The organism is Shewanella surugensis, assembly GCF_023284005.1.
GTDB classification, from domain to species: Bacteria; Pseudomonadota; Gammaproteobacteria; order Enterobacterales; family Shewanellaceae; genus Shewanella; species Shewanella surugensis.
On record NZ_JAKIKS010000032.1, the window covers coordinates 1 to 47027 of the forward strand.

The following is a 47027-nucleotide window of genomic DNA, read 5'->3' on the forward strand; positions in this document are numbered from 1 at the left end:
TGCGGTGCGCCAAGTCAGCGAAATAAGCTAAAAAAGGCGAGTTGGGACGATGATTACAGGGCAAAAGTTTTCTTTGGTTAATTATCCGACAAAGTATGCTCCCGCCCTGGCTAAAAAATAAACCTCCAACTCATTACGTCACTGTTTATTCGTTTATCAATGATAACACATTCATTTATTAGGAAGAATACTTAGCATATTTTCATATGCTAGTTGACGTGCGATATCTTCTGGCAACATGTTCAATATATCTTCCCAGTTACCCAGTAATTTTTCCTGGCTACTAAAATGACCTAATACATCGGAACCTAAAATAAATCGTTCAGGATAGTCAATAATCAAACTTAGCCACTTAGGATCGATTTGACCCGATGGTAACAGCATCAATTTTTTTAAGCTCCAAGACATTAATATGAATAAATTGGAATACTGCGAAAACATCCTCCTTAATTCTTTGCGAACAAAAGTCATATCCTTCTGATGCAAGACCAAATTACTATCTACACCAGCATGAGCCCAAACTATCTTAGTTTGTGGATTTTCAGATACTGCAGCTTCAAATTCAGACAAATATAAAGGATTTTTTTCTCGCTCAGAAGTAATATTCGAGTGTACAACAACAGGTAAATGATATTTTGCCGCTAATTGATATATCTTCATCATAGCAGGATGATTAGCTCTAGCCCCCTCCCCTAGAGTCAAGAGGCTTAATTGACCATGACGGGTTAAGACCTCACCAATGCCTTGCCAAAATCCTGGACGATATTTAATTTCTCTTTCAAGTTGCACTGCAGCATTTAAATCGGTTGGATTAAAAGCATTTAAAAATAGATGTAGCCTTTTCGCTTCCTTTTTAGGTAACCCTTCAATATCTCTCGCCACCAATTCATCACTCATACTATAATAATAAACTTCACTGTCATCCCCATACACAAACGAAGTTGCTTTAGGATTGGAGACACTATTTTTCTTCATCACAGGGATCCCCATCACAATAGCGTGATCCACCTTATTACGATCCATTGCTGTCATTAAGCTTTTTACACCTTGACCTTGTTGAAAATAATTCAACAGATGGACTTCAGCATCATTATATAAACCTTCGTAAGCCAACACTTGGAAAGGCATAACTATACAAATAAAGTAAAATACTAATTTTATTAATGCGTTATTCATTTACCCCACCATAAACAAACATTTATTATTCATCCTCCCCTCAAAATTTATTTATCGAGACTAACGAAAGCTTGCTGAATGCACACTGGTCACTCGATAAAGAAGCACCCAATTTCATAAAAATCACCTTCAACACTCGTTATACTTAACCTGGTGGAAAGGTCATGCATTTTATTCATTAACAATAAATCACTATTTTTATCAGTATTAACTGAAACGAGGTTTAATTATGTTACAAAAAACGCTACATTATTATTGTTTCATACTCTTAATATTAATCTCTCCAGCATCCGCTCAAACAATAGCTAAAGGTGAGCTGCAAGCTTCGATTAACAATGCCTTACCCCAACTCGAAAAAATATACCTAAACTTTCATCAAAATCCAGAATTATCGTTACAGGAGAAAGCATCTTCAACCATTATTGCAAAAGAATTATCTCAGTTAGGGTTTAACGTCACTGAAAACATTGGGGGTTATGGAGTCGTCGGCTTATATAAGAATGGAGTAGGACCCACCATCATGATCCGCGCAGATATGGATGCTTTACCCATAACAGAGCAAACCAATAAGCCCTATGCTTCAACCAAAACCACCCTAGATAGAAACAATAATCGTGTCGGCATCATGCATGCCTGTGGTCATGATATCCACATGACAGTATTACTCGGCACTGCAGAAGAGCTAGGGACTGGAGCCAATGCTATGTTGAAAGAGGGACTCTTTAAGCGGTTTGCTTTACCCGATGAAATATTAGCATTGCACTCCAGCGCGGACCTAGCTGCAGGTACTGTCGGCATCATCTCAGGTCCTGCAATGGCCAGTGTTGACTCTATTGATATAACAGTTAAAGGCATAGGTGGGCATGGAGCTTACCCCCAAATGACCAAAGATCCCATTGTGCTTGCTTCTCGGATAGTACTGGCTCTTCAAACAATTGCGAGCCGAGAAATTTCACCACTCGAGCCCAATGTCATGACGGTGGGGGCCATTAACGGTGGTACAAAATACAATATCATTCCCGATGAAGTAAAATTGCAATTAACCTTGCGCTCTTATAATCCCGACGTTAAAAAGCAGCAAATATTGGCTTTAAAGCGATTAGTTAAAGGCATCGCTATCAGTGCAGGCTTACCTGAAAACCTCATGCCCCAAGTCAAGATTAACGCCACTGAAACATCAGTGCCCCCAGTCTATAATGACCCCACACTAAGCGCTAAAGTGACCAAAGCCTTAGTTGCCCAATTAGGTCAAAGTCATGTCATAGTCGTTCCACCTGTTATGGCCGGTGAGGATTTCGGCTTATATGGGTTAACGCAAGAAAAGCGCCCAATGACCCTTTTTTGGTTAGGAGCTGTTAATCCCAAAATATATGCACAAAGTAAAAAAAGCGAGAGTACCTTACCTTCACTGCACTCGAGTGTATTCGCCCCAGACTACCCCTTGACCATCGATACTGGGGTTCAAGCGATGACGGCTGTCAGCATGAGTTTATTCAATCAATAATATTTGTTGAAAAAATTTGTCCACTGAAAATCAATATTCAGTGGACAAAATAATGGGGTATTCGATGAAAAAAGGGGTCTAATGAGCAGCGCCGAAACATTGTTGTTGCCAACAATTTTTAATCGTGACTCCCTGCTTGAGTAATACATTTTGAATATTTTTATTTCCCACCAAATGCCCCACCCCAACGACCACAAAAAGATTATCAATGTCTTTATTGTTTAATAACTGCTTAATGCCAAGTGCCATCGTTTGATTGCGCTGCCAAAGTAATCGATTAACCAGTATTGAATTATTTTCACTCAACGGAAGATCACTGGACTCTGAGTCAAGGTCATCAATAGATCTTTTTGTTGTAACCCTCTCATTTTTATTCACAGACAGCTCAATAAGCTGGCCTTCAATTAATTCAATCAAAAGTGCCGTATTTCCCTGTCGCCAAGCATCAACCAATAACAGCATTTCTTCATCGCTGGTATTAATCGATTCTTGCAGCATCTGCCATTGAATGTTTGGAGAAAAAGAAGCAAGCAAACCCAGTTGTTCCTCTGTGGACTCCAATTCATACAAGGGTCTATTGCCATTTTTCTCCATTAAGGTCATATCCACGCCAAACTGAGCTGATAAACCCATCAAGGAAAAGCGCGCTAAACTGATCTGCATTGCCTGTACCCAAGGAGAAAACGTGGCTATTTGATGACAAAAATCCTGCTTATCTTCACAATATTTCACTAATAACGCTTGAGTTTCTTTATCGCTTGGATATTGTTGTCGCCCGTACTTTTTCATCAACTGAGGAATACGGTGATTATCGGGTTTCGCCTCAACCACTAATCCCGATGCTTGAGAAAAAGCCTCTTCTACGACCGCAGGCAAAGGATAAAAATCCGCTTTACCAATATGAATAGAGCCAAAAAGATAAGCCGTTTTACCGTTAAAACTCACTTGATACAGTAAAGGCCTATCATCGCCTTTCGCAATGCTCGATAAGCTAATAACACTCAATATGACTAAACACACTAATCGATACACTTGGCCTACCGCCATCATTATTCTATCCTTATATTCAAACAACTCACATTGCCTCTTATTCAATATACGATTCAAAGCAAAATAAAATTTGATCCAATTTAAAACCTTAGCTTGTTGGTATCGCAATGGCACCTTATAATTCTGGCAAATATCGTTACCAGAGGCTGTTATGCCACATACCAAGGTGCAAGCGCAACTGCAAACCAATCTACAGACGGCTTATCGTCAAGCATTAGATGCAGACAAAAAATTAGATGAATTAAAAAAGTCGGGACATGTTAAATTCACAGCTATCTTTGGAAAAGAAGAAAATTTCACCACCCAGAGCAACCGGTTTAAGCCTTATGTTCAAGAGCTAGCAACCGAAATCACAGCACTCCCAACAGAAGATGAAACCTTCGCCCAAGCATTAAGTCAATTACTGCCTAAACTCGCCTTATTGTTGCAAACTCTTGAAGCATTCAAGAAAAGCGCAAAGTAAAGCCATTGATGAAATAAGTGAGACCTGAATAAAACATCATTTAGGTCTCATCATTATTATTCCCTTAGGGTAAATGAGGTTCCACCTTAGTGACCAACCAAGATTTTAATAATGCATTCTCATAACTTAAAGACTTCTCATTAGGCTTTTTAAGTCCATTCATAAAATTTAAATCGGTGAGTTTTTCATCCCCTACCATCATGACCTTATCCCCCTCCAGCACACTATAACTAAACGTGATCCGTGGCGGATAAACAGGCTTTACCACTCTAATATCATTAGGCGTTGCTCCAAATGTCGACTGAACATCGCCAGCCAAATCGAGATCGGTCACAATAAGCTCTAACGTTAATCCAGGTTTTAACGTTTGCTGTGCCACTTTCGCTAAATTATCCGTTAAGGCTTTAAAAACGCGGATTTCATAAGCTCCCTGTTTGCCGCCAACAGCCTTAACATCAGTATAATCTTCTGGGTTATCCCATTCTATCGTTACCATACCTGATTTTGTGACTTGATCAGGTCCAACACCATCAATCGCCCACGTTAAAAACGAAGTGAACGTTAACAGTACTATGTATACTAAATCCTTATATTTCATAAGATAACCTTTACTCTTTAATTGGCATTCATGTTTAGAAGCAAAAAGCACTAATACATTCCATAATTAACGCGATGCTAAAAAGGAAAAGCAGCACTCAATTGAGGGTAATTAGATTTTAAGTGTTTCTTTTTATGTGAAAATTTCTTTCCATCGGGCTGACCTAATCCTGAGGGAACAAAGGGTAACTCATCATCATTACGCGCTTCATAAAGTTGGCCTGCCATCAAGTCATACTCATCTAAAAACGGATAAGCATAGCCATCCTTCATAGGCCATTGCATTAACTGCCCCAGATCATCGGCATTATCCAGCACTTTTTCGTACCATTCCTCGCCTAACGATATAAGAAAGCACCTAAACTCTGAAAAAGCATATTCAGAATCACAACCGGTAATAATGTAAGCAGCCCCCCAAATAGTCCAAGTATAACTTCGGCGTATTTGTTGCCCAAAAATCTTATCAAATGCTTTTAATTCAGAGTCTGATAATAAGGATAGCTTTTTTTTAAACTCATCAGCTAAATCATCTTGTGCTTGGTTGGCGGTTGATCTTGTCACTAGTGCCCAAAAGTCAGCTTCTATCATGGTGATCTCTATAATATGAATACCTCACTATTTTATCCAACTCTCTGCACTATGCGCAAAACAAATCGCATAAACAGCCTTTATTTAACGTAAAAGTAGATCTTAACACCGCAATTTCTTACACTGTAACGCGAATCGTTCAATCACTTTTTATAACATAAAAATTATCTAATGAATGTCACTTTAAAAAAACCACCGTTCCTCTTAATGCTACTCTTCATCCTCTATTTTTTAGTAGCTATTCTCTCTATTATAAGAAGCATTAACATACATGCTGTCGATCTGTTTACCTTAGGCGTCATTCCCGTTTTAGCGGGTTTAATTTTACGAACGCCTTGGGCTAGCATTATTTTCAAATTGTATCTTGTCATTCAAACACTCGGTTTTGCCGCTTTTGGCATTACAGCCTTGATTGCTTATCAATTAACACCTGAAGATGTTAAAGTCGTTTTGAATAATCACACCATCCCGATGCAATACTTGATCCCCACCGTTTGTATGACATTAATTTTTCAATATTGGGTCGCTTTATCTCGTAAAACCAGAGAGTACTTAACGCACTAGCCATAAAGATAACAAAATAGAAATAACAAAAAATGGCAAGATATCCAATTTATACTCTTTCCGCCGAGTGTAGCAAAGAGCCGTTAGATGTTTAGCGCCAATCAGGTGTTGAGGCTTAGCCTTGGCACAATTTATCCGCCTTTAAAGCCAGCTCCTCTCCCTATTCCGATCATCATGGTATCATCTCAAGAAAATGATGCTAACTTAAGCAATGTACAACACGCGGGGATCGATGCCTTATGCGATAAACCCTTTGAACCTAGGCTTGTTAAGAATATTCTTTATCAATTATTGTAAAAAAATTAGCAAAATGTCTATTTAACGCCTATTTTTAACTTTTATCGTGAATTCATCGAGCAAATCGCTTTTAATATGCCAACGCTTATGGCATGTTACATAGTGCAATTATTAAATCTACGGAAAGAAGAGACAATTCAAATGAATAAAACTGAACTTGTTGCAAAAATGGCTGAATCAGCAGATCTAACTAAGGCTGAAGCCGCGCGTGCACTAAAATCTTTCGAAGAAACCGTCGCAGAAGCGATGAAAAGCGGTGATAAAATTTCCATCGTTGGTTTTGGTTCTTTTGAAACTTCAAGCCGCGCTGCTCGTACGGGACGTAATCCGCAAACGGGTAAAGAAATTCAAATCCCAGCGGCAATCGTTCCTAAGTTTAAAGCAGGTAAAACACTGAAAGACAGCGTTAATAGCTAAGTTGTCATTTTTCAAAATAAAAACCTCCAATTGATTGGAGGTTTTTTATTGCATCGGTTTTATTGCGTTTTAGTCACTATCTGAAAATGCTCATCAATCTCGTTACGCACCTTCAAATTGTGTTGTGTCGTTTATTTACTCACTTCAACCCCATCATCCAATTCAACAACGCCTTTATTATCAAAATATTCACGGGTCAGTTTAAACACCACAGGACTCAGTAAAGTTAAAGCGATTAAATTAGGCAGCGCCATCATCGCATTCAGCGTATCGGCTAATAACCACACAAATTCAAGCGAACTCACCGCACCTAGCGGTACCACCACAATCCATAAAATCCTAAAGGGCTTCACCGCTTTAATCCCAAATAAATACTGCACACATCGCTCACAATAAAAGCTCCAGCCAAGAATAGTCGTAAAAGCAAACACACTCAGTGCAATCGCCACCACATAATGACCTATCGGTAAAGCTGAAGCAAAAGCGAGCGAAGTCAAAGAAGCCCCCGTTTCACCCGACGTCCAAGCACCCGATACCACAATCGCCAAACCCGTAATAGTACAAACGATAAGCGTATCAATAAATGTGCCCAACATCGCTATTAAGCCTTGCTTCACTGGATTATTCGTTTTAGCTGCGCCATGAGCTATCGGTGCCGACCCCAGTCCCGCCTCATTAGAAAAGACCCCTCTTGCCACACCAAAACGAATAGCTGCCCATACTGCAGCCCCAGCAAATCCACCTTGTGCCGCTACAGGACTAAATGCGCTTTGTACTATCAAAGTAAAAGCCGCTGGAATTTGAGCAAAATTCATCACTAATACCGCCAGTCCCGCACCAATATAAAAAATGGTCATTAAAGGAACCAACTTACCCGCAACCTCAGCAATACGCTTAATACCACCAATGAGTACTGCGCCCACTAAAAGCATTAATACAATTCCGGTTACCCAGCTAGGCACACCAAAATTGGTACTCAGTGCATCAGCCACCGAATTAGCTTGTACCGTATTACCAATCCCAAAGCCTGCAATAGAGCCAAATAAAGCAAAAGCCGTACCTAACCATGCCCATTTTTTCCCTAGTCCATTTTTAATGTAATACATAGGACCGCCAACACTGTGGCCCTCGGCATCAATCTCACGGTATTTAACCGCTAACACCGCTTCAGCAAACTTAGTTGCCATACCAACCAATGCGGTACACCACATCCAAAATAGTGCCCCAGGACCGCCAATAAAGATAGCCGTAGCCACCCCTGCAATATTGCCTGTTCCTATGGTTGCAGATAAGGATGTCATCAAGGCATTAAAAGGGCTAATCTCACCTTTAATATTGTTATCTTTACTTAAAGAACGCCCCGCCCATAATAATTTAAAGCCCGCTCCCAGCTTTAAAATAGGCATTAACCTTAGCCCCAAAGATAAAAATAATCCCACACCTAAAATCATAATCAGCATGGGCACTCCCCACACAACACCATTAATCGCACTAATAATTTCGCTCAGCCTGTCCATTACACCCTCTCAATTTGTTGTAATAGCCAAACGATCCGCTTCGATTCATTCATTGATATGACTAAGTCAAATCGTAACAACCTAAAGTCAAAGACATTAAGGGAGAAACTCTTTGCATGAAGAGACTCAAATGATTTGAACAGGTATGCTCAGCCCATTTGGGAATACATAACAAGGGAATAACCGATTCATTAGACAGTTTGGATATTCATTTTTATTATTTTTACCAAAGACACGGAAACTAGCAGATTCAATCTCTTTGGGCGTTCGTGCGACTTCAGTCGCCTCTTATCCCTACAGATTACATGGAATGAAACAAAATTGAAAAATAAAGCACGCTACTGGGTGGTTTAGATAGGGTTTTTTAACTTAACTTACTCAGATTTTTTATCATTTCGAGGAAGAAATAAAGACAATAGCATCGTCAAGACTAAGAAACTGAGCGCCATATAAAGGCATGCCTGTAAACCCGATATTTGATATAACCAACCCGATAGCAGTGTGCCTATCAATCTTCCTGCCGCATTGGCCATATAATAAAAGCCAATATCAAGGGAGGCGCCATCCTCCCTCGCGTAACTTACAATTAAATAACTATGAAGAGATGAGTTGATAGCAAAAACAACACCAAAAACAACCAAACCAACAGCAAGTGTCCACTGAAGATCGAATATGAGAGAGTCCATTGCCAATGCCATGAGCAACATACTCATCGTCAGTGCCATCATCCACAACACCGCTGCCCCGCCATCGGGCAGCTTAGAATGACTTCGCGTAATTTTAGGCGCTTGTGACTGCACAAGACCGTACACAATAATCCATGCCGCCAAAAAAGCCCCCACATCCAACTGTGTCCAACCCAATTGACTCGACAAGTAAACGGGTAATGCCACCACAAACCACACATCCCGAGAAGCAAACAAACACAAACGCGCTGCCGACAATAAGTTAATTGACCGACTCTTTGAAAAAATCTCATTAAATTTAGGCTTGACGTTTGTCTTGCCTAAATCCTCTTTAAGTAACAGTAAACTCAATAGCCAAACCAACGCCAAGGCGATTGCCATCAATGTAATCGCGTCAGTAAACCCCATCAAGGAAAGCAGCAGACCACCAAGAAAGAAGCCCACCCCTTTAAGGGCATTTTTCGATCCCGTTAACCAAGCCACCCATTGATAGAGTTTCCCCTTTTCATTTTTAGGCACCAAGGTCTTAATCGCGCTCTTAGCGCTCATTTTATTAAGATCTTTAGCTATGCCCGATAAAGCCTGCGCCGCCATCACCCAAGGAACAATCAACCAACTTGGGGGCACTAATAACATTGAGAGCGCGACAACCTGCAACCCCAATCCTATATTCATGGTCCGGTTTAGCCCAATGCGTGCACCGAGCCAGCCGCCCAATAAATTAGTCACCACACCAAAGGCTTCATAAAATAAAAATAAAGTGGCTATAGCAAGCGCGTCGTAACCCAATTGGTAAAAGTGCAGCACCACCAGCATTCTCAATGCACCATCCGTCAAGGTGAAAAACCAGTAGTTACTGGTGATTAATAAATATTGACGCACCGCGAGAGGTAAGCTTTGGATCTTTGTTAACAATGATCTAATCGCCCTATCATACGAGCCAGTTCAATCGTGCGATTAACATAACCCCATTCATTGTCATACCAGACATATAACTTAAGCTGCGTATTATTGACCACCATCGTAGAGGGGGCATCAATAATACAGGATCGAGGATCCGTCTTATAATCAACAGACACCAAAGGCCGAGTTTCAAAGCCTAAAATACCTTTAAGCTCCCCCAAAGCCGCCTGCTCAAGTAAACCATTAACCTCATCCTCTGTTGTGCTTTGCTTCAGTTCAAACACACAGTCCGTTAATGACGCATTGGCTAAAGGCACACGAACCGCATGACCATTAAGCTTACCTTTCAATTCGGGAAAAATATGGGTAATCGCAGTCGCACTGCCTGTCGTGGTGGGAATAAGGCTTTGCCCACAAGCTCTGGCGCGGCGTAAATCACTATGAGGCGCATCTAAAATGGTTTGGGTATTGGTAATATCATGAATGGTGGTCATCGAACCATGCTTAATGCCTAAGGTTTCATGGATCACTTTAACAACTGGCGCAAGACAATTGGTCGTACAAGAAGCGGCTGTCACAATGCGATTGACTTCAGGATCGTATAACGACTCATTAACACCCATCACGATATTGAGCACACCTTCTTCTTTCACAGGTGCCGTCACCACAACACGTTTGACCCCTTGATCTAAATAAGATTGCAATAACGCCTTGGTTTTCATTTTACCCGACGCTTCAATGACTAGATCACACTCAGACCAATCCGTTTCAGCAATGGCTTGATGATGACTGACCTTAATCTGTGCATCCCCAATATATATTTTATGATCCGAGCCATCAGCTTGATGTTGCCAAGTCCCATGAATAGAATCAAAATTTAATAAATGCGCTAAGGTTTCAGCATCTCCCGCCGGATCGTTAATGTGCACAAATTCAAATTCAGGCCAATCCCACCCCGCCCTTAGTGCCAAGCGCCCCATACGACCAAAACCATTAATCCCAATTTTTATTGCCATTTGTTAACCTACTTTTCTTATTTTTATGCTGATGTTCACACTGTATTTAACAGCACGTAATTTGACGCTCGGGGCGACGGCCCATTTGTGCAAGTCGCTTGCTATTTTCAGTCAAAAGGGAAGATTGCTCAGCGGTTATTTCAGCAAGCGTATTGTGCGCCCATGAAGGCAAGTCAGCATTAAGCCGATAAAAAACCCACTGACCTTGTCGCCTATCAAGTAATAAGCCTTGATTACGTAATAACGCTAAATGCCGTGAAATTTTAGGCTGACTAAGATTTAACGCTACCATCAATTCACACACACATAATTCATTTTCACTCGTAATAAGCATTAAGATCTGCAAGCGTGTTTCATCGCTTAAGGCCTTAAAAAAAGACACTGGAGACACGTCAATCACCTATTAAATATTTTGATGGGACACACTAACAGAGGAAAGTGTACCGCAAAGACATATGGAACTCCATATATACACTTATAAATAATAACAGCTTATTATTTCACTCTGATTTCTTTGCATTACAGGCTTGATCATTTTTCGATATGATCCACAATGTAACGCGCAATGGGCAACGCCGATGTCGCTGCCGGGGAAGGAGCATTACACACATGAAAAGTACGCTTGCTGGATTGAAAATGAAAATCTGACAGTAACTCCCCCTGCATTGATACTGCTTGCGCTCGTATACCGCAAGGATATGACTGTAAGTCAGCTCGCTCAATACTCGGACAATATTGATTCACCCGCTTTAAATAGCCTCGCGTCGATAGGGAATTTTTAACCTCAGTTAACACCGATCGCCAATATTTAGCCATAACACGCCAAAAACCGACATAGCAGAACATCTGTAGACACTCTTTGAGATCCCAATCCCATTTTTCGTACCCTTCCCGTTTCATACTGAGTACGGCATTAGGGCCCACGGTCACCGTGCCATCAATCATTTTGGTCAAATGGACCCCTAAAAAAGGCAGTTTGGGATCCGGCACAGGGTAAATAAGATGATTAACCACACTGTTATGTTTAGCATTCAATAAGAAATATTCGCCTTTAAAAGGCAAAATACGAAAATCAGCCTCAATACCGCACAGACTCACCAGCTTATCCGCCATCAAGCCTGCACAGCAAATCAATTGATCAGCATTAATCAAAGAGTTTTGACATTGTACTTGTACACACTCATGTTCCTTGATGCTCAAAATAGTTTGCTCAAAACGGATTTCTCCCCCTTGCAGGACAAACTCCTTCGCCATGACTTGCACTATCTGCTGATAATTCACAATGGCAGAATCCGCCACCCATAAAGCAGCAAAGCCGATGATATTAGGCTCTTTTTCTTTAAGCTCAGCGGCGTTCAATCTTATCGCCTCAATTCCATTAGCCTGACAGCGTTCCTTAAGCGCATCAAGTTGAGTGAGCTCCACCATCTGCGTCGCAACAATCAATTTGCCACATTCTTCAAATGGAATATCATGTTTAAGGCAAAATGCTTTCGTTTCTCGATTACCTTGAGTACAAAACTGTGCCTTAAGGCTGCCAGGTGCATAATACACCCCCGCATGAATAACCCCTGAATTACGACCCGTTTGATGCAAAGCAACCGCGCTTTCTTTTTCTAGCACCAAAATGTTAGCTTGGGGCTGCCGTCTTTGCAGCTCACAAGCGGTAGCTATGCCCACAATCCCCGCACCAACCACTACAATATCATGCTTATTTTGCTCTCTCTGTGACTGCTCCACTAAATGAGACGCCAACGCCATAACCACTCCCTGAACTTTATTGATAACAGCAGCATCCCTCACACTCGAGTGAGTTTTGAGCCGTCTATTTTGATCGTTACCTGATCGCCATAATGAATATTAGCCAGCGGAACTGTTAAAATTTCAATGACAGTATCATTTTGAAAATGGCCAATTTTAGTTTCAGGATGGGGGTAGTAAATATAGGCATCCAGCCATTTATCATGATAAAAAAGAGTACACTTAAAAAAAGAAAACGATTCTGCAGGAAAGTCTTCTGCCCATTTCACATCCGCAAAAAGATAATCGGGGGAAGATAACGAAAAACCAGAGCCGATATCCACATTCAAGGTGCCTAAATAGCAATCAGATAAGTCCAATCCTGCTTTCAAAAAATAAGGGCGTTGCATGGCGATGGTGCCTTTCGAAAAAGGGCTGTCTTTCGCTAAACCTGAAGCAACCTGATGCCCAGAAACTAATTTCCCTTCAATTTCTTTCATGCTTTCTATTTCTTTCATCATCGACTTCTTTTATACACTCGATTTCTCTCATAATGGATGCCATTATGCATCACTTCTTGCACGAAAATCATTTCTCGCCATCTGAAGTGATATATTAATATTATACAATACAGTATGACGCGTTTTATTGAACCATACGCGAAAGATGAGTCAATACACCCAAGCTAACGATAAGAGAAAACATGAAAACAATAGGCCTATTAGGGGGCATGAGCTGGAAGTCCACCATGAGCTATTATCAAGGACTCAATCAAGGTGTTAAAGCTGTCTTAGGAGGCTTAAATTGTGCAAAAATATGCTTATACAGCGTCAATTTTGATGAAATAGAAAAACATCAACATCTGGGTCAGTGGGACAAAGCAGCCGATATACTCAGTCAAGCCGCTCAGTATGTTGAAGCGGGGGGCGCAGATTTTTTACTCATTTGTACCAACACTATGCATAAAGTCGCCCCTCAAATTGAAGCCACAATCAATATTCCACTGTTACACATTGCCGATGCCACCGCCAAGCAGCTAATCGATGACAATGTCACTAAGGTGGGATTATTAGGCACTCATTTCACTATGGAACAAGACTTCTATAAAGGCCGATTAGAAAACAAATTTGGCATCGAAGTCATTACTCCCAATCACGAACAGAGGCAAATTGTTCATGATATTATTTATCAAGAACTCTGTTTAGGAACCTTGAACGACGCATCCAGACAGCGCTATTTAGCGATCATCCATCAGTTGCATCAGCAAGGTGCGCAAGCGGTCATTCTTGGCTGTACTGAAATTGGACTATTAGTGACAAACCGTGACACCCATGTTCCTTTATATGACACCACTCAGCAGCATATACAGGCGGCATTAGAGATTGCGTTGGCGGATCCTGACAGCAAGCCCCCTGAAACCAAGGCCGTCCGCTTTGATTAAGCAACAAATCGTCACACTAATGACAATAAAAAGTCATGATGAATAGCACAGAAAAAGGTAACTGATAATGAATAACAATAATAAATGGGGTCCCCTCATGCTGAAGGTTATAGATGAATTAAGCGATGGCAAACCTAAAACCACTCGAGACTTACTTATTGCCACTAATTCGCTTATGGGAAGCCTCAAACCATCACTCAAGCGGCTGATTAAGTTAAAGGCTATCCGCCATGAAAAAATTACCATACTGGCGGATAATGACCAGCCGATGCCGCGTAATATCTACATCAAGATAAAAAAGCGAGTGCCAAAATCAGTACATTTAACAAAGTCGCTTGAGTGATAGTACTAAACTGTTATCAATATGACAGTAAAGCGTGATAGTCACTACAATAGAACGTTATCTATAGAACAGTCGATCGTCATTGTTAACGGGTTAATTGAGGCGAGGCAATTCTAGGTGAGGGTAAAGTGGGCAGACTCCCCCAGAAGTGGGAGGTCCATGATTTAAAATAGATGGAACTATTTATGAACAAACCTCTCTTTATATTGATAATAATTTTGTTTTTATCTGGATGTGCATCTAAGCATTACGAAGAAACTGCAACAGGTAAATTATCAGGAAAATTGACGGTTCAGTGGACTAGGCCTGATGAGTTTCTGTTTGTTCCAGATGAAGATGATCCATTGACTTTCGAACGTTCAAATGGTCAATTGATTATACCTAAAAATATGCCTACAGATGGCGGTTCTATTCCAAGAGTATTTTGGGTGTTTAACAGTTTTTCGCCTTGGGGGTATGCTCCTGCATTTATTATTCATGATTGGCTGTTTCACATGAAATACTGCCGAATACCGAGCAATGAAAAGTATGATGTTTTGATCGCTGGGCAGATAATATCTGAGGTGATGAAGACCATGATGAATAATTATCCCGACGTTGAAGAAAATAAGTTTGTGCTTTATTCAATGAATCAGGCGGTGACATCAGATACCGCTAAAGACCTATGGGATAATGGAAAATGTCCGCCGCCAGAAGCTCAAAAACAAATACGAGCACGAGCTTTTGCTCTTTATGGTGACACTGGTTTTGAAGATAATATTAAATCTGAGGATAACGTTGATCAGGTTAAGGATTTGCAAAAAATGAAGTTAACGATTGAATTTTAATGGGGCAGACGGCCCCCAGTGTATACCAATGAGTGTTAGCCGATTAACTTGCGAGTTGGTACAACACCACATCAACATCACCTAATGGATCGTGATGTAAATAAGTTTTCACGTAAGTCATGCCCATTTTTTTCATGATATGAATAGAAGCATCATTGCTTTCATTCGCGATGGCACAAAAACTCAAACTAGGATCCTGCACTGATAAAGCATTCTTAAGGTGCATAGCCGCCTCGCTCGCGTACCCTTTCCCCCAAGATGATTGGAAGAAACGCCAACCCAATTCTAAATTGTCCCATTGAGGCGAGTCAGAAAAGAACCCCATCGGCCTCACGATAATCCAACCGATATCTTGTTGCGTTTCTATCATGGTGACTTTCCACTGGCCCCAACCTTTTTCACTATTCTTATAGCGATCCATTCTTGGCAGTATGATCTGCTCAATGTCTTCACGACGGGTTTTATGGCCACCATTGATATGGTGCATCACATCGGGATCTTGATCTAACTGATATAAAAATTCAGCATCGGTCTTATCCATTAAGCGATAGCTTAGGCGGGTTGAATTAGCAATATGCATGCGAACTCCTTTTCTAAAAAGATTAAGCCAGCATACTGTTTATTTTAATTGAAACAAACAATAGCTTACATAAATAACAAACAGGGGTAGAGAGACAAAAAGCGCAATAAACATACATCTGGGGAGCAATCAAAAAATCACACTCACTTACCCCATCACATCACATCACTTAAGCCAAATTCTGGTGACTTATTTGACTTTTTTAGGTAAGAAACAAGCAATTTGTAACGCTTTAGGCGAATAACTTTTCGCGGTCACTTTATACAAGCCACACTGTTTATCATAAAAATTGACATGTCTAAAGTGGGTGTTTTTTGATGCTAATATTCCGAGTTCGTTATATTTTACTTTGACATCAATTTCGAACTCACCTAATTTTTCATTGGTATTCGCACAATAAGCTTCAAAATATGCGGTGTTAATACTCACCTTTCTAGCATTTGAACGTTTTTGTTTAGGGACAAACCAATTAATTTTTAATTTATTATCCGCCTCATGAGACATGGGTAAATTTTCATACCAATCAATCCCGTAAACTCGACCTTTTTTCATCCATTCATTGTTTAAGTTCACTTGCTCAACACTCGATGGTAACTCAAGCGTCCCTTTATAACGCATCTCTATCGCAGCAGAAGCATCACAACCATTATTGAGAGTATAAGTCTCGATAGCCGTCGCTTGAACAGACTCTCCAGACAGTGACAAACCAAACAAAGCACTTAAAATGTAAGATATTTTCACGGTTGTACTTCGTCATGAGGATAGGGATTCGTTGCATATTACTTATTCAATACCTGCGACACAACCCTACTTATGGATAAGAAACGAACAAAAAGAAACAGAAGACATCCTCAATAAATGGATACTAATAAAACTTCAAGCTAATCAAAAATAAAACAAATATATGAAAAACAACAAAAACTATTAATTTTATTATTGAGAAAAGTGTGAATGAACATTGATGAATGTTAACGAAAAATCCGAGGTGGTTAAGCTTAAAACCTTGCTAACTTTAAAAGAATAATTTATATCAATATGGAATAAAGATAATAATAACAATAAAATAGCATTTTTATTGATAGCCGTTAAAAATAAACGGTCACTCTTTGATACATCAAATAAGAGTATGTCGGAGCGACCTTTAAGGCTTATTTGCAAATATTCGCTTGGGTATACCACGCGCCTATTTGACAGCTCGTTCCAGCTTCGCAATGCTCATCGATTTCACAATAACACTCCCCTCTCGCATTACAGCCTGGCGTGCGATAATTATCCAATCCATCATCGCCTTTGGCTCGCTCCCAGAAAGGGTTAGTGAAAACGTTATGAGGATCCATTTGATTTTTGAACGCTAAAAAATCATCCCACTTTTCAAATTTCTCTGGAATATTTTCAAAAATCGCTACAGAATTCTTCCCCCAATGTGGTCTACCACCGTATTTTCGAATAGACATTTGCTCAATCTCAAGATTCACAAAATAATTTTTGGGCACCGCATTGCCCTCCTGTCTTAAGGTATATTCTATGCCTAAATAAGCCGTATCACGGCCTGCATTCATGCCAAGATAACTTGATGATGCCTTACCAAAACGAAAGTAAATGCCATTTAATGGGAAACAGGTTTTCTCGTGAGAAGCAAGCACTTCCCTGACATCACGGATCCAATTGGGTAATTGCGTCAATGGGATCGCAATTTCTTGCAAAGCAATGGGTAAGTTGTCCCATACACAAGCATCGGTTGCTTTACACTCAAAATACTGCATGCGATCAGACTCACCCACAGGGCTAGCAACCACCCCCCCTGAGTCAAAATCTCTAAAATACGAGGTATCACGCGCACCATAGCGAATTTTTGTCGCTAGGCACTGTAACCCCGAACCTGGAACCTCATGTAACGCATCAAACAACAAACCAAAGAAGTACTCTTGTATATCAGAGACATCAGCTTGAGCATTATAGGCATTACCTAGTGTTTCTAACGGCACTTCATTGTACAACGTCGTGGCATAACGACCAATACCGGGAAACCACGCAATGTTTGCCGAGTAATTATCACGCGCAATATCTAATATGATATCCTCAAGCCCATCATCACTCCTATAACCTTGTACATCTGCACTCACCTTAAAGCCTGGCTCAAGCTGAATGGTCGCTTCAACAACCACACCTAACACCCCAAGATTAACGCGTGCCGCATTCAACGCTTCCCCTGTGAGGGTCCGTACCTCACCCAGCCCATCAACTATTTTCATCTGAGTAATATAATCAGCCAACATGTTACTTTTCTTCGTTAAAGTAGAACCATGCGTCCCACTGCCTAACATGCCTCCAATCGTGAAAATACCCAATTCTGTGACCATATTAACGCTAAGTTCTTGGCTACGCAGAAAGTCATTCAAATCGTTAAAGCGCATTCCACCTTGTACCGTGACGGTCATACTGCTCGCATCGAAGGCCACTATATTGTTCATATTTTCCAAAGTGATCTGTACTTGACCGTCACCCACACAAGCGGCATCAATTTGACTGGCAAACTTTCGGTTGCCTGTCATCACTTTTTGCCCTTCATTGAGGGCCGCTAATACCACTTGTTGAACTTCTTCAACAGAACGAGGCGCATGAATAACGGCAGGGTGGCATTCATAGCTATTTTGATAATTGGATAGTGTCTCTGTTGGATTTTCTGTGGAATACAATCCAAAAGACAGACCAATCACACTGATCAATCCTACGATCCCCAACACACTCTTTTTCAACTTCATTTTCATCCCCCTTGATTTTTGTGTTTGAATAAAGCGTTAAGTAAATTCATTTATTAATTCATCAGATGCATTCAGTAATACTCATGTTTTAAGTGAGCTAATGTGTTAAGTAAACTGGGGCAGTATATAAGTCGTTAATATGTCTTGAACTTCACTAGAATGGCAGGGCATTTTATCTAAGAAATGTTGGCCTATATTCGACTTATAGGCTGTCACAGGACGCGGGCCAATACTGGGCACCCAGAGAGCATGGTTTGTCGTCGCAAAACTCAGTTCACGACTCCCCAGAATACACACAGGTCCTTGGCCTAAGTTCTGTGCATCAAAAATCCATAATTCCTTACCATTATTCTCCACTTGCGTTGGATTTTTCCGCACCACAAAAGTCAACACATAACCTTCATTTTGCGCACTCGAACCCACCGCCGACATAAATTGTGGCGTTCGCATGACACAGTCTTCAGGGAATTGATAACTGTCACTAATCGTCATGCTATTGCAATCCATATGGATCAATGCAGACGGTATAGCCGCTTGCGGCAAGCTGTCATTGGTGCAATACCGATTAGGGTAGTCTTCGTAGGCTTTCGCCACTCTTTTCACTAAATGCTCTGGACGATAACCAATGGCAGACCAGTAGATATGCTCAAAAGTGTCTGGAAATTGAAAGTGTCCTCGGTAAGCAGGATCATTCATATCCCAACATAAATGCTCATCACGTATAATAGAAAAGTCGGCTTTAATTTCAGTTGCGCTCAGCACATTCACTTGAATTCGAGCCCGAACTAAACCGCCTACATCGACGGGTGCTGCAGGGTACCCAGCAATATTCTCATCGACACGGCCACCAAAAAACAATTGCTCCCAGTCAAATTGAGGCTCAGATTTATCCATCGCCCCTAAATACTGACCATATAACGTCACCACATTGCTATCATCATTGTAATTGCACATGATGTCAGAAGTATCAAAATCAAGCTCGAGATAATCAGCCAGAACATCAACATGTCCCGCAATAAGATCCGCTTTTCGAATGATCCATACGGGTGTACGATGCTGTTGAGGCGTAACACTTCTGAAGCCTAAAATGCGTGAATTTTCTACCCTAGCAGCGGTTTCAAAAATTAAAACAAACTGCCTAGTCACACTTAACGAATGTGATGTAGCTGAAATATAAGCATTACTACCATTACGCAACTTAACTTGCCACGATTCAAACGGCCCTTCTTCATCCCAACGAATGAGTTGAATAAAACCATTACGCGTACCACTATCTCCCGCATTCCCCCCATAATTAATGGTGAAGCACTCTTGTGTTTCTAAATCAAAGTAGGGGTGCCCCGTCGTTCTAATTTGAGGGAATAACCATTTATCGGGAGACAACACATCGGCAAAAGGCGGTAAACTGGTTTTCCACTCCGATATTTCACCTATTGGCGTCACTAATTCTAACGTCGTCGCATCAAATTCAAACGGCATCCCCCCTTCATAACTTAATGCAAAACGGTTATTACCCATATAGTTGGGCGCAGTATTACAGTAATTCATAAAACCCAAATTCATACTGAAATACACAGTGCCGCCTAATAGAGAGAACTTATCAAATAAACCGGTGACATGTTCTTGCATAATAGCCGAAGGAGTATTAATCATTTTGCGCGTAAAAGAGACGCGCGCATGACTGAAATCGATACGGGTTAACGCCCCTCTTCCATTTGGCGTTAATTGATCGACCTCTAAAGGGATCCCCTCACACATGAAAATATGCCCATAAATGTCATCGGGTAATTGTCCAAACAAAATATCTAATTCACCCGATTGCGCTGACAAACTGGCATTCATGATAGAAGTAGGGAAACTGGAACCATCCATTGGCGTACTTTCACTCGACAAACCAATAGTGGGTAATGCAGAAAGTGCACAAGCACTTTTAATAAAGTCTCTTCGATTCATTTTCTTTTTGCCTAAATAAAATGATGATATAAAAAGAGCTCGCCAGACTTCTTTAGCGCTCAATAATGCACGACTTTAAACTTAAGAAAAAGAAAACACAATAAACTAATACCAGTGAGGGAATTAATTAAAACGGGTGTAAATAAAAAACAAACATTCTTTAAAGCTATAAAAGTAAAAGTAAAAACAAAATAAACAAACAATAAGCAGACTTAATATATCATTAATAAAAAAAACAGATGCAGCATGAAGATTAAAAGACAACATTATAATAAACAGTATTTTAATTATTATCGTTTTACATTATTCAACCGATAAATAATTTTAAAAAATAATAAAAAACAATAAAAAATGGCTATCAACAAGCGACAGCCATACTAAAGTCTACATTCCTATACTATTTTCTCATTGAGTAGAGAAAATAGTATTATATTATTTAATTACCCGCGACTGTCATATCACTTAATAATATTCCACCCGTTCTAATTGATGAACGTAAATCTCTATCCTTAGCAACAGCAACCATATTTTTATACATATCTTTCAAATTACCCGCAATGGTAATTTCTTCAACTGGATATAAAATCACACCATTTTCCACATAAAAACCGGCAGCACCCCGAGAATAATCCCCAGTCACCCCGTTAACACCTTGGCCCATCACTTCTGTGATCAATAAACCCGTATTCATTTCTTTAATCAATTGAGAAAATGTCTGTCCGGTATCAGATAAGGTCCAGTTGTAAATACCACCCGCATGCCCCGTATTGGTCATCCCTAATTTTCGAGCAGAATAACTGGTTAATAAGTAACTGGCTAAGCGGCCATTATCTATAATCTTTCTATCGACTGTCGCCACACCTTCAGAGTCAAAATTAGCACTCGATAATCCGCCTAGTAAATGAGGCTGCTCAGCGATGCTAAACCACTCTGGAAAAATATCGGTATCAAGCGCATCTTGCAAAAAGCTTGAATTACGGTACAAACTCCCCCCACTAATGGCCCCCACCAAATGTCCCATTAACCCTGTGGCAATTTCTGGACTGAACAGGATAGGTAGCTTTATTGTCGCCATTTTTCGAGCATATAAACGATCAACCGTTTTCTCAGCCGCTTTTTGACCAATAATCTCTGGAGACACTAATGCATCAAATTGTCTTGCAACCGTATAATCATAATCTCGCTGCATCTTATCTTCAGCTTCAGCAATCACGACACAGCTCAAACTATAACGTGAGCTCGCCTCTCCCTGTAAGAAACCATGACTATTGCCATAAACCTTAAAACCTGTATGCGCATTCACATTCGCACCATCAGATGTTTTAATCTGCTTATCGGCTTCCAAGGCTGCGGTTTCTGCACGAATAGCCAACTTTGCTAAGGCTTCAGGGGTAACCTCTTCAGGGTAATACAGCTCTAGATCACGAAACTCTGCTGCCATCCGCTCTTTATCGGCCAAGCCACTAAACGTATCTTCAGAAGTAAAACGAGCAATGCCATCAGCCGCTTTCACGGCTTCTTTGATCGCTTCAGGACTCAAATCTGATGTCGATGAGCTGCCTTTACAACCGCCACGATATAAGGTGATCCCTAAGGCACCATCTTTATTAAACTCAACGGTTTCGACTTCTTTTAATCGAGTGGAAACAGACAAACCTTGCTGTTTACTGATCGCCACTTCGGCGGCACTCGAGCCTAAACTCGCGGCATATTCAAGCGCCATAGAAACGGCATTTTTCAGGGGGGCTAATTCAATATCAATGCTAGATGAAGACACAAACGTACTCTATAAGTTAGCGGGAATACCTTTAGCATAACAAACCATAAAACCAATCACATTAAATAATGCCGTTTTCAATGCGCAGTACAATTCCCCCCCTAAGGACGGTTGATCTTTGGGGATTAAATTATGCTAGGAATAAAAGCATTTTAATCACGGCGTAGAGGATGCAAGCTCACATTCTAAGCCCATTCTCTACAATAAAGAGAAAAATACGCTTAGCCAAATCCTTCGGACAACCTTTGTGGCTCCTTTCTACTGCGTTATCGCTTAGTTATGATCGACCCCATGAATGGGGAAGGTAGAACGACGTTTGAACCCAAGTCGAGAACAACGACACCACACAAGCCCCAACCTGTATAAACAACCCATAAATTGCTGCATAAATCATCACCAAAGAGCAACAGCCCCTAGTGTGAACAGGGGTAAAATGCTAGAATAGGGCTAGATTTAGTTAGAGATTTTTTATATGAACATTGTTGGCGACTCAGAACACTTTAAACAACCTTATGATCAAAATGACGATTATGTCAGTCGAGCTGAAACTAAGCGCGAAATAGCCATCTACCAAGATCTGGGTAAACGCCTTGTATCATTAAGTAAAAGCCAACTAGAAAAGTTGGATCTCGATGAGTTATTGTACGATAACGTTTTGAAAGCAAAAACCATTAAAATCAATACCGAAGCTCATCGCCGCCAATTTCAGTTTATTGGTAAAATCATGCGTTATGAAGATATTGATGCTCTGCAAATTGCGCTTAAAAATGTATTGAATCAAAATCACAATGAGAGCGCCAAAACCAATGTTGCCGATAAAACCCGTAATCAGTTATTAACGGAAGGCGATAGTGCCATTCAGTCATTACTGGAACAATATCCGCAATTCGAAAGACAAAAATTGAGGCAGCTAGTTCGCCAAACCAATAAAGAATTAGCCAAGAATCCAGACATCAATGAGTCTAAAACAGCCAAAGACTTTAGTATCTACTTACGCAATGAAATAAACAGCTAATTGGTGTGAAAAGGATGTTCATTTAAGCTGATATTAATTAAAAACAGCAGTAAGAGGTTAATCGCTTCTTTATTCTGTTTTTAATTAATGTTTTACCTTATTCGTCTTCATTTATATATCGCTCCATCCCTAACATGTTTTAAACTCAGTGGCATCAATCCATGCTAATCTTTTCTCTTAACGGAAAAAGTCTATCGGGATCGAGATGCCAAGCTCAGACATGGATTTACATTTTAGTCGTCATTACGCCAGTAGCAAACAGCTCAAACAAAAAGCCCATCGACGCGTGCCTAAATTTGCCTATGATTATTTAATTGAAGGTTGTATGGATGATATTGGTCTAATGCGAAATCGACAAGCCATAAACGCTATCACCTTTAAACCCACTTATATTCAACCTCGCATTGATGTCGATACTAATGTCTCACTGTTTGGTCATACTTATAGTGCCCCTTTCGGCATCGCTCCTATTGGTTTACAAGGCCTAATGTGGCCGAACGCACCGATTATTCTCGCCAAAGCCGCATACAAACATAATATTCCTTATATTTTAAGTACGGTGTCATCGGAATCATTAGAGCAAATCGCCGAAGCCACCCATGGCCAAGCTTGGTATCAATTATATAACCCGACTGATCCACATATTCGTGATGACATCATTGATAGACTCAAAGTCATGCAATATAAAACCTTAGTCGTCACTATTGATATGCCCACCTTTGGCTTTCGCCCTAGAGATTTTAATAATGGCCTCGCGATGCCCCCCAAGCTGACGCTGAAAAATGTCTATCAAGCTGCCATCAAACCCACATGGAGTATTAACACCCTCAAACAAGGCATCCCCCAATTTAAAAATTTAACCCCTTATATGGAAACTGGTAATCAAAAACAAGAGCTCACTGAACTAATGAATACCGCTACCATGGGCTGGCTGGATTTTGACAGCCTTAAAACTATCCGCGATGCATGGCCAGGTAACTTAGTGATAAAAGGAATCATGAGCGAGCATGATTTACAACAAGCAATTAAATTGGGCTGTGACGGGGTAATATTCTCCAATCATGGCGCAAGACAACTCGATTTTGGTGAATCTCCGCTATCCCCCATGACCCAATTAAATGAGCGCTATCAAGATAAAATGACCATTATGATGGACAGCGGCCTACGTTCAGGTTCAGATATCGCTGGCACACTCGCATTAGGCGCACAGTTTACCTTTCTTGGTAGGCTTTTCATGTACAGTGTCTGTGCACTTGGCGATGAAGGCGGGCAACACGCCATTGCCATGCTCAAAGCTCAACTGACACAAGTCATGCAACAAGTGGGCACAGCAAATATTGAAGAGCTAAAAGGCAAGGCTTCACTAAGGCCATAATCATAAATTAAAAAGCCTGAAACGATACACTCAATTCAGGGTGCTAATCATCAAGAATGATACCCTGTAAAAAATATCGCAACGCTTTTTAACGCTAGGATAAAAACACCTTATTGATCTTAATCAAAGAAAGTCCCATTATGCTTAAATATAAGTCAGAAATATTTGATTCCCCCTCAAACGTAAAGTAGGATTCTGCGGCTTTTACAGTTAACCCACTGTAGTCTGCCTTGTAAGTACTATTTCATTGAGGTCATTATGTTTAAACCGGAGTTATTATCGCCTGCTGGTACGTTAAAAAATATGCATTACGCCTTTGCTTATGGTGCCGATGCGGTCTATGCCGGACAGCCCCGATATAGCTTAAGAGTCCGCAATAATGACTTTAGTTTGGAGAACCTAAAAATAGGCATTAAAGAAGCGCATGCATTGAATAAAAAGCTGTATGTCGTGAGTAATATTGCTCCACACAACGGTAAGCTTAAAACTTATATAAAAGACATGCTGCCAGTCATTCACATGCAGCCTGATGCACTTATTATGTCCGATCCTGGTCTTATTATGATGGTAAGGGAGGCTTTTCCTGAGCAAGACATTCATTTATCAGTGCAAGCCAATGCTGTTAATTGGGCATCAGTTAAATTTTGGCAGCAACAAGGCATTAAACGAGTTATTTTATCCCGTGAATTATCCCTTGATGAAATTGAAGAAATACGTCAACGTTGCCCCGATATTGAACTCGAGGTTTTTGTTCATGGTGCACTCTGTATGGCCTATTCTGGCCGCTGCTTATTATCGGGCTATATCAATAAACGCGATCCTAATCAAGGTACCTGCACGAACGCTTGTCGCTGGAAATACGATGTCCATACCGCAAAAGAAAACCACAATGGCGACATTATTGCAGTCAACCCTGATGTTCAACTCCATACACCCACTTTAGGCGAGCGCCAACATAAAAATCAACCCAGTGATGAGATAGTCTTATTACAAGAAGCGGAGCGTCCGAGTGAATATATGCCCGCATTTGAAGATGAGCACGGTACTTACATCATGAACTCTAAAGATCTACGCGCGATCCAACATGTAGAGCGATTAACAAAAATGGGTATCGATTCATTGAAAATTGAAGGGCGCACTAAATCTTTTTACTATGTGGCGCGCACCGCACAACTTTACCGTCAAGCCATTGAAGATGCCGCTGCTGGCAAAGACTTTAATCGCACCTTGATGAATAATTTAGAAGGCTTAGCCCATAGAGGTTATACCGAAGGCTTCCTGCGTCGTCATACCCATGATGAATATCAAAACTATGATTATGGCTACTCGATAAGTGATACCCAGCAATTTGTCGGCGAATTTACTGGGAAGTATAATGAGTTAGGCATGGCGGAAGTCGATGTCAAAAATAAATTTTCAGTGGGTGACAGTGTTGAAATGATGACCCCTCAAGGTAACCTCACTCTCACCATAAACACGCTTTTAAATCGAAAAGGAAAAACGGTAACGGCAGGATTAGGCTCGGGTCACTTTGTCTTTTTCGCCTTACCTGAAAATATTAGTGTAAACAAAGCCGTATTACTTCGCAACTTACCTCAAGGGCAAGATACCCGCAATCCACATCAGCAAGTAGGTTAATGACAAAACGAACAGTATAAAAACGAATAGCAGAAAAAGATCATGGCATTATTAATCAACGATAAATGCATCAACTGTGACATGTGTGAGCCTGAGTGTCCGAATCAGGCTATCACGCTAGGTGAAGTCATTTATGAAATTGATCCCATATTGTGTACTGAATGTGTCGGGCATTATGATAAACCTACCTGTCGTTCAGTCTGCCCTATTACCTGTATCGTGCCCGATCCGGCACACAAAGAAACACAAGACAAGCTACTCATAAAATATCACATGATCACAGAGGCATTCTAAAACGAAAACTGTAAGCTTATTCAATCTTGCTAAGCCCGTAAAAATCACTATACCTAGTAATACAACCTCTTCCTTTCAATATGGTAACCTAAAATTAGGGAGTAAACAAAGTGCCTCAAACAAATCGACCGGGTTTACTCTCAACTATTTTTTTTAGTGTTGGCACTATGATAGGCAGCGGTTGGTTATATGCCGCTTACTACTCATCCAAAATAGCAGGGGGCGCTTCAATATTATCTTGGATCATTGGTGCTATTATAGTGCTAGGTATGGCATTATTACTTGCAGAAATTGCAATAAAACATCCAATTAATGGCCTTTTCACCCGTTTAATTAGCCTATCTCATAATCAACATTTTGGTTTTGTTACAGGCATATCCAACTGGTTACTCGGTCTCATTATCGTGCCAGCTGAAGCCATGGCTTCAACCCAATATATTGCGAGTATTTATGCATCATGGACACCTTATCTTTTTAAAAATGAGCAAATAACACTGCTTGGAATGGGTCTAACAAGTCTATTTATGTTATTTTATTTATTAGTCAACTTTTGGGGCATTCGTTTATTATCTCGCGTAAATAATGTGATTACTTGGATAAAGGTCATTCTCCCAACCACTGTGGCCATTATTTTCATTATTAACGCCTTCGATAGTACTAATTTTACGGCCTATAAAGATAGTATAATCCCTTACGGTATTGGCAGTATTTTTACCGCCATCGTATCGAGTGGTATCTTTTATTCTTTCTTCGGCTTTCAAGCAGTCGTCTCTTTTTGTGCCGAACTTGATAATCCAAAACGAAATATTCCGATTACGCTTGTGTTCAGTGTCCTCATTGTTCTCATCATATACTTACTTTTACAAATTGCCTTTATTGGTGCTCTTCCTCATGAAATGTTAACCAATGGCTGGTCCAGTCTCAAATTTGAATCTCCTTTAGCCCAATTAGCAGGTATACTTGGACTTAACATGATTGTCATTGCCTTATATGCGGACTCTATTGTCAGTCCAACGGGCAGCGGATTAATGTACTTAGGGATCGCTTCTCGACAACTTAATGAAATGGTCAAATATAAACAGATGCCAGCATTTTTTGGCTCTAGGGATATACAAGTACAATTTTCACGACGAGCACTATCCTTAAGTTTTATCTGCTCACTCATTCTCATTGTTTTCTTTCGAAACTGGCAACTCATTGCAAGCTTAACGACAACCTTTATCATTATATCTTGTATCGCACTCCCTATTGCGTATACTAAAATGCTGCAATCTGCTGAGGGATTGCCTGTCCGTATATTACCCTACTCAAAACTCTGCTCATTACTCATCTTTATCTTCCTCTCTTATTTTTTATTACTATGTGGGCTCAAAAATCTCACAGTGGCTTTTGTTTTACACTTAGTCTTTTTTATTACTTATGCGTGCAATATCAATACTCAATGTCGAATACAATCTCTGCGCCATGCTTTCTATTCTGCATGGGCGATATTTACCTATATGTTCTTTGTCATTATGTATAACCTAGTGGGTTTATATCTTGATACTAATTACCTTTACTATACGGTTTATATCATTATCTCAATGTTATTTTATATCTTATTAATCAATCAAAAGTCGATAGAAAATTAGATGGAATCTATTAAATAAATATAAAAAGGGCTATTAATAAACCCTTTGCTTTATAAACTTAACGTCATATATTATTTTATCTACAACAAGGTTTAGCGGACACTCTATTCTTTCAATAAATCATGGCAAATATGCGCTAAATCCGATTGCACTGCTGCCGCTGTGACTTCTCGTCCCGCACCTGGTCCTCTGATAATCAAAGGATTGTCTTGATAAAACTGACTCTGGATCACAAACACATTATCCCCAGGGGTTAAATTGGCATAGGCGTGACTGACATCCACCCATTGCAGGCTCACTTCGGCCTTTAATTGTCCATCAACATCATCCAAGGCTGCCACATAACGCAGCACTTGATTTTGTGCTTTCGCTGCTTCAAATTGCTGTAATATCAACGCATCGAGCTCACTAATTCGCTCAATAAATTGCGCTAAAGGCAGTGTCGCTAATGTCTCAGGTACCAATGAATGCAAGGTAATATCATCCAGTTCTAATGACAAACCAATTTCACGAGCCAATATTAATAGCTTACGCTGCATATCTCGGCCCGATAAATCATCTCTAGGATCAGGCTCTGTCAGCCCTAACGCTTTTGCTTCAAGGACTAACTCAGAAAAAGGTTTAACTCCATCAAAATATTCAAATAGCCAACATAAAGTGCCAGAGAAAATGCCGCCAACAGCTTGAATGCTATCGCCGCTATGATGTAAATCATTTAAGGCATGCTGTACGGGTAATCCCGCGCCACAACTGGCGTTATAACGCCAAAATAATCGACGATTGCCAAGTTGTGATTTTAACTCATTATAAAAAGATAACGGACCGGAACCCGCCAATTTATTCGCGCTCACCATATGGATGCCGCGCGCAAAAAAATCAGCATATCTGAGAGTTAACTCCATGCTGGCACTGATATCCAGAGCAATAAGCTCATCACATTCAATGACATCTAAAGCAGTCAATAAATCATCAAATTTCCAAGCATTCGCCTCTTTCTCAAATTGTGAACGCCACTGATTTAAATCAATTTCATCATTACTAATCAACGCTTTTTTAGAACTCACCAAGCCAATGAGCTCAACACTGGCTTCCAGTTCTTTATTTAATGTCTTTTGCGCTTGATTAAATAAGTCTATCCAAGCCGAACCAATATTGCCGGCTCCCAGTAATAACACCCCAATACGTTTACGGGGACCCGCGCAACGACGATGCACTTTTTGCGTCAATAAATTCACCTGAGACGGAGGCACTAAGGTGACTAAACTGAGTTCATCATTAAACAGTGGCTTAGCATCACGACTTAATAGCCGCGCAAATCCTCGACGATATAATCCTGCATCGGCACTCACAAGCGCGACCAAACCAAAATCGGTACGCACTGTGACATCAGTAATCAAATAGGCAGCACTTAAGCGCTCAAGTAATACCAGAGCTTGTTTTTCATTTTCATGGGTAAAAGCCAGCTCTACTTTATCTTGAGTCTGTAACCAATATGCCAGAGGCGCTAATTCTGCTCGTTTAAAATCATTCAACAATGCCGATAACCTACCCTTAAAACGGATATTTAATAATGAAACGCTGCTCAAATTGGTGACAACTGGCGCACTGGCCGATGAACTTTTTGGCGCAATAAGCGTAAAATCAGTATGAGGTGCATAACTTGAACGCACTGCCAAACTCACTTGAGTATTGAATAAAGGCTGTAAGGTGCGATTGTGCAATACGGGCGAGCCTAAGTGAGCTAATCGATCGGCTTCGTTTAACGATAAACTGTTTAATAACTTGGCATCATTAATTTTATTGGGATCGGCATTAAACACTCCCTCTACATCGGTCCAAATAGTCACACGTTCAATATCGGCTAAACTGGCAATTAAAGTCGCACTATAATCGGAACCATTTCGTCCCAGCAATAACGTTTCACCTGTTGCTTTAGCACAAATAAAACCAGTAATCACAATACGCTCATTAGGGTGGTCGGCGAGTAAATCTTGCACACGTCGACGCGATATTGACATTTGTATTTGAGGAACAGCACCTTCATCGGCTATCAATAAAGTACGGGCATCAATATCAATGGCCGCCACATCGGATCCACGTAATAATGCCGCCAATAAACGGGCTGACCAACGTTCTCCAAAACTCACCACTTGATGACTTTGGTATTCATTCATATTGTCTAAAGACAGTAAACTCATCAACTGGGCTTTATCTGTGGATAAACGCTCCCGTAAACTGCGAGCTGAGCCACTCGATAATAACTGCTCAATTAAATTTTGCTGATAATGGATCAGGTTATGTAGCTCTTCTTGCCAAAGCTGCTTGGTTGCTTTCAATGACAACAGTTTAAACAAAAAGTTAGTGCTTTTGCCTGCAGCAGAAACAACCACAAGATCATCACTATGACCATGGGTTAATAAAATATGCGCCACACGTCGATAACAATCCGCGTCCGCTAAACTGGAGCCACCAAATTTGTGTAAGTGACAACGTGCCATGGATAACTCCTTTACAACAACTCAATTAATACGGCATACAATCTACAAAGAGTAAATAGTCCATGTCAGTGACTCAACTCTCAATCACTGACATTAATAGTAAAACGATGTAACAAAAAGCCATTAAACTGCAGCGACGGCAGCGAGCCCCGCTTGAATGTCCGCCACTAAATCATCAGCATCTTCAATGCCTACCGATAACCGAATAAGCGTGTCTTTCACGCCAGCCGCCAAACGGGCTTGCGGATCCATGGCTCGATGAGTCATGGTTGCAGGCACGGCGACTAAACTTTCAACGCCCCCTAAACTTTCAGCTAAAGAAAACAGCTTCAATGCCTTTAAAAAGGCCACTAACTGAGGTTCACCCCCTGCAAGCTCAAAACTCAGCATAGCACCAAAACCCTGCTGCTGTTTTGCCGCAATTTCATGCCCAGGGTGAGACGCCAGCCCTGGGTAATATACATGGGACACCGCTTCACTTTGTGTCAATACAGCTAAAACGCGTTGCGCATTAGCTTGATGCTCACGCACTCTAACACTTAATGTGCGAATACCGCGCAAGGTAAAATAACTATCTAAGGCTGAGCCTGTTAACCCTAAGGTATTTGACCACCAATGTAGCTTCTCGCTAAGATCGGGATCTTTCGCCACCACGGCCCCCCCCACGACATCACTATGGCCGTTAATATATTTAGTAGTGGAATGCACCACAATATCAGCGCCTAATAATAATGGCTGCTGTAAAATCGGCGATAGAAACGTATTATCAACGGCCACTAAGGCACCCACTTTATGGCTGGCAGTTGCGATGGCTTCAATATCCACCACACGCAATAAAGGATTAGAAGGCGTTTCTAACCACACCAATTTAGGTTGCTGAGCGATGGCCTCATTAAGCGCATCAGGATTAGTTTGATCGACGACTAATAACTTAAATTGCCCTTTATTAGCCAAATTGGTAAATAAACGATAACTACCACCATAACAATCATGAGGCACCACTAATAAATCATCAGGCCCCAATAAACTGACCACTAAGGTGATCGCCGCCATGCCCGTGCAAGTCACGACTCCACTCTCACCTTTTTCAAGGCTGGCAATGGCATCACCTAAAATGGTGCGAGTAGGATTACCTGAGCGACTATAATCAAAATCTCTCGGATTTTTATGACCATCGAAAGAATAATTAGTTGATAGGTAAATAGGGGGAACAACAGCCCCGTGCTGTGTATCAGATTCAATGCCCTGACGCACTGCTAAAGTGGCAAGCTTTTGGTCTGTCATGTACTACTCCTGATCAACAAATTTATAAAGGGATGTCTGGACGTCTAAATGTACCTAAGCAAAACGCTGTCGTCAACCAAGTCTTAGCCATTTAGACGTCTAAACATGTAGAAATCCAATCTCAATTGCGTTAAATTAAAGGCAAAGTTTGACTGTACTTCGTAAAGGGTTAAAATCTGCCCCGAATTATGAAATTTTAGGTGAGTTAATGACTGAATGGAATGGCGACTATATTAGCCCTTATGCCGAACATGGCAAAAAGAATGAACAGGTAAAGAAAATTACCGTTTCAATCCCACTAAAGGTGTTGAAAATATTAACGGATGAACGGACGCGTCGTCAGATCAATAATCTTCGCCACGCGACTAATAGCGAATTACTATGTGAGGCATTTTTGCATGCCTACACAGGCCAACCTCTTCCAAATGATGAGGATTTATCAAAAGATAAACCTGATAGTATTCCCGCTGAAGTCAAACGCCTGATGAATGAAATGGGCATAGAATGGGAAGACATGGAATAAGCGCGATTCTTGATAGCAAAGATCTCATTGGCGTTCTTTGCTTTACCTTACAATGAGTAAAAGAATGTCACTCCCTCACACGACTTAAAAAGTGTACAATGTAGACCTTGTCATTATTCTCCCGTATGGATGTAAGACTCTAATATGCCCGATCCCCTCACATTATTTTATGCTTTGCTCATTGTCTTTTGTGGTGCCTTAACCCAAGGACTTATTGGGTTTGGCTTAGCCGTCGTCGCAAGCCCACTACTTTACCTCATTGATCCTGCTATGGTGCCTGCTCCTGTGATTATGATTGGATTCTCTATTGCACTATTAACCCTACTAAAAGAACGGCAGCACCTTGAATTTAAAGGATTAGAATTTGCTTTACTGGGACGAATTCCGGGCGGCATTTTAGGGACGGCTTTGTTACTGTGGGCACCTAAACCTATTTTAGGCTTGGCCATTGGCGGTATTGTCGCCATTGCCGTCGGGCTAAATATCATCAAACTACATTTTCCCATCAACCGCTTAAGTTTATTTATTGCTGGAACATTATCGGGCATATTTGGCAATATTGCCGCTATCGGTGGCCCACCACTCGCTATATTATTTTCCAACAAAGAAGCCAAGCAATTTCGTGCTTCACTATCGGCATTTTTTGTTTTCAGCTCACTGATTTCACTAGTAATATTAGCCATAGCGGGCTTATTCACTTTAGATGACCTAATCTCAGCATTACTGTTACTGCCGGCGGTTATTCTAGGGCATTTCACCGCAAGGAAACTGGCTACACACATCAACAAAAACAGCGTTCGAGTCGGTAGCCTCTTGCTTTGCAGTGCCAGCGCATTGATCGTCATCTTAGAATCATTAATGGCGTTAAAATGATAAGAATTTAACTAAAAACATAAGCCATTTACGATAACGCTAATAAGAAGACTAGAAGTCATATGATGTTCTTAGCAGTCCTTCGATGTGATTTGATTGACTATAGACTCCTGAAAAATCAACAGAAAACTTATCACCAAACCGAAACTCTGATCCCATAGAATATATATCATCTTGGTTACCTTGCACGTCATAGCGGTAATCAACATTAACATCAATCCAGTCAAACATACTCATCCCCCCCCCTATACGCCAAAATTGACTTTGCGTTTCTTCATCCCAACGGGGATGTTGATTAAGATCAATATCCGTAGAAAAATGAATACGATTCCAATCATAAGCCATTCCCGCCGTTAACATGGGAGCGCTCAAACGCTCATTCACGGTTTCGATAAGTAAATTAGGCTGAGATAATAAATTATAAGCTGAGACATCTAACAGAAACCCATCAGCAAGCATCATCGATAATTGAACATCAATAGTAACGGATTGTTTATATTCTGCCTCAGTTTCTTGATGACTCCCTTCGTAAGCTAATTGATTATGGTGTGAACTAACAGCCACTTGAGTCTGTCTAAATTTAGGCGCCACTCCAACGCTCACCGGCATATCAACAATAGACAAAGGAAACCTAACTGATATAACTTTTTCCGTCACTTGCTCAATTGCAGGTGGGTGCACAGGAGTCCCCCAAAATTTAGAGGGTAATATAGAAGACACTGATGACGAATGACCATCATAAAATCCGCGGTTATAGATTGTGTATCTGGACGATATTATCGACAATCCATCCCCCCCCCATGAAATAAAGTCCTCTTTAACGGTCGTCATACCTTGGTAAAAAGGTAACATCCTTAGCATGAAATTCGAATCCACAGAAAAAGGATCAGCACTAAAACCGATAAGTTTAGGTTGAAAATAACGGATATGTTCATCGATAATGGACTCTGAATGAGCCATAAAGCTTAATAAAAAATTAAAAAACAACCCCATTAATAACCAGTATTGGCCATATATTCTCATTCTTCCTTCCTTGCAATCAATCTACCCAAAAGTAAATATCATCCTTATATTCCCATGCAACGTAGAAGGTGCTTAGGGACAAATGAGATTAAGCAAGCTACATCCATCCTAAAAAAGACTCAATGCTCATATTTGCGTTCTCTAATTTTATAACAAAAAAAATGAATGTGAGATAAAAAATACCTCAGCCTTATCTGAATCCTGCATCTTGAAGTATCACGGGTATATAATGGTTAAAAAAACTAAGACAATTCTCTCACTAGTGTGGCTAATGTGGGCGCAACACTTTGATGACTTGGATAACATAAGCCAATACGGCGAAACATCCTCGGTCCATCAAAAGGCACTTGTTCTAATCTTGGCTCATCCTCTATTAGGCCATCGGGAAGAAAACTTATTCCAAATCCAGCTAACACCAAAGACATCACTAAGGATTTAGATTCAGCCTTTGCCACAAGGTTTAATGACATATTATTGCAAGCTAGTAAGCCGATGGTCTGTTGATGAGCTTCACAAGGAGGACACTCAATAAAGTCAAAACCATGTAATTGCTCAGCTTTGATACTTTTTAGTGCTGAAAACTCATGTTCAGTAGGCACACAAAGGACATAATCCTCTTCCCATAAAGGAAAAAATATCTCATCTTCTTCACGTAACGCATCTAAGGTTAAACGGCAATCCGCAGGACTATGATAATCGACTAATTCAAGATCTAATCGCGCTACCATTGCAACCACTTTTTTCAAAAAAATCGCCAAACGCCCTTGGCTTAAATCAGGCATAACCGCAATACGTAATTTTTGTCGAGTGGCTTTCTCTTGAAATAATTTAGGCAATAACCGCGCCTCTTCCACCAGTTTGATGGCTAATGGGTAAAGATAATGAGCACTATCCAATGCTTGCACACCTCTTTTACTCCGAGAAAATAACGCCCCTCCCAGCTCTTCCTCTAATTGCTTTAATCCTGCTGAAAGAGAGGGTTGACTCACATGACAAACCTGCGCCGCTGCAGTGATATTCTTCTCTTCAAAAATAGCAATAAAAAAGCGCAATAAACGTAAATCAATCATAAAATATATTCCCTAAAGTTTATAATAGGCTGAGCCTATCATATCCAATCAAAATAAGTATTTTTCCCGCCTCGACTAACATCCTATACTCAGTCTCATTCAATCACTCTATGCTAGAAAGACTTACCTTTCCATTCAAATGAACGTTAAGCCTCTAGGGAGAGACATGATTAAAGTTCATATAGGAAAAAACAATGACTAACTCACTTACTCAAGAAAAAGCCCTTATTGTGATCACCGGTGCATCATCAGGGATAGGCGCTGCCATGGCAAAAGCCTTTCATGCCAAAGGCCATCCTTTACTGTTACTTGCCAGACGTTTAGAACCGATGCAAGCACTTGAGCTTAATAATACTTTATGCATGAGTGTCGACGTAACGGATGCCACTTCGATTAAAGAGGCTATTGCCACTGCAGAAGAACAATACGGTAAAGTCGGTGCATTAATTAATAATGCTGGCACCATGTTACTGGGGCAAGTTGATGTACAGGAGCCTATGGAATGGACTCGTATGCTTAATATCAATGTCATGGGAGTACTGAATGGGATCCACGCAGTGCTAGCCGATATGAAAGCCCGTAACACTGGCACCATTATTAATATTAGTTCGATTGCAGGCTTTAAAACCTTCCCTAATCATGCTGCTTATTGCGCCACTAAATTTGCAGTCCATGGGTTAACAGAAAATATTCGTGAAGAAGTCGCTATGGATGATGTCCGCGTTATCACTATCTCTCCAGGTGCGGTCGAAACTAATTTACTGTCCCATACCACTAATGATGAAATAAAAGCCGGATATAGTGACTGGAAAGATGAAATGGGTGGAGTAATCGCACCTAAAACCATCGCTGATGCCGCACTCTTTGCTTATGAACAGCCACAAAGTGTCTGTGTGAGAGAAATGGTTATTGCTGCGACTCGCCAGCAACCTTAATATATAAACGATTGAATAACTCAAGCCTCAACAATATTATTGAGGCTGATTTTTAACCCGCCGAATTAAACGAATATCTCTTAAATGTAAAGCCCAACCATAGAAGCCTAAGTATTTCTTCATTAAAATAGAATTCACCAATATCATAAAAAGAAAACTAATTAAAATACTTATCGCCACTCCCATAACCTCATATAAAGGGATCGCAATAAACAATAAAATAATATTAACCAAAACGGCACTTAACGCACCATAAAGCGCTGGTTTAGAAAAGCCTGAATGTCGCAACCATGCTTGCTGTAAAAAAAATACTGATTGAACAAAATACGCCAATACCATAATCACTAATGCTAAATAGTAATCACTGTATCCTTTACCAAAAGCAGATAATAATTGTTCACCAAATATCACTATGATACTACTGAGCAAAAATGAAATAACAAATAATTGCCGTACGCCCTGCCCGTTCACTTTGCTCATTTCTGCCACACCATTTTCATGGGCGGTAGACATATGAGACTGAATATTACCAGCAACACTCGACTGGCCCACAAGGAAAACTTGTACAATAGTAAAGCACGCAGCAAAATACCCTATTTGATTTTCAGTGCCAAAAATGTCCAATATATATACACATTTGTGAAAGTAACATATTTAAAACAAACACAAACATCATAGGAAAGGCATAGATCAACCAATGTCGATAAAACATAAGCTTTTTTCCGACATTTTTCCCTCTCCATGATCTCTAACATTCATGACAGAAAAAACAATCACCGTTAATAATATATAAGATACTACGACAACACTAATGGCAATATTAGAGGTCAACTTTATATTCATAGAATTAAGAACAATCAATACCAGTAAAATAAGTAATGGATAGCCTAATTGTTTAGGAATATAAGCAACTATCAACCTTTTTTTTATTAATGCGGTATCACGTAACAATCTTAATGTTGCGGCAAAAGGAATAGCAAATATAGCAAATATAGCAAATAATATAGGATGAACATCTTTTAATCCGTTCGTATTATTATACTCAATAATGATCACCGCCCCCCCTAAACACATGGAAACAATAATCCCTATCATCATATAAAAACGTAAGTATCGCCACACCATAAAATCAATATTTTGCTCCATAAACTTAGGGAGAACACTAAAAGTCGCAAAATTGCCTCCCAACAATACAATCATTTGCGCCAAATGCACAAAGGACTCTGCTGTTTTAAAATTGCCATAACTTTGTGGCGTTAACATACGTGATAACACTATGTTATAAATAAAAGTGAAAAAAAAGCCTAATACACTCAGAAATAAAGCAAGCACAAAAGCCTTAAATAAATAGTTTTGCTCCCCATCACTCATTCTAAGCATTCACGACTCCCAACCTTACAATATGCTCAATGTTAACTATTTAAATCCTTACTCTGTCTCAGATCTGAGGATCGGCACTGGAATAGGCTCTGGCTTGGGAACCAGTCTGGATTCTGGGATCTGCACTGGAACAGGCTTTGGCTTAGGAACAGGTCTGAGTTCTGGGATCTTTACTGGAACAGGCTCTGATTTAGGAACAGGTCTGGGGTCTGGGCTCGGTACTGGAACAGGCTCTGGCTTAGGAACAGGTCTGGGGTCTGGTATCGCCTCAGATATTGATCGCAACTCAGGCTCAGCGCTAATGGTAAAGTTAACGAATAATAAAGTACATATTGATCCTAATTTCCAGTACTTGAACATATAACATCCTATTATATTACCTTCATTCAAAGAACTTTATGTGATCGGAAATCGGATTAAATAAAGTCGACCATATAAAACAAAACAGCATATCCCAAGTTCAGGTTACCAATACTTACATCGCTATCACTTTAAAGTGAAGCTACAAATCATACCGATAACACTGTAATATCATAAAATTCAATCAATTAGAATGAGCATGGCAACTATGAAATTCCCTCCTTACGGGCTATATTGGCTTCCATGCGGAGCCAGATCATACGGACCAGGGCAAGGTCTTGGGTAAGAATAAGGATTAAATACAGAAATTGGAATAATGAAATAAAAAGGAGAAGGAACGGGATGCGAGCCAGCCCCCATCGAAAAGCTGAGTAATATTAAGCCATATGCGAATCGAAGTTTCACCTTACACATACCATAACCTGTGTACTAAATTCATCAATAGCATTGAGTATAATAATAAATCAGCTGACTCGCTTAAAACTAAGTGCATTGCTTTATCATCAAGATTATTCACAGCTAAAATATAGCATATCGATATATGTATATTATTTACACAGCCATTAAAAACTTAATTAAATTCATAATATAAAAAGCTTTCCTCTTATTTAAAAAGACTGCCTGTTAGCAGTATATAAAATCATCCATTTCAGTATCCTTTCAATACTTCGCCTTGGATTAAATAATTTTACACGCTCTAAGAACATACATTTTCAACCAAAATTAGAGATTAAAAACTAACCCCATAAACGATAACCTTATAATTAAATGATAATAAATAATTTTTTTATTATCAGTTATCGATAATAGTTAATGTCTCGGTTGAATAACCAAAGGCTCTAAGGTGATCTTGGCATTATCACTTGCTCCATGGTATTCACTATAAGTTTGGTTTTCTAAAATAGTATAAAAAACATCAAGGTAGTCATCTTCATTCGTGGTCCAAGAATCCGGCATCGCTTGAATAATAGCATTGGTTAATCGCGTAATAACAGCAGCACTCTGAGTACCCGCCTCAGGAATTAATTGTAGTACCTGAGTGGCCACATCAAGTAGTGCCGTTGCTAAGACTTTATAATTCATATTATCATCACTTTCCATCAAAAGAATATCCACGGCTTGCCAGCGATAATGATCCCATTGCACAATAATTTGATTGGGAGTGTACTCTTTTTTAGCATGATCTAAATAAGGTAATTCAACCACTTCTATTTTAGGTGTCAGTTCAGCGCTAGCAGCGCTCACTCCCGATATAATCGCATACACTTCTGCTGGCCCAGATATCCACGACTCTTTAATATCTTTAAGTTTTATATTTTTAATCACCGTCATAGACATAGGCTCTGGGGCAACAAAAAAAGGTTGATTGAGTAATAAATTGACGACCTCCTTATCCGCACTATCAAAAACCTCATTCATCGCTTTAATGCCCTCTTTCATCGTTTCCGCTTTATCTAGCTCAACAATAAACACCGGCTGTGTGGGCAGACGGTAAGCATCTAAATACTGGATCCCCCCATCTGTATCAAATGCTTCTACATTCCCCTCTTCTTCATCACCCGATGCATAAGAAAATAAAGGTGCTTCCCCTGCATGTAACCTTGCTAACATACTTTCATCTGCCAAGCGCAATTTGATAATACTTTGTTCGCTATTTTTCTGATGAGATGAAATACCTTTAAGCTGCTTTATTTGAATATTATGCTGATTAATATTGGATTGAGTCGATAGCGATATCCCCGCTAATTCATCAAGATCAATACTCAATTGATATTCATTGATTTGATATTGCAATGCATCACCCATATTGAGATATTCATTAGCCAATGCTTGGGCTATTTCTCTTTTATTTTGTGCGACAGAGTGAAAGGAAGCGAACTCATTGGGCATTTCATGGATACGGTTTATTTCAAGAGAATGGGCTTGAGCTGTAAACGTAGCCACACCTACACTAGAAACTAAAGATAACATAACAACTGACATCAATTTCATACTGACTTCCTTTTTTATTAATCTAAATCACGTTTAAACACCTTAAAGAAACAATAATTAACATTTAAATAACTATAATGTTGATTTTTACCAATAAAAAACCAACTTACAATTAGACCTTTGACTTATATACGCAAATATTAAAATTGTGTAAAGGCGTTGAAAATTAGAAGAAGTTCCTTTTTTCCTACAATTTAGTAGAAAAAAACTGCGACAGCTTGTCGCAGTTAGCGTATTAAACTTTGCCAATATGATTTTGGACTGAGAATATACACAGCACTTTAAAAACAATTTAATAATATTATTATCATGTTGCGTCTATCTTCCTTATCTATTGCTATTTTATCAGCATTAATTTTTCCTTCCGCAGTCTTTGCCGATGAAGGTGAAATGGAAGTCATTGAAGTTAAAGGTCGTCCTCAAGAGAACTTCAGTATTGCTGATCCATCCACCTCTATTCCGCAAATTGATGTCAGTGACTTACTCGATAAGTTACCCGGTGCTGCAGTCAATGGTAACGGACCTCTAACAGGCATAGCACAATATCGAGGCTTATTTGGAGATAGAGTTAATACTCAAATTAATGGTGTCTCTCTTGCGGGTGCAGGCCCGAATGCCATGGATACTCCTCTGAGTTATGCCAGTTTAATTTTAACCGAAGGGCTCAGTATGACACGGGGTATAGCCCCTGTATCAGCAGGCATAGACACCTTAGGCGGTAACATTGAAGTTATTGAATCAAAAGCAACTTTTGATGATACTACCGGAGAAGTTGCCGCTCAATATCAAACCAATGGCGATAGAGGAAACCTAGGGGGGAAAGTCAATCTAGGCAATAAAGATCAAGCAGTATTACTTTATGTCGATAAACTAAAAGGTAACACCGATATTACCACGGGTAATGGCGACAGTATTAACCCCACAACTTACAATAAAACCATGGTCGGAGGTGAATATCGCCTCAACTTGAGTGATAACAATATCAATGATGAATCTATCGCTTTTGGTTATCAATTTTTAGAAACCACTAATGCCGGTACGCCTGCATTACCGATGGACATTGACTTTATTCGCGACCATCGTTTCAAAGTCGAAGGTGAGCATTATATCAATAGCTGGGATCTTAATTGGCATATGGCCTACAGTGATGCTAAGCATGGTATGGACAACTACAGCCTACGCGATAAACCCGACACATCAAGCGCAAGATATAATAATGCCGATAGCAATAGTTTCGACAGTGAAATTTCTATCGCAAAAGATGCGTGGTTATTGGGTCTTGATGCTCGATTAAGTCAACATAACTCTCTTATTAGTGATCCCACAAATGCCAGTTTTTACATCGATAACTTTAACGATGTGCAAGATGATGTCTACAGTATCTTTGCGCAATGGCAACAAGATATTGGCCAATGGAATTGGCAGTTTGGTAGCAGAATTAAAAATTATCGAACCGATTCAGGCACCATTAATAGTTCAATGGCCAGCAGCATGACAGCGGTTCAAGCCCTCGTCGATGATTTTAATAATAGCGACCGTTCACAAGTTCAAACCGGACTCGATTTAACCATTAATGGCCAGTATCAATTTAATGATGCATGGACTGGGATCATTGGCTTAGCACGTAAACAAGATGCCGCCAGTTATCAAGAGCGTTATTTATGGATACCAATGCAATCCACGGGTGGCCTTGCTGATGGTCGCACTTATGTCGGACAAGTTGATCTTGATTTAGAAACGGCCTATCAGCTCGAACTAGGGGTTGATTACGATCAAGACAAATGGCAAATAAGCCCAAGAGCGTTCGTTAATCGTATCGATAACTATATTCAAGGTACACCGGCAACGGATCCCAATGTGATCGCAGTCGCTGCCATGATGGGGGATGATCACCCAATGCAATTTAGTAACGTTGATGCCTTACTCTATGGCATGGATCTAACAGCAAATTACCAATTATCAAGACGTTGGGAAATCGACTTACTCGGCAGTTATGTGAGAGGTGAGCGCAGAGACATCGATGATAATCTTTATCGTATCGCCCCACTAAAAGCCAGTTTAGGGCTTAATTTTCAACAAGGAAATTGGATAGGAAGACTTGAAGGTGTTGCAAATGCTGCACAAAATAAGGTCTCTGAAACCCAACTTGAAGAAACAACGGCAGGTTACGCGCTAATAAATATATCAGCAGGTTATGATGTAGAGAATTGGACTGTCAGAGCAGGAATTAATAACCTCTTTGATACCGAATATGAAGATCACCTAGCCGGCTACAATCGTGTATCAAGTTCAGATATCGCTTTCGGTTCGCGTATGCCCGGTATGGGTCTAACAACGTGGGTCACTGGCGCGTACCGTTTTTAATCTGCAACACTTAACTTAGGGGGGCTCAATCACTGACCATTTCCCTCCCTGAGCTTTCCTCCAAGCTCAGGGATTTTTCTTTTATTACCGACTTCTCTCTATCACTAAGTGACATCCAGTTACTTCATAATAATCTATATATAAACGATCATGATTGCTGAGAAGCAACTAAAATAGAATCGTAGCCCTCACTTATATGTAAAGTGCTACATAAATCTAAAAGGGTAACCCATTACACTACCCAAAAACAAAATAGCAGTCTAGTAACCTAATAAGGATGTTAATTATGAAACTTTTATCTATGGCGTCTACTGCCGCTTTACTCCTTGCAAGTCACACTAGTTTTGCCACTGATCATGATATTGGCATAAAAAGTACCTGTGAGGCCAGAACATGTGTATTTGAAATTCCGATCGTAGAAGGAAGAGCGGTTTCATGGTATATCACCTCTCAAACTGCCGGAAATCCCGGCATTGAGATTGTTAGCCCTGAAGGCGATCTTATTGCAAAAACAACAGTCTATTCCAGAGAGCTGAATAATAAGAGTATTGGTGATTTCATTGCTCCCAGTACGGGGCGATATACGGTCATTTTTTCCAATATGAATGAAGTGCTTACCGATACAGCAACGATTACAAATGATTGGGGAACAACAGTCAGTCAAACCTTTCAATTTGCAGGCGAAGATTCAAGTGATTATGACTACAATGATATTTTTGCCGTCATTACTTGGTTCGATAAAAAAGGCTAGATTAATATTTTAATACTCTAAAGGGACTGTTATCAGTCCCTTTTCATGTCTTATACACTCACATTACCCTCTATACCTCCCCGCTTAAAGTCAATAAGAATTAAAAATTAACAAACCAATAAATTAATAACAATTAACAACTAAACAGAGATTGAAACAAAAAACATTGATACTATCTCATCACTCAAAAAACAAACATAAATAAAACAATATACAAACAGTGTTTACACAAAGCTCAAGCGAGATGAGCTTTAAATTCTAATAAGGGTATAGCAACGGATATGTTAAACAAAAAACTTTTGGCAACACTCATCTGCTCCACGTTGAGTTTAACGGCTTGTGGTTTAGATGATTACAGTCACGGCGGTGATGATGATGATGACAACGAAAGCAGTAATCAAGTTGAAGTTTCCCTGCGTATTTTAGAGACCAGTGACCTACATAGTAACATCATGGATTTCAACTATTATCTGGGTACAGACGACCCAACCATAGGCCTAGCAAGAACGGCAAGTTTAATTGATGAAGCCCGTAATGAAAAAACAAATGTGGTCTTAGTCGATAATGGCGATTTATTACAAGGCAGTCCGATGGGTGATTATATCGCTAAGAAGGGACTCAATAGCGGTGATACACATCCAGCTTATAAAGCAATGAATACGCTAGATTATGTTGTTGGCAACATTGGTAATCATGAATTTAATTACGGCCTCGACTTCCTTAAAAATGCAATATCAGGTGCAGACTTTCCCTACATCAATGCGAATGTTTACTGTGATTCCTATGAATGCTGGGATAAGGTTCAAAAAGGGGATAATTTATTTACGCCTTATCTCATAAAAGAAAAACAAGTGCTAGATAATAAAGGTCATAAACAAACCATAAAAATTGGTTATATTGGCTTTGTTCCGCCACAGATAATGCAGTGGGATGCGCAAAACTTGCAAGGTAAAGTACGCGTCGATGATATTGTTAAAACGGCCGAAAAATTCATCCCTATCATGCAAAAAGAAGGCGCTGACATTATTATCGCCATTCCTCATTCAGGGATAGGATCTGTCTACGATATAAAGGTCAATGACATTGAAAATGAAAATGCCACCTTTGCCTTAACCTATGTCGAAGGGATCGATGCCATCGCATTTGGCCATAGCCATGCCATTTTTCCTGATAAGCAATATGAAGGCTTGTATAATACCGATATTATTAAAGGCACGTTAAATGACGTTCCTGCTGTCATGCCAGGTCGTTGGGGAGACAATTTAGGCATCATCGATCTCACCCTTAAACGCAGCGATGGCAAATGGATTGTTGAGGATTCCCAATCAGAGTCAAGACCTATTTATCAAGATAAAGCACAAGTAGAAGCCAGTCTTGATATTCGTCAAGCCGTTGAAATTGACCACCTTGGCACACTGGAATTTGTTGAGCAACCCATAGGTAAAGCATCGAGCAACATTTATAGCTTCCTTTCTTTAGTCCAAGACGATCCCAGTGTACAAATTGTCTCTGACTCGCAACTTGATAAAGTCAAACAGCAAATAGCCAATATTAGCTCACTTAACCATCTACCCGTACTCTCTGCCGCCGCGCCCTTTAAAGCTGGCGGACGTCACAGTACGACCAGTGACAGTGAGCAATATGTACAAGTGGACATGGGTGACTTAACCTATAAAAATGCTGCCGACTTATATGTTTACCCCAATACGTTAGTCGCACTTAAAATCAATGGTAGCGAACTTAAAGATTGGTTAGAGTGCAGTGCAAATCTATTTAATCAAATCAATCCAAAGAATGAAACGACTCAACAACTCATCAATTGGAATAACCATCCAACCTATAACTTTGATGTCATTGACGGCGTAACCTATCAAATCGATATCACCCAGCCCAGTAAATATGACAGTGACTGTCAAATTGTTTCAGGTCAAGAAAATGCAGCACGTATTGTTGACTTAACTTATACAGATGAAACGGGTTATCACTACACTGGTGGAGAGTTTGCTGCCATGGACTTTATTGTTGCCACCAATAACTATCGCGCCTTTGGTGAAAAATTCGCTGGGACAGGCGTAAATAATATCGTGCTTGAATTACCCGATGAAAACAGAGATGTTCTTGCTCGTTATATAACAGCACAAACCTCAGCACATGGAGAAGTCACCTCTGTTGCCGATAATAATTGGCGTTTCAAAACCATTGCAACTGATACCACACTGGATATTCGTTTTGAAACTCAAGATAGCACAAAAGCAGACAGTTTTATTGATGAAAATCAGCAACGCAGTATGACAAAAATCAATAATGATGAGCTTGGATTTGCTGTATATCAAATCGATTTAACTACTGATATCACAGTAGAGTAGAGAAGCAAAGTAGATAAGCAAGAGAAGAAGATTAACGCCTTTTCTTGTTTATCATCAGTAATTATCAAACATCAAGCGCGAAATATCATGACTCAGAAATGGGGACTGAAGATAATCTCGCTGAAAAGAAACGCACTAATAATTGCATCGCTAAAACAGAGCTTACAACCAGTGCAATGCCCAAAAGAGCAATTATATCCAACTCATCACTTTGAAAAACATCAGGCCACCAAGCCATTTCGACCACTCCCCAAGTGGCTAGAAAACTAAAAATAGGTGTCAAGGCGACCATAGAACCCACTTGTGAAGCTGGCCAGTAGCGCATAGCCTGAGCAAAACACCCATAGGCAATTAACGTATTAAACGCACAAAAAATAGCAATATACCAATCCGTTAATGTCATAGCGGTGAAAGAATACATTGATGTAAAAGGAAGCAGAGCAAAAATACCAAATCCATAAATAAATAGGAGTGTATTATTAGGAGATAGTTTTTTACTCATAAACTTCTGCATTAAAGCGAAACAAGACCATGATAATGCTGAAAATTGAACAATCAAAATACCAAACAAAATCGATGTGTTATTATCTTTTGAAAAATCAAGGTGCTGATAAAAGAACATGATCATACCTAAAGCCAAAGTGACAAAACAGGCTATCTGAATAGGCTTTAATTTCTCTTTAAACAGCATCACGCCACCTAAGGCTAAGAAAAAAGGCGCGGTTTGAAAATTAAGCTGCGCTTCTCCTGGTGACAAATATTCTAAGGCATACACAATCGACACATAATTACAAATCGAAAAAATTGCCGTCATGGATAAAATGCACCAATCTTTTCGATTTAATTGAGTAAACTCTGCCAACTTACCCGAAAAATATTGCACAAACAAACTAATCACTAATGCCACAAAAAACCGAAACCATGTGAGTGTCACAGGATCAATAAAACTCACGGATAGTTTTAAGGCTATGGGTAAAATCCCCCAAAACAACACCGCAATAGATGCAAAAAAAAGCCCCAATCTGAAATAACGAAGATCCAAAAGTCAAACTCCTCAATACGGACAGTCCCATAGATTACAGAAGTATCCGCCAATACAACACTCACTCATTATTTTAGAGTACATAAATAGGCCTCCACTCTACTCAAATGAAACAGTCCACTATCAACTACTCGCAATTAAAAACAATAACCACACCAATAATCAACATTCATTAGCTTCAACAAAGTTATTATTATTCCATGTAAATTTAATCATCAACACACTCGATACAAGAATGAAACCAGAACCTAAATACAAAGGAAACACAACAGAAATGATCAGAACAACACTGCCTACAATGCAGGGCGGGAGCATACTTTGTCGGATAATTAACCAAAGAAAACTTTTGCCCTGTAATCATCGTCCCAACTCGCCTTTTTTAGCTTATTTCGCTGACTTGGCGCACCGCAAT

The 47027-nt window shown here is 40.0% G+C and carries 42 protein-coding genes and 1 pseudogene; 20 read left to right on the plus strand and 23 right to left on the minus strand.

Going from position 1 to position 47027, the window contains the following annotated elements:
• Window positions 1-171 precede the first annotated feature (171 nt).
• A complete protein-coding gene (locus tag L2764_RS10100; RefSeq protein ID WP_248940093.1) occupies window positions 172-1176 on the minus strand; it encodes an amidohydrolase family protein in 1005 nt (334 codons plus the stop codon).
• A gap of 229 nt (window positions 1177-1405) precedes the next feature.
• Here L2764_RS10100 and L2764_RS10105 point away from each other — a divergent pair, with 229 nt between their 5' ends.
• Complete coding sequence (locus L2764_RS10105) at window positions 1406-2680, plus strand: M20 metallopeptidase family protein (protein ID WP_248940094.1); 1275 nt, start codon at window positions 1406-1408, stop codon at window positions 2678-2680.
• 78 nt (window positions 2681-2758) lie between these two features.
• Here the strand turns inward: L2764_RS10105 and L2764_RS10110 are convergent, their stop codons facing one another.
• Window positions 2759-3730 (minus strand): TraB/GumN family protein, encoded by a 972-nt coding sequence (locus L2764_RS10110; protein ID WP_248940095.1) that lies wholly within the window; start codon window positions 3728-3730, stop codon window positions 2759-2761.
• 151 nt (window positions 3731-3881) lie between these two features.
• Between L2764_RS10110 and L2764_RS10115 the strand changes: the two genes are divergently transcribed.
• Window positions 3882-4193, plus strand: coding sequence for a prephenate dehydrogenase (locus L2764_RS10115; protein ID WP_248940096.1), 312 nt, complete (start codon window positions 3882-3884; stop codon window positions 4191-4193).
• 64 nt (window positions 4194-4257) lie between these two features.
• Here L2764_RS10115 and L2764_RS10120 read toward each other — a convergent pair whose 3' ends face one another.
• Window positions 4258-4791 carry a DUF3016 domain-containing protein gene (locus L2764_RS10120; RefSeq protein WP_248940097.1) on the minus strand — a complete coding sequence of 178 codons (534 nt, stop codon included), beginning with the start codon at window positions 4789-4791 and terminating at the stop codon, window positions 4258-4260.
• Window positions 4792-4868: 77 nt separating this feature from the next.
• A complete protein-coding gene (locus L2764_RS10125) occupies window positions 4869-5378 on the minus strand; it encodes a DUF4240 domain-containing protein (protein ID WP_248940098.1) in 510 nt (169 codons plus the stop codon).
• 171 nt (window positions 5379-5549) lie between these two features.
• Between L2764_RS10125 and L2764_RS10130 the strand changes: the two genes are divergently transcribed.
• The 3 genes and pseudogenes from L2764_RS10130 (at window position 5550) to hbs (ending at window position 6656) form a co-directional block, all read left to right on the plus strand.
• Window positions 5550-5942: a hypothetical protein gene (locus tag L2764_RS10130; RefSeq protein ID WP_248940099.1), complete on the plus strand. Its 393-nt coding sequence runs from the start codon at window positions 5550-5552 to the stop codon at window positions 5940-5942.
• A gap of 112 nt (window positions 5943-6054) precedes the next feature.
• Window positions 6055-6239: pseudogene (locus L2764_RS10135) on the plus strand (response regulator); the annotation flags it as partial.
• Between the two features lie 141 nt (window positions 6240-6380).
• Complete coding sequence (hbs, locus tag L2764_RS10140; RefSeq protein ID WP_248940100.1) at window positions 6381-6656, plus strand: non-specific DNA-binding protein Hbs; 276 nt, start codon at window positions 6381-6383, stop codon at window positions 6654-6656.
• Between the two features lie 131 nt (window positions 6657-6787).
• Here hbs and L2764_RS10145 read toward each other — a convergent pair whose 3' ends face one another.
• The 6 genes from L2764_RS10145 to L2764_RS10170 all read right to left on the minus strand — a co-directional run bounded on the left by L2764_RS10145 (window position 6788) and on the right by L2764_RS10170 (window position 13039).
• Window positions 6788-8173: an alanine/glycine:cation symporter family protein gene (locus L2764_RS10145; protein WP_248940101.1), complete on the minus strand. Its 1386-nt coding sequence runs from the start codon at window positions 8171-8173 to the stop codon at window positions 6788-6790.
• Between the two features lie 374 nt (window positions 8174-8547).
• Window positions 8548-9774 (minus strand): organoarsenical effux MFS transporter ArsJ, encoded by a 1227-nt coding sequence (gene arsJ, locus L2764_RS10150; RefSeq protein ID WP_248940102.1) that lies wholly within the window; start codon window positions 9772-9774, stop codon window positions 8548-8550.
• Window positions 9768-10778, minus strand: coding sequence for an ArsJ-associated glyceraldehyde-3-phosphate dehydrogenase (locus tag L2764_RS10155; RefSeq protein ID WP_248940103.1), 1011 nt, complete (start codon window positions 10776-10778; stop codon window positions 9768-9770). The genes arsJ and L2764_RS10155 overlap by 7 nt, the downstream gene beginning before the upstream one ends.
• A gap of 46 nt (window positions 10779-10824) precedes the next feature.
• Entirely contained in the window at window positions 10825-11169 is a 345-nt protein-coding gene (locus tag L2764_RS10160) for a metalloregulator ArsR/SmtB family transcription factor (RefSeq protein ID WP_312018350.1), read from the minus strand.
• 140 nt (window positions 11170-11309) lie between these two features.
• The gene (gene lhgD, locus L2764_RS10165) at window positions 11310-12539 is read right to left on the minus strand and encodes an L-2-hydroxyglutarate dehydrogenase (RefSeq protein ID WP_248940105.1); all 1230 of its coding nucleotides are present in this window, start codon (window positions 12537-12539) and stop codon (window positions 11310-11312) included.
• Between the two features lie 38 nt (window positions 12540-12577).
• The gene (locus L2764_RS10170) at window positions 12578-13039 is read right to left on the minus strand and encodes a hypothetical protein (protein ID WP_248940106.1); all 462 of its coding nucleotides are present in this window, start codon (window positions 13037-13039) and stop codon (window positions 12578-12580) included.
• Window positions 13040-13221: 182 nt separating this feature from the next.
• Here L2764_RS10170 and L2764_RS10175 point away from each other — a divergent pair, with 182 nt between their 5' ends.
• From L2764_RS10175 to L2764_RS10185, 3 genes are all read left to right on the plus strand, one after another.
• A complete protein-coding gene (locus L2764_RS10175) occupies window positions 13222-13959 on the plus strand; it encodes an aspartate/glutamate racemase family protein (protein WP_248940107.1) in 738 nt (245 codons plus the stop codon).
• Between the two features lie 67 nt (window positions 13960-14026).
• The gene (locus L2764_RS10180) at window positions 14027-14302 is read left to right on the plus strand and encodes a hypothetical protein (protein ID WP_248940108.1); all 276 of its coding nucleotides are present in this window, start codon (window positions 14027-14029) and stop codon (window positions 14300-14302) included.
• A gap of 185 nt (window positions 14303-14487) precedes the next feature.
• Window positions 14488-15129, plus strand: a complete 642-nt coding sequence (locus L2764_RS10185; RefSeq protein ID WP_248940109.1) for a DUF1353 domain-containing protein — start codon at window positions 14488-14490, stop codon at window positions 15127-15129.
• A gap of 43 nt (window positions 15130-15172) precedes the next feature.
• Here L2764_RS10185 and L2764_RS10190 read toward each other — a convergent pair whose 3' ends face one another.
• The 5 genes from L2764_RS10190 to pmbA form a co-directional block, all read right to left on the minus strand.
• Window positions 15173-15709 (minus strand): GNAT family N-acetyltransferase, encoded by a 537-nt coding sequence (locus tag L2764_RS10190; RefSeq protein ID WP_248940110.1) that lies wholly within the window; start codon window positions 15707-15709, stop codon window positions 15173-15175.
• A gap of 189 nt (window positions 15710-15898) precedes the next feature.
• Window positions 15899-16450 carry a hypothetical protein gene (locus tag L2764_RS10195; RefSeq protein WP_248940111.1) on the minus strand — a complete coding sequence of 184 codons (552 nt, stop codon included), beginning with the start codon at window positions 16448-16450 and terminating at the stop codon, window positions 15899-15901.
• Between the two features lie 407 nt (window positions 16451-16857).
• Window positions 16858-18471 carry a D-arabinono-1,4-lactone oxidase gene (locus L2764_RS10200; protein WP_248940112.1) on the minus strand — a complete coding sequence of 538 codons (1614 nt, stop codon included), beginning with the start codon at window positions 18469-18471 and terminating at the stop codon, window positions 16858-16860.
• 105 nt (window positions 18472-18576) lie between these two features.
• Window positions 18577-20424: a carotenoid oxygenase family protein gene (locus L2764_RS10205; RefSeq protein ID WP_248940113.1), complete on the minus strand. Its 1848-nt coding sequence runs from the start codon at window positions 20422-20424 to the stop codon at window positions 18577-18579.
• 436 nt (window positions 20425-20860) lie between these two features.
• Window positions 20861-22201: a metalloprotease PmbA gene (gene pmbA, locus L2764_RS10210; protein WP_248940114.1), complete on the minus strand. Its 1341-nt coding sequence runs from the start codon at window positions 22199-22201 to the stop codon at window positions 20861-20863.
• A gap of 472 nt (window positions 22202-22673) precedes the next feature.
• Between pmbA and yjgA the strand changes: the two genes are divergently transcribed.
• The 5 genes from yjgA to L2764_RS10235 all read left to right on the plus strand — a co-directional run bounded on the left by yjgA (window position 22674) and on the right by L2764_RS10235 (window position 28154).
• On the plus strand, window positions 22674-23216 hold the full coding sequence (gene yjgA, locus L2764_RS10215) for a ribosome biogenesis factor YjgA (protein WP_248940115.1): 543 nt from the start codon (window positions 22674-22676) through the stop codon (window positions 23214-23216).
• 205 nt (window positions 23217-23421) lie between these two features.
• Window positions 23422-24591, plus strand: coding sequence for an alpha-hydroxy acid oxidase (locus L2764_RS10220; protein ID WP_248940116.1), 1170 nt, complete (start codon window positions 23422-23424; stop codon window positions 24589-24591).
• A 258-nt stretch (window positions 24592-24849) separates the two neighbouring features.
• Window positions 24850-26229, plus strand: coding sequence for a prephenate-dependent tRNA uridine(34) hydroxylase TrhP (trhP, locus tag L2764_RS10225; RefSeq protein WP_248940117.1), 1380 nt, complete (start codon window positions 24850-24852; stop codon window positions 26227-26229).
• Between the two features lie 42 nt (window positions 26230-26271).
• Window positions 26272-26523, plus strand: coding sequence for a YfhL family 4Fe-4S dicluster ferredoxin (locus L2764_RS10230; RefSeq protein WP_248940118.1), 252 nt, complete (start codon window positions 26272-26274; stop codon window positions 26521-26523).
• 110 nt (window positions 26524-26633) lie between these two features.
• The gene (locus L2764_RS10235; RefSeq protein ID WP_248940119.1) at window positions 26634-28154 is read left to right on the plus strand and encodes an APC family permease; all 1521 of its coding nucleotides are present in this window, start codon (window positions 26634-26636) and stop codon (window positions 28152-28154) included.
• 104 nt (window positions 28155-28258) lie between these two features.
• Here L2764_RS10235 and L2764_RS10240 read toward each other — a convergent pair whose 3' ends face one another.
• Both L2764_RS10240 and metB read right to left on the minus strand, forming a co-directional pair.
• On the minus strand, window positions 28259-30652 hold the full coding sequence (locus L2764_RS10240) for a bifunctional aspartate kinase/homoserine dehydrogenase II (RefSeq protein ID WP_248940120.1): 2394 nt from the start codon (window positions 30650-30652) through the stop codon (window positions 28259-28261).
• Window positions 30653-30775: 123 nt separating this feature from the next.
• The gene (gene metB, locus L2764_RS10245) at window positions 30776-31936 is read right to left on the minus strand and encodes a cystathionine gamma-synthase (RefSeq protein WP_248940121.1); all 1161 of its coding nucleotides are present in this window, start codon (window positions 31934-31936) and stop codon (window positions 30776-30778) included.
• 208 nt (window positions 31937-32144) lie between these two features.
• Here metB and metJ point away from each other — a divergent pair, with 208 nt between their 5' ends.
• Window positions 32145-32459, plus strand: coding sequence for a met regulon transcriptional regulator MetJ (metJ, locus tag L2764_RS10250; RefSeq protein WP_248940134.1), 315 nt, complete (start codon window positions 32145-32147; stop codon window positions 32457-32459).
• Window positions 32460-32603: 144 nt separating this feature from the next.
• Window positions 32604-33332, plus strand: coding sequence for a sulfite exporter TauE/SafE family protein (locus L2764_RS10255; RefSeq protein ID WP_248940122.1), 729 nt, complete (start codon window positions 32604-32606; stop codon window positions 33330-33332).
• A 51-nt stretch (window positions 33333-33383) separates the two neighbouring features.
• Here L2764_RS10255 and L2764_RS10260 read toward each other — a convergent pair whose 3' ends face one another.
• Window positions 33384-34355: a conjugal transfer protein TraF gene (locus tag L2764_RS10260; protein ID WP_248940123.1), complete on the minus strand. Its 972-nt coding sequence runs from the start codon at window positions 34353-34355 to the stop codon at window positions 33384-33386.
• A 242-nt stretch (window positions 34356-34597) separates the two neighbouring features.
• On the minus strand, window positions 34598-35425 hold the full coding sequence (locus tag L2764_RS10265) for a LysR family transcriptional regulator (RefSeq protein ID WP_248940124.1): 828 nt from the start codon (window positions 35423-35425) through the stop codon (window positions 34598-34600).
• Window positions 35426-35619: 194 nt separating this feature from the next.
• Between L2764_RS10265 and L2764_RS10270 the strand changes: the two genes are divergently transcribed.
• Window positions 35620-36360, plus strand: coding sequence for an SDR family oxidoreductase (locus L2764_RS10270; protein WP_248940125.1), 741 nt, complete (start codon window positions 35620-35622; stop codon window positions 36358-36360).
• A gap of 36 nt (window positions 36361-36396) precedes the next feature.
• Here L2764_RS10270 and L2764_RS10275 read toward each other — a convergent pair whose 3' ends face one another.
• Window positions 36397-36984: an MATE family efflux transporter gene (locus tag L2764_RS10275; RefSeq protein WP_248940126.1), complete on the minus strand. Its 588-nt coding sequence runs from the start codon at window positions 36982-36984 to the stop codon at window positions 36397-36399.
• Window positions 36985-37050: 66 nt separating this feature from the next.
• Window positions 37051-37740, minus strand: coding sequence for a polysaccharide biosynthesis protein (locus L2764_RS10280; RefSeq protein ID WP_248940127.1), 690 nt, complete (start codon window positions 37738-37740; stop codon window positions 37051-37053).
• Window positions 37741-37834: 94 nt separating this feature from the next.
• Between L2764_RS10280 and L2764_RS10285 the strand changes: the two genes are divergently transcribed.
• The gene (locus tag L2764_RS10285; protein ID WP_248940128.1) at window positions 37835-38104 is read left to right on the plus strand and encodes a hypothetical protein; all 270 of its coding nucleotides are present in this window, start codon (window positions 37835-37837) and stop codon (window positions 38102-38104) included.
• Window positions 38105-38910: 806 nt separating this feature from the next.
• Here L2764_RS10285 and L2764_RS10290 read toward each other — a convergent pair.
• Window positions 38911-40092: a DUF3103 family protein gene (locus tag L2764_RS10290; protein ID WP_248940129.1), complete on the minus strand. Its 1182-nt coding sequence runs from the start codon at window positions 40090-40092 to the stop codon at window positions 38911-38913.
• Between the two features lie 309 nt (window positions 40093-40401).
• Here L2764_RS10290 and L2764_RS10295 point away from each other — a divergent pair, with 309 nt between their 5' ends.
• The 3 genes from L2764_RS10295 (at window position 40402) to L2764_RS10305 (ending at window position 45573) form a co-directional block, all read left to right on the plus strand.
• Window positions 40402-42456 carry a TonB-dependent receptor gene (locus L2764_RS10295; protein WP_248940130.1) on the plus strand — a complete coding sequence of 685 codons (2055 nt, stop codon included), beginning with the start codon at window positions 40402-40404 and terminating at the stop codon, window positions 42454-42456.
• Window positions 42457-42742: 286 nt separating this feature from the next.
• Window positions 42743-43207 (plus strand): fucose-binding lectin II, encoded by a 465-nt coding sequence (locus L2764_RS10300; protein ID WP_248940131.1) that lies wholly within the window; start codon window positions 42743-42745, stop codon window positions 43205-43207.
• A gap of 281 nt (window positions 43208-43488) precedes the next feature.
• Window positions 43489-45573: a bifunctional 2',3'-cyclic-nucleotide 2'-phosphodiesterase/3'-nucleotidase gene (locus L2764_RS10305; RefSeq protein ID WP_248940132.1), complete on the plus strand. Its 2085-nt coding sequence runs from the start codon at window positions 43489-43491 to the stop codon at window positions 45571-45573.
• 85 nt (window positions 45574-45658) lie between these two features.
• Here L2764_RS10305 and L2764_RS10310 read toward each other — a convergent pair whose 3' ends face one another.
• On the minus strand, window positions 45659-46615 hold the full coding sequence (locus L2764_RS10310) for a DMT family transporter (RefSeq protein ID WP_248940133.1): 957 nt from the start codon (window positions 46613-46615) through the stop codon (window positions 45659-45661).
• Between the last annotated feature and the right edge of the window lie 412 nt (window positions 46616-47027).

What these genes read in the sequence shown, in the direction of transcription:
- L2764_RS10100 (WP_248940093.1), bottom strand. Translation starts at nt 1,176, where the DNA reads ATGAATAACGCATTAATAAAATTAGTATTTTACTTTATTTGTATAGTT.
- L2764_RS10105 (WP_248940094.1), top strand. Translation starts at nt 1,406, where the DNA reads ATGTTACAAAAAACGCTACATTATTATTGTTTCATACTCTTAATATTA.
- L2764_RS10110 (WP_248940095.1), bottom strand. Translation starts at nt 3,730, where the DNA reads ATGATGGCGGTAGGCCAAGTGTATCGATTAGTGTGTTTAGTCATATTG.
- L2764_RS10115 (WP_248940096.1), top strand. Translation starts at nt 3,882, where the DNA reads ATGCCACATACCAAGGTGCAAGCGCAACTGCAAACCAATCTACAGACG.
- L2764_RS10120 (WP_248940097.1), bottom strand. Translation starts at nt 4,791, where the DNA reads ATGAAATATAAGGATTTAGTATACATAGTACTGTTAACGTTCACTTCG.
- L2764_RS10125 (WP_248940098.1), bottom strand. Translation starts at nt 5,378, where the DNA reads ATGATAGAAGCTGACTTTTGGGCACTAGTGACAAGATCAACCGCCAAC.
- L2764_RS10130 (WP_248940099.1), top strand. Translation starts at nt 5,550, where the DNA reads ATGAATGTCACTTTAAAAAAACCACCGTTCCTCTTAATGCTACTCTTC.
- hbs (WP_248940100.1), top strand. Translation starts at nt 6,381, where the DNA reads ATGAATAAAACTGAACTTGTTGCAAAAATGGCTGAATCAGCAGATCTA.
- L2764_RS10145 (WP_248940101.1), bottom strand. Translation starts at nt 8,173, where the DNA reads ATGGACAGGCTGAGCGAAATTATTAGTGCGATTAATGGTGTTGTGTGG.
- L2764_RS10155 (WP_248940103.1), bottom strand. Translation starts at nt 10,778, where the DNA reads ATGGCAATAAAAATTGGGATTAATGGTTTTGGTCGTATGGGGCGCTTG.
- lhgD (WP_248940105.1), bottom strand. Translation starts at nt 12,539, where the DNA reads ATGGCGTTGGCGTCTCATTTAGTGGAGCAGTCACAGAGAGAGCAAAAT.
- L2764_RS10170 (WP_248940106.1), bottom strand. Translation starts at nt 13,039, where the DNA reads ATGATGAAAGAAATAGAAAGCATGAAAGAAATTGAAGGGAAATTAGTT.
- L2764_RS10175 (WP_248940107.1), top strand. Translation starts at nt 13,222, where the DNA reads ATGAAAACAATAGGCCTATTAGGGGGCATGAGCTGGAAGTCCACCATG.
- L2764_RS10180 (WP_248940108.1), top strand. Translation starts at nt 14,027, where the DNA reads ATGAATAACAATAATAAATGGGGTCCCCTCATGCTGAAGGTTATAGAT.
- L2764_RS10185 (WP_248940109.1), top strand. Translation starts at nt 14,488, where the DNA reads ATGAACAAACCTCTCTTTATATTGATAATAATTTTGTTTTTATCTGGA.
- L2764_RS10190 (WP_248940110.1), bottom strand. Translation starts at nt 15,709, where the DNA reads ATGCATATTGCTAATTCAACCCGCCTAAGCTATCGCTTAATGGATAAG.
- L2764_RS10200 (WP_248940112.1), bottom strand. Translation starts at nt 18,471, where the DNA reads ATGAAGTTGAAAAAGAGTGTGTTGGGGATCGTAGGATTGATCAGTGTG.
- L2764_RS10205 (WP_248940113.1), bottom strand. Translation starts at nt 20,424, where the DNA reads ATGAATCGAAGAGACTTTATTAAAAGTGCTTGTGCACTTTCTGCATTA.
- yjgA (WP_248940115.1), top strand. Translation starts at nt 22,674, where the DNA reads ATGAACATTGTTGGCGACTCAGAACACTTTAAACAACCTTATGATCAA.
- L2764_RS10220 (WP_248940116.1), top strand. Translation starts at nt 23,422, where the DNA reads ATGCCAAGCTCAGACATGGATTTACATTTTAGTCGTCATTACGCCAGT.
- trhP (WP_248940117.1), top strand. Translation starts at nt 24,850, where the DNA reads ATGTTTAAACCGGAGTTATTATCGCCTGCTGGTACGTTAAAAAATATG.
- L2764_RS10230 (WP_248940118.1), top strand. Translation starts at nt 26,272, where the DNA reads ATGGCATTATTAATCAACGATAAATGCATCAACTGTGACATGTGTGAG.
- L2764_RS10240 (WP_248940120.1), bottom strand. Translation starts at nt 30,652, where the DNA reads ATGGCACGTTGTCACTTACACAAATTTGGTGGCTCCAGTTTAGCGGAC.
- metB (WP_248940121.1), bottom strand. Translation starts at nt 31,936, where the DNA reads ATGACAGACCAAAAGCTTGCCACTTTAGCAGTGCGTCAGGGCATTGAA.
- metJ (WP_248940134.1), top strand. Translation starts at nt 32,145, where the DNA reads ATGACTGAATGGAATGGCGACTATATTAGCCCTTATGCCGAACATGGC.
- L2764_RS10255 (WP_248940122.1), top strand. Translation starts at nt 32,604, where the DNA reads ATGCCCGATCCCCTCACATTATTTTATGCTTTGCTCATTGTCTTTTGT.
- L2764_RS10260 (WP_248940123.1), bottom strand. Translation starts at nt 34,355, where the DNA reads ATGAGAATATATGGCCAATACTGGTTATTAATGGGGTTGTTTTTTAAT.
- L2764_RS10265 (WP_248940124.1), bottom strand. Translation starts at nt 35,425, where the DNA reads ATGATTGATTTACGTTTATTGCGCTTTTTTATTGCTATTTTTGAAGAG.
- L2764_RS10270 (WP_248940125.1), top strand. Translation starts at nt 35,620, where the DNA reads ATGACTAACTCACTTACTCAAGAAAAAGCCCTTATTGTGATCACCGGT.
- L2764_RS10280 (WP_248940127.1), bottom strand. Translation starts at nt 37,740, where the DNA reads ATGCTTAGAATGAGTGATGGGGAGCAAAACTATTTATTTAAGGCTTTT.
- L2764_RS10290 (WP_248940129.1), bottom strand. Translation starts at nt 40,092, where the DNA reads ATGAAATTGATGTCAGTTGTTATGTTATCTTTAGTTTCTAGTGTAGGT.
- L2764_RS10295 (WP_248940130.1), top strand. Translation starts at nt 40,402, where the DNA reads ATGTTGCGTCTATCTTCCTTATCTATTGCTATTTTATCAGCATTAATT.
- L2764_RS10300 (WP_248940131.1), top strand. Translation starts at nt 42,743, where the DNA reads ATGAAACTTTTATCTATGGCGTCTACTGCCGCTTTACTCCTTGCAAGT.
- L2764_RS10305 (WP_248940132.1), top strand. Translation starts at nt 43,489, where the DNA reads ATGTTAAACAAAAAACTTTTGGCAACACTCATCTGCTCCACGTTGAGT.